At 60.7% G+C, this 55,706-nt stretch carries 47 protein-coding genes and 1 pseudogene; 7 read left to right on the forward strand and 41 right to left on the reverse strand.

Annotated features, from left to right (window positions below):
* Window positions 1-546: 546 nt before the first annotated feature.
* Window positions 547-3,114, reverse strand: a complete 2,568-nt coding sequence (locus FG94_RS12920) for an EAL domain-containing protein (protein ID WP_081925963.1) — start codon at window positions 3,112-3,114, stop codon at window positions 547-549.
* A 225-nt stretch (window positions 3,115-3,339) separates the two neighbouring features.
* Here FG94_RS12920 and FG94_RS12925 point away from each other — a divergent pair, with 225 nt between their 5' ends.
* On the forward strand, window positions 3,340-4,401 hold the full coding sequence (locus tag FG94_RS12925; protein WP_036212217.1) for a M35 family metallo-endopeptidase: 1,062 nt from the start codon (window positions 3,340-3,342) through the stop codon (window positions 4,399-4,401).
* Between the two features lie 143 nt (window positions 4,402-4,544).
* On the opposite strand, the gene FG94_RS12930 is transcribed toward FG94_RS12925, so the two are convergent.
* The 7 genes and pseudogenes from FG94_RS12930 to FG94_RS12960 form a co-directional block, all read right to left on the reverse strand.
* Window positions 4,545-5,039, reverse strand: a complete 495-nt coding sequence (locus tag FG94_RS12930; RefSeq protein WP_036212220.1) for a hypothetical protein — start codon at window positions 5,037-5,039, stop codon at window positions 4,545-4,547.
* 61 nt (window positions 5,040-5,100) lie between these two features.
* Window positions 5,101-5,850 (reverse strand): flagellar motor protein MotD, encoded by a 750-nt coding sequence (gene motD / locus FG94_RS12935; RefSeq protein WP_036212223.1) that lies wholly within the window; start codon window positions 5,848-5,850, stop codon window positions 5,101-5,103.
* 7 nt (window positions 5,851-5,857) lie between these two features.
* On the reverse strand, window positions 5,858-6,601 hold the full coding sequence (locus FG94_RS12940; protein WP_036212226.1) for a flagellar motor protein: 744 nt from the start codon (window positions 6,599-6,601) through the stop codon (window positions 5,858-5,860).
* The gene (locus FG94_RS12945; protein WP_036212228.1) at window positions 6,583-7,320 is read right to left on the reverse strand and encodes an RNA polymerase sigma factor FliA; all 738 of its coding nucleotides are present in this window, start codon (window positions 7,318-7,320) and stop codon (window positions 6,583-6,585) included. Before FG94_RS12945 ends, FG94_RS12940 begins: the two co-directional genes overlap by 19 nt.
* Before the next feature lie 162 nt (window positions 7,321-7,482).
* On the reverse strand, window positions 7,483-8,280 hold the full coding sequence (locus tag FG94_RS12950; protein ID WP_036212230.1) for an antiactivator of flagellar biosynthesis FleN protein: 798 nt from the start codon (window positions 8,278-8,280) through the stop codon (window positions 7,483-7,485).
* Entirely contained in the window at window positions 8,273-9,715 is a 1,443-nt protein-coding gene (gene flhF / locus FG94_RS12955) for a flagellar biosynthesis protein FlhF (protein ID WP_036212233.1), read from the reverse strand. Before flhF ends, FG94_RS12950 begins: the two co-directional genes overlap by 8 nt.
* Before the next feature lie 245 nt (window positions 9,716-9,960).
* A pseudogene (locus FG94_RS12960) lies at window positions 9,961-10,451 on the reverse strand (Hcp family type VI secretion system effector).
* A gap of 142 nt (window positions 10,452-10,593) precedes the next feature.
* Here FG94_RS12960 and FG94_RS12965 point away from each other — a divergent pair.
* From FG94_RS12965 to FG94_RS12975, 3 genes are all read left to right on the forward strand, one after another.
* A complete protein-coding gene (locus tag FG94_RS12965; protein WP_051996618.1) occupies window positions 10,594-11,121 on the forward strand; it encodes a lysozyme in 528 nt (175 codons plus the stop codon).
* 11 nt (window positions 11,122-11,132) lie between these two features.
* A complete protein-coding gene (locus FG94_RS12970) occupies window positions 11,133-11,615 on the forward strand; it encodes a hypothetical protein (RefSeq protein WP_036212236.1) in 483 nt (160 codons plus the stop codon).
* A gap of 416 nt (window positions 11,616-12,031) precedes the next feature.
* Window positions 12,032-12,268, forward strand: coding sequence for a hypothetical protein (locus tag FG94_RS12975; protein ID WP_036212238.1), 237 nt, complete (start codon window positions 12,032-12,034; stop codon window positions 12,266-12,268).
* 36 nt (window positions 12,269-12,304) lie between these two features.
* Here FG94_RS12975 and FG94_RS12980 read toward each other — a convergent pair whose 3' ends face one another.
* From FG94_RS12980 to flhB, 3 genes are all read right to left on the reverse strand, one after another.
* Entirely contained in the window at window positions 12,305-13,408 is a 1,104-nt protein-coding gene (locus FG94_RS12980) for a glycosyltransferase (protein WP_161783965.1), read from the reverse strand.
* A 308-nt stretch (window positions 13,409-13,716) separates the two neighbouring features.
* On the reverse strand, window positions 13,717-15,837 hold the full coding sequence (flhA, locus tag FG94_RS12985; protein WP_036212240.1) for a flagellar biosynthesis protein FlhA: 2,121 nt from the start codon (window positions 15,835-15,837) through the stop codon (window positions 13,717-13,719).
* A gap of 189 nt (window positions 15,838-16,026) precedes the next feature.
* Entirely contained in the window at window positions 16,027-17,202 is a 1,176-nt protein-coding gene (gene flhB, locus FG94_RS12990) for a flagellar biosynthesis protein FlhB (RefSeq protein WP_036212242.1), read from the reverse strand.
* A 319-nt stretch (window positions 17,203-17,521) separates the two neighbouring features.
* On the opposite strand from flhB, the gene FG94_RS27280 reads away from it, so the two are divergent.
* Window positions 17,522-17,851, forward strand: coding sequence for a hypothetical protein (locus FG94_RS27280; RefSeq protein WP_036212244.1), 330 nt, complete (start codon window positions 17,522-17,524; stop codon window positions 17,849-17,851).
* A 138-nt stretch (window positions 17,852-17,989) separates the two neighbouring features.
* Window positions 17,990-19,414 carry an IS1182 family transposase gene (locus FG94_RS13000; protein ID WP_036212246.1) on the forward strand — a complete coding sequence of 475 codons (1,425 nt, stop codon included), beginning with the start codon at window positions 17,990-17,992 and terminating at the stop codon, window positions 19,412-19,414.
* 158 nt (window positions 19,415-19,572) lie between these two features.
* On the opposite strand, the gene FG94_RS13005 is transcribed toward FG94_RS13000, so the two are convergent.
* From FG94_RS13005 to FG94_RS13145, 30 genes are all read right to left on the reverse strand, one after another.
* Window positions 19,573-22,422 (reverse strand): YjbH domain-containing protein, encoded by a 2,850-nt coding sequence (locus FG94_RS13005; RefSeq protein ID WP_229445938.1) that lies wholly within the window; start codon window positions 22,420-22,422, stop codon window positions 19,573-19,575.
* A gap of 173 nt (window positions 22,423-22,595) precedes the next feature.
* Window positions 22,596-23,162 (reverse strand): WbuC family cupin fold metalloprotein, encoded by a 567-nt coding sequence (locus FG94_RS26630; RefSeq protein ID WP_081925967.1) that lies wholly within the window; start codon window positions 23,160-23,162, stop codon window positions 22,596-22,598.
* Complete coding sequence (locus tag FG94_RS13010; RefSeq protein WP_081925968.1) at window positions 23,059-24,351, reverse strand: glycosyltransferase family 4 protein; 1,293 nt, start codon at window positions 24,349-24,351, stop codon at window positions 23,059-23,061. Before FG94_RS13010 ends, FG94_RS26630 begins: the two co-directional genes overlap by 104 nt.
* A gap of 17 nt (window positions 24,352-24,368) precedes the next feature.
* Window positions 24,369-25,499: a non-hydrolyzing UDP-N-acetylglucosamine 2-epimerase gene (gene wecB / locus FG94_RS13015; protein ID WP_036212250.1), complete on the reverse strand. Its 1,131-nt coding sequence runs from the start codon at window positions 25,497-25,499 to the stop codon at window positions 24,369-24,371.
* Window positions 25,500-25,561: 62 nt separating this feature from the next.
* Window positions 25,562-26,689: a capsular polysaccharide biosynthesis protein CapF gene (locus FG94_RS13020; protein ID WP_036212252.1), complete on the reverse strand. Its 1,128-nt coding sequence runs from the start codon at window positions 26,687-26,689 to the stop codon at window positions 25,562-25,564.
* 2 nt (window positions 26,690-26,691) lie between these two features.
* Window positions 26,692-27,735, reverse strand: coding sequence for a polysaccharide biosynthesis protein (locus FG94_RS13025; RefSeq protein ID WP_036212253.1), 1,044 nt, complete (start codon window positions 27,733-27,735; stop codon window positions 26,692-26,694).
* A gap of 27 nt (window positions 27,736-27,762) precedes the next feature.
* A complete protein-coding gene (locus FG94_RS13030; RefSeq protein ID WP_036212255.1) occupies window positions 27,763-28,545 on the reverse strand; it encodes an AglZ/HisF2 family acetamidino modification protein in 783 nt (260 codons plus the stop codon).
* Window positions 28,532-29,161: an imidazole glycerol phosphate synthase subunit HisH gene (gene hisH, locus FG94_RS13035; RefSeq protein ID WP_036212257.1), complete on the reverse strand. Its 630-nt coding sequence runs from the start codon at window positions 29,159-29,161 to the stop codon at window positions 28,532-28,534. Before hisH ends, FG94_RS13030 begins: the two co-directional genes overlap by 14 nt.
* On the reverse strand, window positions 29,158-30,309 hold the full coding sequence (locus tag FG94_RS13040) for an N-acetyl sugar amidotransferase (protein ID WP_036212259.1): 1,152 nt from the start codon (window positions 30,307-30,309) through the stop codon (window positions 29,158-29,160). Before FG94_RS13040 ends, hisH begins: the two co-directional genes overlap by 4 nt.
* 71 nt (window positions 30,310-30,380) lie before the next feature.
* A complete protein-coding gene (locus tag FG94_RS13045; protein WP_036212261.1) occupies window positions 30,381-31,412 on the reverse strand; it encodes an acyltransferase in 1,032 nt (343 codons plus the stop codon).
* A gap of 64 nt (window positions 31,413-31,476) precedes the next feature.
* Window positions 31,477-32,838, reverse strand: coding sequence for a hypothetical protein (locus FG94_RS13050; RefSeq protein ID WP_152570966.1), 1,362 nt, complete (start codon window positions 32,836-32,838; stop codon window positions 31,477-31,479).
* The gene (gene wzy / locus FG94_RS13055) at window positions 32,835-34,220 is read right to left on the reverse strand and encodes an O-antigen polysaccharide polymerase Wzy (protein WP_161783966.1); all 1,386 of its coding nucleotides are present in this window, start codon (window positions 34,218-34,220) and stop codon (window positions 32,835-32,837) included. Before wzy ends, FG94_RS13050 begins: the two co-directional genes overlap by 4 nt.
* A gap of 39 nt (window positions 34,221-34,259) precedes the next feature.
* Window positions 34,260-35,498, reverse strand: a complete 1,239-nt coding sequence (locus FG94_RS26040) for a glycosyltransferase family 4 protein (RefSeq protein ID WP_051996626.1) — start codon at window positions 35,496-35,498, stop codon at window positions 34,260-34,262.
* Between the two features lie 15 nt (window positions 35,499-35,513).
* Window positions 35,514-36,782: a hypothetical protein gene (locus FG94_RS13065; protein ID WP_036212267.1), complete on the reverse strand. Its 1,269-nt coding sequence runs from the start codon at window positions 36,780-36,782 to the stop codon at window positions 35,514-35,516.
* Between the two features lie 96 nt (window positions 36,783-36,878).
* Window positions 36,879-37,646: an oxidoreductase gene (locus tag FG94_RS13070; RefSeq protein WP_200879974.1), complete on the reverse strand. Its 768-nt coding sequence runs from the start codon at window positions 37,644-37,646 to the stop codon at window positions 36,879-36,881.
* Window positions 37,630-38,325, reverse strand: coding sequence for a cytidylyltransferase domain-containing protein (locus tag FG94_RS13075; protein WP_036212271.1), 696 nt, complete (start codon window positions 38,323-38,325; stop codon window positions 37,630-37,632). Before FG94_RS13075 ends, FG94_RS13070 begins: the two co-directional genes overlap by 17 nt.
* Window position 38,326: 1 nt before the next feature.
* Complete coding sequence (locus FG94_RS13080) at window positions 38,327-39,322, reverse strand: Gfo/Idh/MocA family protein (RefSeq protein WP_036212273.1); 996 nt, start codon at window positions 39,320-39,322, stop codon at window positions 38,327-38,329.
* On the reverse strand, window positions 39,319-40,377 hold the full coding sequence (locus tag FG94_RS13085) for a nucleotidyltransferase family protein (protein WP_229445940.1): 1,059 nt from the start codon (window positions 40,375-40,377) through the stop codon (window positions 39,319-39,321). Before FG94_RS13085 ends, FG94_RS13080 begins: the two co-directional genes overlap by 4 nt.
* An 11-nt stretch (window positions 40,378-40,388) precedes the next feature.
* Window positions 40,389-41,549: a UDP-N-acetylglucosamine 2-epimerase gene (neuC, locus tag FG94_RS13090; RefSeq protein WP_036212277.1), complete on the reverse strand. Its 1,161-nt coding sequence runs from the start codon at window positions 41,547-41,549 to the stop codon at window positions 40,389-40,391.
* Complete coding sequence (gene neuB, locus FG94_RS13095; protein ID WP_036212279.1) at window positions 41,546-42,547, reverse strand: N-acetylneuraminate synthase; 1,002 nt, start codon at window positions 42,545-42,547, stop codon at window positions 41,546-41,548. Before neuB ends, neuC begins: the two co-directional genes overlap by 4 nt.
* Complete coding sequence (locus FG94_RS13100) at window positions 42,544-43,176, reverse strand: hypothetical protein (RefSeq protein WP_036212281.1); 633 nt, start codon at window positions 43,174-43,176, stop codon at window positions 42,544-42,546. Before FG94_RS13100 ends, neuB begins: the two co-directional genes overlap by 4 nt.
* Window positions 43,173-44,324: a LegC family aminotransferase gene (locus tag FG94_RS13105; protein WP_036212283.1), complete on the reverse strand. Its 1,152-nt coding sequence runs from the start codon at window positions 44,322-44,324 to the stop codon at window positions 43,173-43,175. Before FG94_RS13105 ends, FG94_RS13100 begins: the two co-directional genes overlap by 4 nt.
* A 1-nt stretch (window position 44,325) precedes the next feature.
* Window positions 44,326-45,306, reverse strand: a complete 981-nt coding sequence (locus FG94_RS13110; RefSeq protein WP_036212285.1) for an NAD-dependent 4,6-dehydratase LegB — start codon at window positions 45,304-45,306, stop codon at window positions 44,326-44,328.
* Between the two features lie 67 nt (window positions 45,307-45,373).
* A complete protein-coding gene (locus FG94_RS13115; RefSeq protein ID WP_373965024.1) occupies window positions 45,374-46,633 on the reverse strand; it encodes a Wzz/FepE/Etk N-terminal domain-containing protein in 1,260 nt (419 codons plus the stop codon).
* A 3-nt stretch (window positions 46,634-46,636) separates the two neighbouring features.
* Window positions 46,637-48,934: an SLBB domain-containing protein gene (locus tag FG94_RS13120; protein WP_081925969.1), complete on the reverse strand. Its 2,298-nt coding sequence runs from the start codon at window positions 48,932-48,934 to the stop codon at window positions 46,637-46,639.
* A gap of 452 nt (window positions 48,935-49,386) precedes the next feature.
* Window positions 49,387-49,935 carry a dTDP-4-dehydrorhamnose 3,5-epimerase gene (gene rfbC, locus FG94_RS13125; protein ID WP_036212289.1) on the reverse strand — a complete coding sequence of 183 codons (549 nt, stop codon included), beginning with the start codon at window positions 49,933-49,935 and terminating at the stop codon, window positions 49,387-49,389.
* Window positions 49,935-50,822: a glucose-1-phosphate thymidylyltransferase RfbA gene (gene rfbA / locus FG94_RS13130; RefSeq protein WP_036212307.1), complete on the reverse strand. Its 888-nt coding sequence runs from the start codon at window positions 50,820-50,822 to the stop codon at window positions 49,935-49,937. The genes rfbC and rfbA overlap by 1 nt, the downstream gene beginning before the upstream one ends.
* Window positions 50,823-50,833: 11 nt before the next feature.
* Window positions 50,834-51,739, reverse strand: coding sequence for a dTDP-4-dehydrorhamnose reductase (gene rfbD, locus FG94_RS13135; protein ID WP_036212291.1), 906 nt, complete (start codon window positions 51,737-51,739; stop codon window positions 50,834-50,836).
* Window positions 51,736-52,812, reverse strand: coding sequence for a dTDP-glucose 4,6-dehydratase (gene rfbB, locus FG94_RS13140; protein ID WP_036212293.1), 1,077 nt, complete (start codon window positions 52,810-52,812; stop codon window positions 51,736-51,738). Before rfbB ends, rfbD begins: the two co-directional genes overlap by 4 nt.
* Before the next feature lie 76 nt (window positions 52,813-52,888).
* A complete protein-coding gene (locus FG94_RS13145; protein ID WP_229445941.1) occupies window positions 52,889-54,025 on the reverse strand; it encodes a glycosyltransferase in 1,137 nt (378 codons plus the stop codon).
* Between the two features lie 261 nt (window positions 54,026-54,286).
* Here FG94_RS13145 and FG94_RS13150 point away from each other — a divergent pair, with 261 nt between their 5' ends.
* Window positions 54,287-55,477 carry a hypothetical protein gene (locus FG94_RS13150; RefSeq protein WP_229445942.1) on the forward strand — a complete coding sequence of 397 codons (1,191 nt, stop codon included), beginning with the start codon at window positions 54,287-54,289 and terminating at the stop codon, window positions 55,475-55,477.
* Window positions 55,478-55,706: the final 229 nt, after the last annotated feature.

The raw sequence follows: 55,706 nt of genomic DNA on the forward strand, positions 1-55,706 counted from the left end.
GTGCATCCGCATTCGGCGCTCGGCTACAAATCGCCGCGCATGTTTAGGAAAGAGCGACGCCGTCAGGCTCTGGAAACTGACGCTAACTAAGCATCAGGCTGTGTCCGGGAAAAGCGGGGCAAGATCATTGACGAACGCATCAGCGAAACCATTTCCGTCGCGTCATCTTCAGGTAATCAAGCAGGCTCTAGCGCGAATGCATGCAGAGCGTCACGAACCGGGAATCGATATCCACTCTAACACAATCAGTTACTTATTTATCAAAAAACAATTGTGTATTGGAATTACTAGTTTGATTCGAGCTCGGCGGGCTGTGAGCCAAAGCGCGCGTTCTCGCAGCGATGCGCAGGACGGAGCTGAAGGACTGGGTCTACAACGGCTTCTGAACGCCGGAGGCGCCGGGCGACCCGGGCTACTGGTTCGGCTACCCGGTCAAGAAGGCCTGCTACGAGCGCATGCCGGACAAGGCAGCGGCGGTGGCGCCCCTGCTGGAAGAGACCGACGCCATGGCGCTGCTGCACGACAGCGGCTGGCAGGCAGAGGGCCTTAGGCCGTGCCCAGCATCGCCGCAATCGCCTGCGGCTCCACCGGCCTGCTGAAGCAGTAGCCCTGCATCTGGTCGCAACCGCGCTCCTGCAGGAAGGCCAGCTGCTCGCTGGTCTCGACGCCTTCCGCGATCACGTTCAGCTTCATCGAATGCGCCAGCGCAATCACGGCATTGACGATGGCCGCGTCGTCGGCGTCCTGGGTCAGGTCCATCACGAAGGAACGGTCGATCTTCAGGCTGTGGATCGGGAAGCGCTTCAGGCTGGCCAGGCTCGAGTAGCCGGTGCCGAAGTCGTCGATGGCCAGTTGCACGCCCATCGCGGCCAGGCGGCCCATGGTCTCGGTGGCCGCGCCCGGATTCTCCATCAGCACGCTCTCGGTGATCTCGAGGGTCAGGAAGGCCGGGTCGCACTCCGTCTCCGCCAGCAGCGCGGCAACGCGCTGGGCCACGTCCTGGCCCAGGAACTGGCGCGCCGACAGGTTCACGCTGATGCGCACCGGGGGCAAGCCGGCGCGGCGCCAGGCCACCTGCTGGCGCATCGCGGTGGCCAGCACCCAGTCGCCGATCGGCACGATCAGGCCGGTCTCCTCGGCCAGCGGGATGAATTCGGCGGGCGAGACCATCGGCCCGCCCACCGGCTGCCAGCGCAGCAGCGCCTCCACGCCGGAGACCACGCCGCTGCCGATGTCCACCACCGGCTGGTAGTGCAGCAGGAATTCCTCGCGCTGCAGGGCGCGTTGCAGCGCCCCTTCCATGCGCAGGTGCTGGGCCGCCTGCTCGCCCATCTCGGCGGCATAGAAGGAATGATGGTTGCCGCCCTTGCCCTTTGAGCCGTACATGGCGCTGTCGGCGTTCTTCAGCAGGGTGGCGCTGTCCTCGCCGTCGCGCGGATACATGGCGATGCCGATGCTCCCGGACGGGAAGACTTCCTGCCCGCACAGGAGCATGGGCTGGAACAGGTTGTCGAGCAGCTTGCGCGCCACCTTGGCCGCGTCGTCCTGGCCCGCCAGGTCGGGCAGCACCACCACGAATTCGTCGCCGCCCTGGCGCGCCACGGTGTCGCTCTCGCGCAGGCTGCTCGACAGGCGGCGCGCGATCTCGACGATCAGGGCGTCGCCGGCATCGTGGCCGAGGCTGTCGTTGACGTGCTTGAAGCGGTCCAGGTCGATGAACATCACCGCCACCTGGCGCCCCGCGCGGTGGGCGTGCATGATGGCCTGGCCCAGGCGGTCCTGCATCAGGACCCGGTTGGGCAGGCCGGTCAGGGCATCGTGGTTGGCCAGGCGCAGCAGGGCTTCCTCGGCCTGCTTCTGGCGCTGGATGTCCTTGATGACGCAGATGAAGCGCTGGTTGCCGTTGGCGTCGCGCATGCGCGAAACGGTGACGCTGACCCAGACCCGGGCGCCGTCGCGCCGGATCAGGCGCTTTTCGCGCTGGTAGTCGCTGATCTCGCCGGCCTTCAGGCGGTTGATCAGTGCCAGCTCGTCCGGCAGGTCCTCGTCGCAGGTCAGCTGCTGGAAGAAGCGCTGCAGCAGCTCGATCTCGGAATAGCCGAGGATGTGCGACATCTTGCTGTTGGTACGCAGCACGCGGCCGTCGCTGCCCAGCAGCGCGATGCCGACCGCGGCCTGGTTGAAGGTGAGGCGGAAGAACTCCTCGCTCTCCTGCAGGCGCAGCCTGGCCTTGCGGCGGAAGGTGATGTCCTGGCCGATCAGGAGCAGCATGTAGCTGCCGTCCTTGCGCGCGCGGCGGATGTTGAAGTCGACGTAGCGCACGCCGTCGGCGCGGCCGTCGAGCGTGACCAGCACCTGGTCGTGGCGCGCGCCGGAGGCCAGCGCCTCGGCGGCGCGGTCGGCCAGTTCGCGGCAGGGAATCAACTCTTCGAGCGCGGGTTTCCGCTCCAGCAGCAGGCTGTCCGGCACGCCCAGCAGGTCGGCCATCGTGCGGTTCATCGAGCGCACGCGCAGCTCGGCGTCCACCACCACCAGGCCCGCCGGCATGCCGTCGATGACCTGTTCCAGGTAGTTCTGGTTCTGCAGGCTGCTGCGCTGGCTGGCATGGGTATAGGTGTCGAGCGCCAGGCCCATGTCGAAGCAGACGATCTTCAGCACCGCTTCCATGGCGGCGCGGAAGCGTTCCGGCTGGCCGCGCAGGCGGCGCCACAGCAGGCCGGACAGCTCCGACAGGTACTTGCGGTAGGCCCCGATGTACCACTTCGGATCGAGTCCGATCTGCTGGTGGGTCGCGCCCACGCGCAGGCGCTCGCGCATGTATTCCTCGCCATACTCGCCGGCTGTCAGGCTGCTGAAGTAGGCGGACTGCACGTGCCGCAGGCGCGCCTCGGCGCCGTCGCCCAGCATGCCGCGCAGCTTCGGGAAGGACATCAGGTGCGCGTAGAAGCGGTCCGAAAAGGCGTCGCGATGGGACTCGAGCAGCGCGTGCACGTCGCGCAGGGCCTCGATGTCGGGCTCGTCCAGTTCCAGGTAGGCCTTGCGCGCCGCGACTTCCTCGCAGTCGAGCCCGATCTCGCGGGCGAGCTCGTCAACCAGGTCATGCAGGGCGTTCATGGCTTAGAAAGGAAAAATATTTACGGTAGGATAGTTTGATTGCATCATAGCAATGGCCCTCTCGCGAATCGAGCAAATAATTACAGATAATCACATCTGTTGTTAATAGGCCATACTCACGGTGTGGTTTTGTTGCCCCCCGGTAAATATACGCTTGGGATTGCTCAAGATGCGGTCGCGCCGGCGGCGCACAGTAGGTTCAATCCCAACTGCAAGGAGCCCGCCATGCGCCACTCAATCCTGCCGCGCCCGCTGCTGTCCTTGACGCTGGCCCTGTCCGCCCTGCCCGCGCTGGCGCAGGACGTCAACGTCAGCGTCCAGCCCGTGCGTGAAAAATTCGCCCGCAGCGACGAGGTGCTGGTGCGCGTCACCCTGCAGAACAACAGCGCCACGCCGCAGTTCCTGCTCAAGTGGCACACCCCGGTGGCGGGCGTGCAGGCGCCGCTGTTCGAGGTGCTGCGCGACGGCCAGCCAGTACGCTACCTCGGCATCAAGGCCAAGCGCCCGGCCCCCGGCCCGGACGACTACCTGCGGCTGGAACCTGGCGCCACGCTCACCAGCACGGTCGAGCTGTCGGCGCTGTACGAGATGAGCGTCACCGGCCCCTACCAGCTGCGCTACCGCACCGCCTCGAGCGGCCTGTTCGCCGCCTCCGGAATGCGCCCCGTGCCGGGTGCGCTGGCGTCCAGCCAGGTCGGGATCTGGATCGACGGGCGCCTGCCGCGCGGGGCCAGGGTGCCGGCCAAGCAGGCCGTCGCCGGCGCCGCCTCGCTGGAATTCAGCAAGTGCTCGAACGCCCAGCAGGAGCAGCTGGCGGCGGCCGTGGACGCCGGCAAGGCGATGACGGTCGACGCCCACAACTACCTGGCGGCGGGCGCGGGTGGCGCGCAGTACGGCGCCCGCTACGGCACTTGGTTCGGCGCCCTGGATGCCGGCCGCGCCGCCACCGTGAACACCAATTTCACGGCGATCCGCGACGCCTTCGAGACCAAGCCCCTGAAAATCGACTGCGGCTGCAACGAAAACTATTTCGCCTATGTGTACCCGGCCCAGCCCTACGCGATCTATGTCTGCAAGGCGTTCTGGACCGCGCCCCTGACCGGCACCGACTCGCGCGGCGGCACCCTGCTGCACGAGCTGAGCCACTTCGACGTGGTCGCCGCCACCGACGACCACGTGTACGGCCAGCAGGGAGCGGCCGAGCTGGCCCGGAGCGACCCGGCACGGGCGGTCAACAACGCCGATTCGCACGAGTACTTTGGGGAGAATACGCCGGCTTTGAACTGATGTAGGGTGGGCGGGTCTTCCCGCCCACGCGGTGATCGTTGGAGGTCGACGGACCAGGCACGATGATCTTGCGGCTGGTTGACCGCGTGGGCGGAGAATCCGCCCACCCTACGACACTGACGGCCGGCATTGCCGGCCCGTTTTCATTGGCTGAAGCTGAATTTCACCGGCGCGGCCGGACTATGTCTTACCGCGTCGAGCTGCGTGATATCCGCCAGCCATGGCCCGTCGTAACGGATCTCGTAGCCCTGCTTCCCTTTCCTGAACGCGTAGGACGGCGTGATGTCGATGGTGTTCATGTGCATGCTGTGCGGCGCCACCTGCTGCCAGTCGCTGGCCGTAAGCGCCCCGCGCTTGGCCATCATGCCGGTGTAGTCGACCGGCTTGCCCTTGGCGTCACGCAGGTCGAAGCGGCGGCCGGTGATCTCGTCGCCAGCGGCGATTTCGCGCGGGATGTAGATCGCGGTATCGGCGCGGTTCTCGACCAGCAGGCGCACCCGTACCTTGCCGCCGCCCGTTTCGACCTCGAGCTGGTGGTGGACCTGCGCTTCCTTCTCCTGCGCGCCGACGACGCCGGCTGCGCTCACCAGAGCTCCGAGGACCAGCAGGGCCGGCGGCAAAAAGCGTGTGACATGCATTCTTTCTCCTTGAAATATTATTTCAAAAGAACTGCAGAAACGAACTTTTATTTCATGCCCACTATACACCCGCCGACAGCGGTTCCGGCACCGACGCCAGGATCATCACCGCCACGCGCCGGTTGCGCGCCTGGTTGGCGGGCGTGTCGTTCGGCGCCACCGGGCGCGTCGCGCCATGGCCGATGGCCGACAGGCGCACATCCTGCACACCACTCTCGATGAACAGGCGTACCACGCTGGCCGCGCGCACCGCCGACAGTTCCCAGTTGGAGGCGAAGCGCTCGTTGGTGATCGGCAGGTTGTCGGTATGGCCCTCGACCTCGATGCGCTGCGGCGCATCCTTGAGCAGGCCCGCCACCGCGCCCAGCACCTCGCGCGCCTCCTGCTGCAGGGTCGCCTCGCCTTGCGCGAACAGCACGCTCGCATTGAGTTCGATGCCGATGCCGCGCGCGTTCTGCGTCACCCGCACCTGGCCCGATTTCACCAGCGGCATCAGGGTCGCCGTGAGGTCTTTCGCCAGCACCTCCATGCGCTCGCGCTCGCGCCGCGCGGCCTCAACGCGCTTGCGGTTGACGATGTGCGACAGCGGCAGCACCGGCTCGACGCTGGTGTGCGCCTGCGGCGCCACGCTGCGCCCGCCGAAGGCGTCGCCCAGGGCTTCGGACAGCACCGCGTATTTTCCCTCGTTGACGATCGAGATCGCGTACATCACGACGAAGAAGGCGAACAGCAGCGTGATGAAATCGGCGTAGGAGATCAGCCAGCGCTCGTGGTTTTCCTGGGCCCCATCGTCGTAGCGTTTGCGCGCCATGATCCGGTCAGTGGCGCGTCAGCAGGCTCGCCACCCGTTCGTCGACCACGCGGGTGTGGTCGCCGGTGGCGAGGTCGTGGAAGACTTCGGCGAGGATCTCGTACTGGGCCACCTTGTCGCTGACGATGGCTTTTAATTTATTCCCGACCGGGTAGAAGAACAGGTTGGCCAGCCCCACGCCATACACGGTGGAGACAAAGGCCACCGCGATGCCGGAACCCAGGCGCGACGGATCCGACAGGTTTTCCATCACGTGGATCAGGCCCAGCACCGCGCCCAGGATGCCGATGGTGGGCGCATAGCCGGCGGCCGATTCCCAGATGCGCGCCGCCTGGCGCTGCGAGAATTCGTAGGCGTTGATCTCGTTCTCCAGCAGGCTGCGGATCTTCTCGGGCTGGATGCCGTCGACCACCAGGCGCAGGCCCTTCTGGATGAATTTGTCCTTGGTGCCCATGTACTGCTCGAGCGAGAGCAGGCCGTCGCGCCGCGCGGAGAGGCTCCACAGCGCGATCTCGCGCGAGAGCAGCTCACGGTTCGATTTAGGCGGGAAAAACACCCAGCGCAGCATGCGCAGGCCCAGCATGAAGCTGCGCCGCTCGCTCTGCAGCAAGGTGGCACCGAAGGTGCCGATCACCACGATGGCGAAGGCGGACGGATGGATCAGCGACGCGAACTTGCCGCCGTCCAGCGTATGGCCGATGAAGATGCCCGCGATCGCGAGCACCAGGCCAGCTACGCTGGCCCAGTCCACAATTGCTCCCGTAGCGCCGCGCGCAGACGCGACACGGCCTGGGTGTGCAGCTGCGACACCCGCGACTCGCTCACGCCCATGACGGCGCCGATTTCCTTCAAGTTGAGTTCTTCCTCGTAGTAGAGGCCCATCAGCATCTTCTCGCGCGGCGGCAAGGCGTCGATGGCATCGATCACGGCCTGGCGGAAGCCCGTATCGAGCAGGCTGCGCAGCGGGTCGCTGTCGTCCACCGCATAGCGGTCGAGGAAGCTGTCGCTGCCGCCGTCCTCGCCCTGGTCGTGGAAGTCTTCGTAGTACAGCAGCTGGTGGCCGCCGCCGTCGCCCAGCATCTCCTGGTAGTCGGCGAGCGACATCTTGAGCGACTTGGCGATCTCGGATTCGCTGGCCGGACGGCCCAGGCGCTGCTGCAGCGCCTCCATCGCGGCTTCCACCTTGCGCATGTTCTGGCGCGTACTGCGCGGCATCCAGTCGCTGTTGCGCAGCTCGTCGAGCATGGCGCCGCGGATGCGCAGCACCGCATAGGTCTCGAACTGGGCGCCGTGGTTGTCTTCGTAGCGGTTGATCGCGTCGAGCAGGCCCATCATGCCAGCCTGCACCAGGTCATCGACTTCCACCGAAGGCGGCAGCTTGGCCTTCATGTGGTGGGCAAGACGCTTCACCAACGGCATGTGCTCCGTCAGCAAATGGTTCTTGTCCGCTTTCCCTTTGACCGTGTACATGCGTTCTGATTATCTTTTCTTCTCTTGTAGGGTGGGCGGGGTAATTTCGGGCAATGCCCGGAATTACAGACGCCCACGCGGTCAACCGACCGTGCTGCTGCCTGCGCGGCTATTCACACCCTAACTATCACCGCGTGGGCGGACAAGCCGCCCACCCTACGATTAACCCCTGCCCATGCCGGGCATCGCGTGCAACGCGAACTTGCCGGCCAGGCGACGGAAGGCGACCGAGGCCCCCGCCAGCGGGAAGGCATCGACCACCGCCCGGCCCAGGCGCGCGGCCCGGTGCAGGTACTCGTCGGCCGGCACCGAACCCATCGAGCGCAGGTTGACCGCCAGGTAGCGTGTTGCCGCAGCTGACATATTATCGTATACCACCTTGGCCTCCGCCTCTGTCGCGCCGGTCACCAGGATGCCGAAGGGACGGCGGCCCAGTTGCTGCGCCAGGCGCTTGATCAGCGCGTAGGCATTCGTGATCGACGCGGCGCTGGTAGAGACCTGCACCACGATCTCCGAGCTCGCCATCAGCGGCAGCGGGAATTCGCCGCTTGGCCCCAGTTCGCCGTCGACCATCACGATGCCGGCCTGCCCCACCAGCACGTCGAAGGTCTTGGCCAGGCGGCGCGCGTCATTGCTGCCGTGCGGACGGCCGAGCGAAGCCACCGAAAAGCCCTGCGGCACCGCGTGCAGCACCTGGTTCAGGCCATACTCCTGGCGCGCCACGGCGGCCAGGTTGGCGGCCCGGTTCAGGCCCAGGCGGCGCGCCACGCCGTAGTCGCGTTCGCAGGCGTCGACGATCAGGACTTCGTTCCCCAGCTGGGCCAGCGAGGCGCCCAGGTTGACCAGCATGGCGCCCTTGTCGTCCTCCGGCGTGGCGGACAGAAACGTGACGATGCGCGGGCGCGGGCCCTGCAGCATCCGGCGCAGGCCTTCGGCCTGGTCGAAATCGAAACTAGCCAAGGTGCACCTCGCGCAGGCTGCGATCGTTACCGGCAGCGGCCATCATCAGCGGCAGGTCGGCATCACCGAACTGGGCTTGAGCATGACGGTTGTTGCGGAAGGCGCGGTCGACCAGCATGGCGCGGTCGGCCAGGTGCAGGTCTTCCGGCACGCGCTGGCCGTTCGAGATGTAGTGCAGGTTGAGCTTCTGGCGGATCACGACGTCGAGCACGTTGCCGATCGAGGCGGCTTCGTCCAGCTTGGTCATGATGCAGCCGGCCAGGCCCGAGCCCTGATAGGCGCGCACCACTTCGTTCAGGGTCTCGCCGGTCGAGGTCGCATTCAGGCACAGCAGGCGCTTCACGTCGGCGCCGGATTCGGAGAGCATCGCCACCTGTTCGGTCACCATCTGGTCGCGCTGCGACATGCCGATGGTGTCGATCAGGACGGTGTGCTTGTTCTTGAGTTCTTTCAGGGCGATGCGCAGGTCGGCCTCGTCCTTCACCGAGTGCACCATCACGCCGAGGATCTTGCCGTAGATGCGCAGCTGCTCGTGGCCGCCGATACGGTAGGCGTCGGTGGTGATCAGGGCCAGCTTGTCCGGGCCGTGGCGCATCACGCAGCGCGCGGCCAGCTTGGCGGTGGTGGTGGTCTTGCCGACGCCGGTCGGGCCGACCAGGGCGAACACGCCGCCGCGGTTCAGCAGATCGTCTTCGTTGGCGATGGTGGTGAGGTTGCGGGCCAGGACGGTCTTGATCCAGCGCAGGGCGTCGGCTGCGTCTTTGGTCGCCGGCATCTTGTCGATCAGGTAGCGCGCCAGGGTGGCCGAGAAGCCCGCAGCCAGCATCTCGCGCAGCACGGCGGCCTTCTGCGGCTCGCGCTGTTGCGTCGCGTTCCAGGACAGTTCGGCCAGCTGGGTTTCCATCAGGCCGCGCATGGCGCGGATCTCGTTCATCATGCCGCTCATTTCAAGAGTGGCCGATTCCTTGGCCTGGGCGATGGCGGCGCTCATCATCTGGGTCATGGCGGCCATGTCGATACCAGCTTCCTGCGCCGGGGCGCGGCGGTTGACGTAGGTCGGCGGGATGTCCGGTTCGATGGCGGGCGCAGCGCGGCGTTCCACATAAGCTTGGCCGGCGAACGGGTCCAGCTTCGGCGCAGCGGCGCGTGGCGCAGGCTGGCGCGGTTCCGGGGCGGCGGGCGCGAAGGCGGCCGGGGCGCGGCTGAAGACCGGTTCGGGGTCGAAATCGTTGTCGAAGGCCTGGAAGCTCGGCGCCTGCGGTTCTTCGATGGCCGGGGAAGCCAGTGCGGCGACGTCGTCGTTGTCGAGCGCGAGGATCTCGACCACGCCGTCCACCGGGCGGTTGGAAAGGATGACCGCGTCAGGGCCGAGCGCCTCGCGCACCTTGCGCAAGGCGTCACGGGAAGTAGCCGCTGTAAATTTCTTCACGTTCATCGTTTCTCTCCGCACTTCGTCAGCTGTACTGTTCTAGTCGTTACGAGCGCAATCGCCCATCCATAGCCAGCATTATTGGCGATGCCGTGAGGAAACCATCGGGGGAAAAGGAAGGGGAAAAAGGCCTATTTCGATTAGCTAGCGTCGCTACCAGGAGGAGCCTGATGTCGGACGACACCGGAAAGCGACACGAGACCGCCCGAATTACCGGCACCGAAGTCACCAGCGCCGGGTTTTACACTCAGTCATGCGACCCTGTTGGTCGCCAAATCCCATCCACCTACTGTACTGCCGCCAGCGCCGCCACCGATCTTCTGCTGCGTATAGCGCCATTTGATCTTCGAATACTTCAAGCTCACTTGCTCATCAAGAATGGTCCCGGCTCAATGCTCGGCTCAATTCCACCGATCAGCACCTTGTCCAACTCGATTTCGAAGTACTTGATGGGATTTCCCTGGCCATCTGCCCGCATGAATTCAAACTTGGCCTTGGGGATTGTCTTTCCCATTGCACAATGCTGCATCAGAATCGGGCTCGCGAGGTCGGCAATCTTGGTGAATGTGATCTCCCGCAGTTCCGCACGCTCTGCGGTATGTCCACCAGCAGTGGAAGCTGTAGCACTACGGGGCTGGTGAATACCTCAGTTGACCGATTGGCACTCGATCCAGTCCTTGTGTTTATCGTCCTGCGACTGACCCTTGATCCCATCTATCTGCAGATACACATCTATCGCCATTTGCGGTCTCCAAGTTCAACGGACGAGCGTCCGCGTAGCCAAGATTATTTCTCCGCCACTACCGCATGGAATTGTGAGGACTCAACAGTAAGCAGCAAGGACAGCGCTAGATTATCGTTTTCCGAATCCGCAGGAGTGTTCCATGCCGGCAGCAAACGCCTCGCCTTCCCTCACGATCGGCGCCAACGACAGCCTGAGCATGAGTCCGGGGGCACGGGCACGCATGCGCAAGCGTGAAGTCGACATGCACAAGTACTACGATGACGGCGGGCCTGGTCGCGGGCATTGCACATGGGGCGCCGGTATCCTGGCGCACCGCGGACCATGCACGAAAGAAGAGCTCTCAAGGCCAGTAAGTCAAGCCGAAGTCGATGCAGAGTATGCTCGACGCGTAGCAAAAGCAGAACGAGAAGTGCGCAGCAACGTTCGCAAGCAGGCACTCAACCATGAGCAGTTCGACGCGTTAGTGAGCCTTACCTACAATGCCGGCGCGCGCGGCAGCAGGGGCACGTATCTACTCGTCGAGAAAGGTGACTTCAAGGGGGCGGCAGACAACATCCGACAGATGACGCGCACGACTATCAACGGAAAGAAAGTTGTAGCGCGGGGCCTCATCTCCCGCCGGGCAGAGGAGAGTGCGCCATTCGCCCCGGAGACCGGAAAGAAGTAAGGAGACCCAACATGTCCATTTCACGCATTTCCACCAAGCTGCGGGCGCGATTGATTGCCATGTCGTTCGCCATTGCTGCAATGTCGCTACTGCCTGCACATGGTGCTGAGCCAAACGACGATTTGTCAGGACACTGGAAACTCACAAAAGTGCTTGACTCATCTCATATCACTGCGCTCGATGACAAGGGAGCGGCGCGGCTGGTCGGCAAGACGCTGGTCATCAGCAAGAACAAGATTTCCTTGGCTGGGGAGTCGTGCGCAGATCCTGAGTTCGAACGACACTATGAGGACACCGTTCGCTATCTGCGCGAGGAGGCGCATGCCGCTTCCGGGCGTCTCGGCTTGCCGTCCGTCGTAACAGTTGTAGACCTCGCTTGTACCGAAGCGCTAATCAAAGGCTACAACCGCATTGTCGTGTACTGGAAAGGGTTCTTTTTTGATGCGGTAAAGCTTCAGCCTGACGTAGCACCGCCGCTGCAGACGAGGCGCTAGCGCCCGAAGAGGGCACGCTGGCGATAGGCAGTCGGAACGGGCGCTTCGGCCTTCCCTTTTGCAGCTGCATGATCACCCTGCCCAGCACCACCCGCACCATGACGATCAGCTCGTTCTGCCCTGGTCCTGGCTCGCGTACTTCGACAGGCACTCGATATCAGGGAAAAAGCAGGGAACCAAGCCTATTTCCAAGACCAAAAGCGGCGCGCACGAAAGCGGAAACTCGCGACAGATCATGCCATATATGCAACAATCATCTACAACGCTGATAACTGATATAAGTAGTGTGATTACAACGCAATGTTATGGCGAGCAATCAGTTGATGAAACTCAATTGTCTCAGATTGTAACTGTGACGAATTTGATGCATACTCGGTCGTACCGGGTTTCCGGAACAATAACGAAAGGCCCAACAGATGAAGTTCAGGATACCGAAGCGTCAAGCCGGCATGTCTGGAGAAGCCTTTTTGATTACCTTCTGCAAGACGCTGGACAACGGCATCCCTGCCCTGAGGACGGCGTTCCTGATCGCAGGCGTCATCGCCGCAGGCCTGCGTTTGGGTCGTGTTGGAGATTTCCTGTTCGTCACAGGATTGTTGTTGCACTTCTCGATCTGGTTCGAGAACTGGTGGGTACAGCGGCGACGCCGCTGATACCGGCCGCCGCGGGCCGGTATCGCGGCGTGCGAATCAGGAAGACGAGGAAGCGTTGGCGCTGGCCGAGATGGCATCGGCGCTGGCACGACCGGCAACACCCCAGCGGCCACGCACGAGACGGCCATACACCACGATGTAGAGCGCAAGCTGCGCCGCCACGATCGCCAGGCTGACCGGCGCCGATGCGCCGGCAACCACACTCACCGCCACGCACATCGTCACCGCAGGAGCGATGAAGCACACCACGCTGGCATTGCGGTTCCACGGACGCGACGCGTCACGGCGGACATGCTTGAAGACGAGCCGGCGATACACCAGCGTATGCAGGTGCAGCGCGTCCGGCGCGCCCGGGCTGACGTTCTTGATCACGCGACGGCGATACATGCTGAACAGCACCTCGATGACCGGATAGCCGCAGATCGCCAGCACCTGCCATGCATTCACCGACGGGTTGCGCACCAGGAGCAGCACGGCCATCTCCGAGACCAGGAAGCCCAGGAAGTAAGCGCCGCCATCGCCCAGGAACAGCTTCCCGAACGGATAGTTCAAGGCCAGGAAACCGGCGGTCGCGCCGATGCACAGGGCGCCGATGGCCACTACCAGGTGGTCGCCATGCTGCAGACCGACAGCAGCCAGGCCGGCGGACATGATGATGATCGTGCTGCTCGACAAGCCGTTGAAGCCGTCGATGATGTTGATGGCATTCGAGCCGCCGGAGACGACCACGGCCGTCACGATGATGGCGAACGGAGCAAATGCGAGCAGCGTATCCACGCCCCACAGGTCGAGTTCGGTCACGGTCGCGCCCAGGGCGGCGCTGGCGATCATCGCACTCATGGCGGTCGCGGCCAGGCGCACCCGAACGGACACGCGCTTCGTGAAGTCCTCGATCAGGCCGGCGAGGAAAGCCGGCAGGCTGGCGAGCAGCAGCAGGCGGATATCGGCCGAATGCAGGGGGTTGACGCCAGCCGGTGCCAGCATCTGGAACAGCGCCAGGCCAAGCAGCACGCCTGCCATGACACCGATACCGCCGATGCGCGGCACCGCGGTCGTGTGCACCTTCTGCACGCCGTTCAGGTCGTGATCGTGGGAGAGTTTACCGTGCCATTTCTGCGACAGCACGATAAGCAGACACACAGCAAAACTCACGGCCAATGCCGTCAAGCCAAGCCCAAATTGTTGATATTCCAGCATTATTAATCGCAAAGACACCGAACGTGTTCAATCCAACTGAACAACGTTGGCTGATCGGGAGGTGGTTGTAGATGAGCCGCGATGACATCACGGCCCGGGAAATTTCGTGCACTGTTTTAGAGCAACGAGAATGTTATCACAAATCAACACGTTAATTTGACTTTGGGCACTGGGAACAGCCCTCAAAACAGGGGGATGATTCCAAAAAGAGACAAATCGGTAGCCATCACTGCCGTGACTACCCGGCATGCTTACATCGGCACACCCACCAGGCTGGTCACCCGGATGGTCTTGGTCTCCGGAATTTCGTTATGCGACAGCACTTTCAGCTGCGGCACCGCGCGCCGCAGGAAGCGCGACAGCAGCACGCGCAGCGGGGCCGGCACCAGCAGCACCGGGCTCAGGCCCATCTGCTCCTGCTGGGCGGCAGCATTGGCCGCCTGTTGGGCGATGGTGTCGGCCAGGCCGGGCTCGATGCCGGCGCCGTCGCCGCCCGCCCCCATCGCCTGCATCAGCAAACGCTCGAGACGGTTGTCGAGAGTCATCACCGACAGCTCGTTCGTGCCCGGGAACAGCTGCTGCACGATGGCCCGGCCCAGCGCCACCCGCACCAGGGCGGTCAGCTCGTTCGGGTCCTGGGTCTGGCCAGCGTACTCCGACAGGCACTCGATGATGGTGCGCATGTCGCGGATGTGCACGCCTTCCAGCAGCAGGTTCTGCAGCACTTTCTGCAGGGTCGACAGCGACACCACCTTCGGCACCAGGTCTTCGACCAGCTTCGGCGCGGCCTTGGCCAGGTGATCGAGCAGGTCCTGGACTTCCATCCGGCCCAGCAGTTCCGAGGCGTGGGTCGTGATCAGGTGGTTCAGGTGGGTCGCCACCACGGTGCCGGCGTCGACCACGGTATAGCCCAGGCTCTGCGCCTCGTCGCGCAGGCTGGCGTCGATCCAGGTGGCCGGCAGGCCGAAGGCAGGGTCGGTGGTGACCAGCCCCGGCAGCGTGCCGCTGGCCATGCCCGGGTTGATGGCCAGGAACTGGCCGTTGATCGCTTCGCCGGTCCCCACTTCCACGCCCTTGAGCGTGATGCGGTAGGCCGAAGGCTTGAGTTCGAGGTTGTCGCGGATGTGCACCGGCGGCGCCAGGAAGCCGACTTCCTGGGCGAACTTCTTGCGGATGCCCTTGATGCGCTTGAGCAGTTCGCCGCCCTGGGTCTTGTCGACCAACGGGATCAGGCGGTAGCCCACTTCCAGGCCGAGGGTGTCGACCGCCATGACGTCCTGCCAGGTCGCCTCTTCCGATTCGGCGGGGGTGGCGGCCGCGCCGCCGGCCGCGGCCGTTGCCGCCGCTTCCGCCGCAGCCGCTTCCTTGGCCGGCTGCTCCTTCTTGCGCTTGGCGATCAGGTAACCGCCGCCGCACAGCGCGCTGCCCAGCAGCAGGAACACCAGGTTCGGCATGCCCGGGATCACGCCCAGCGCGAAGATGATGCCGCCGGTGATATACAGGGCTTCCGGACGGGCGAACAGCTGGTTGGTCACCTGGCTGCTGATATCGTCCTCGTTGGCCACGCGCGAGACCACCATACCGGCCGCGATCGAGATGATCAGCGAAGGAATCTGGGCCACCAGGCCGTCACCGATGGCCAGCAAGGTGTACACCTCGGCGGCCTCGCCGAAGCTCAGGTCGTGCTGGATCACGCCAATGATCAGGCCGCCGATGACGTTGATCAGGGTGATCATGATGCCGGCGACGGCGTCGCCCTTCACGTACTTGGACGCACCGTCCATCGCGCCGTAGAACTCGGCTTCCTGCGCCACTTCGTTGCGGCGCTTGCGGGCCTCGGCTTCGCCGATCAGGCCGGCGTTCAGGTCGGCGTCGATCGCCATCTGCTTGCCCGGCATCGCATCCAGGGCAAAGCGCGCGCCCACTTCGGCGATACGGCCCGCGCCCTTGGTCACGACCGTGAAGTTGATGATGGTGAGGATGATGAAGACGACGATACCGACCGTGAAGTTGCCGCCGATGAGGAAGTGACCAAAGGCTTCGACCACCTTGCCCGCGGCCGCGCCGCCGGTATGGCCTTCGGTCAGGACGATACGGGTCGAGGCGACGTTGAGCGCCAGGCGCAGCATCGTCGAAATCAGCAGGATGGCCGGGAAGGCCATGAAGTCGAGCGGCTTGACCGTGTACAGCGCGGTCAACAGCACGATGACGGACAGCGCGATGTTAAAGCTGAAGAACACGTCCAGCACGAAGGCCGGCAGCGGCAGGATCATCATCGCCAGCAGGATGACGATGAAGATCGGGGCGGCGAGCGCGCTGGCGCCGCGCGACGCGAGACCGTTCGTCCATGCCGGCAGTTTGATGCTGTTCATTAGTGCAATGCTCCGTCGTTCGTATCAGTGCTGATTACGCTGGTTCTGTAGGGTGGGCGGGTCCTCCCGCCCACGCGGTCATAGTCGGCAGCAAGATCATCCGGCACGAGAGCGGAGCCGCTACCAATCACCGCGTGGGCGTCATTCCGGGCATTGCCCGGAATTACCCTGCCCACCCTACTGTTCTTTTTATTGCAAAAGTCCGTTATTCGCCCCCGGCCCTTTGTAGGCCGGGTTGTTGGGGTCCATCTCCGGCGGCACCGCCAGCTTCGTCGGACGATCCGGGTAGATGCCCTCGCCCTTCCTGTAGGCGCGCAGCTGGTAGACGTAGGCGAGGACTTCCGCCACGGCCGAGAACAGCTTCTCCGGGATCTCTTCGTCGATGTCGGTGTGCTTGTAGAGCGCACGGGCCAGAGCCGGGGCTTCCAGCAAGGTCACCTTGTGTTCAAGGCCGAGTTCGCGGATCTTGGCCGCGACCTCGTCGACACCCTTGGCCACCACCCGCGGCGCGCCCTTCTGGCCATCGGCATACTTCAGCGCCACCGCGTAGTGGGTCGGGTTGGTGACGATCACATCCGCAGTGGGCACATTCTGCATCATGCGGCCGCGCGCCATTTCGCGCTGCATCTGGCGAATCTTCCCCTTAATCTGCGGATTGCCGTCCGACTCCTTCGACTCCTGGATCATTTCCTGGCGCGTCATCTTCATCTTGTCGTGGTAGTGCCACAGCTGCCAGGGGCCGTCGATGGCGGCGATCACGCCCAGCGCGCCGGTGATGAACAGGAAAGCCTTGGCCACCAGTTCCCCCACGTGGGCACTGCCGGCGCCCAGCGGCTCGACCGCCAGGCCGATCAGCGCATCCTTCTGGCTCATGATGACCACCCAGGCCACGGCGCCGACCACCAGGGTCTTGGCGACGGCCTTCAGCAGTTCGATCAAGGCATTAGTAGAGAACATGTTGCCGATGCCCTTGATCGGGTCCAGCTTCATGAAGTTGGGCACGAAGGCCTTGGAAGAGAAATTCCAGCCGCCAATCAGGAGCGGCGAAGCGAGCGCCACCAGCATGATCAGGCCTGCCAGCGGCAGGCAGGCGATGATCACCGCTACCAGGTCGGCGGTGATGCGTTCGATCAGGACGTTGGGGTTGAAGACCTGGTCGCGGCTGAGCGAGAGGCCGGACTGCATGGCCTGCTCCAGCTTGCCGATCAGCGAGCCGCCCGTCATCCACAGGCCGGCGCCTGCGGTCATCAGGACGGTGAACGTGGCGATTTCACGCGAGCGGGGGACGTCGCCTTCTTCGCGGGCTTTCTCCAGTCTTCTGGGTGACGCTGGTTCTGTCTTTTCTGCGTCGCTGTCGTCCGCCATCTACTCTTCCCGTCGTTCTGTCTGTAACTACTACCAAAGCAGCATTGTCCCAGATATTGCTGCATGGCTATACTTTGAATAGGGGAAGGATTTGCCCGCATTCCTGGAACCTGGAAGACGGCGCGGATAACTTGTTCACAATGTGCATTCGCATGCGACGCGCATGGACATGTTGTAAAACAAGCAGATACTGTTGGCTACTTTGTCGAAATGTAACGAACGGTTCCTCTTTTTTTGATTAGGCGAAATGTTTTAGTAATATAATGTGCTTGCAATTGATACACTTGCACTTCTGTAATCTGAAAATCAAGGACCTCACATGAAAAAGCTTCTCGTTGCTAGCGCTATCCTGAGCCTGCTGTCGACCCAAGTGCTGGCGCAGAGCACCACCACCACCCCGGCAACCAGCACCACCGGCGCAACCGGCACCACCGCAACCGGCACCGCAACCGGCACCACCGCTGCTGGTACCGGCGCTGCCGCTGGCACCGGCGCTGCCGCTGGCACCGGCGGTTTCCTGGGCGGCACCGCCCTGGCTGGCCTGTCGACCAGCACCCTGGTTGCTATCGGCGTCGCTGTTGCAGCAGTCGGCGTTGCTGCTTCGGACAGCGATTCGAGCACCTCGCACGCAGCGACCACCCACCACTAATCTGGTGGACGCTCGTCGTCCTGTAGTAAAGAGAATGGCCGCTTCATCACAGACTGTGTAAATAGTCTGCGGTGCCGGTAAACCAACAAAGCCTCCCAAGGTCAAACCTGGGAGGCTTTGTTCTTTCCGGGAGCGCAGATGGCACATCGAAGAGGTGAAAGCAGGACGCAGGCAGCGTTGTTCCCCGTGATGCTGGATGAACTGGTGGGGCCCGACGCACTGGTGCGAGTGGTGGACGCCTGGATCGGGAGCCTGGATCTGGAGAAGCTGGGATTCTCGAAAACCCATGCACAGCGTATGAGCCGTCCACCATATGATCCTGCTGACCTGCTCAAGCTGTACGTGTGTGGTTATCTCAACGGCGTACGTTCGTCCCGCGCATTAGAGAGAGAATGTCATCGTAACGTCGAAGTGATGTGGCTTCTCGGCCGGCTGGCACCGGATCACAAGACGATTGCGGAGTTCCGACGTCAAAACAGCGCAGCCTTGGTCGCTGTTTCGGCAGCCTTCGTCCAGTTTGCGCGGCAGGAGAGACTTATTCGAGGTGAACTGGTGGCGATTGACGGCACCAAGATTCGTGCAGTGGCGTCAAAAAAAGCCTTGCGCAACAAGATCGATCTGCAGCGTACGCGCGAAACCATCACGGAAGAGATCAGCCAGTATCTCTCGCGCCTGGACAGCACCGATCAGAGCGAGAATGGTGAGGACGCAAACCCCTGCGCCGTGCAGTCAGCCTTGATGCGCCTGCAGCAGCGGCAAGGCGAATTTAATGACGAGATTGAGCGCTTGGAAAACAGCCGATCCACATTGTCGATTCAGGGCGAGCCGGAAGCGCGGGCAATGAAAGCCCTTGATAGCGCTCCAGGCTACAACCTGCAGACGGCTGTGGATGCGCACAGCCACCTGATCGTGCATCACGCGGTGTGCAACGATACGTCCGATATCGGTCAACTCGCTCCTATGGCACAGGGCGCTGCACAGGCACTGGAGGCTGCTCCAACCGTAGTGGCAGATGCAGGCTATGCCAATTCCCAGCACTTGCAATCGCTTGCAGACGCTGGCCAGACTGCCTACGTGGCCACGCTCGAGAAGGACAACAACCATGGCAAGGGTGAATACTACCGGCTCACGGCCTTCACCTACGACCGCGAACACGACTGCTACGTCTGTCCAGCCAATGAACTACTGACGCGCAAGCAAGTCATGCGCAAAGACAAATGCGTGGTCTACACAGCCCCCGCAGAGACCTGCGGCGCCTGTACGCTCAAGCCGCAATGTACCGGCGCCAGGCAGAGATTCGTTAGACGCCTCGACAACACCGATGCAGTTGACGCCAATGCACGTCGCGTCGCGGCGCATCCGGAGATGATGAAGCTGCGGCGCCGGACTGCCGAGCATCCATTTGCGACCATTAAGCATGAGATTCTGCGGAACTCGCGTCTGCTGATGCGAGGTTTGAAGGGGGCAGCAGGAGAGCTGAGTTTAGCGGTCCTTGCCTATAACCTGAAGCGAGTGACCAACTGGAAGGGCGCCGGCTGGGCGCTAAGCGCAGTGCAAGCCTGAGAGGCTTTGTAACCCTCGAAAAACAGATGCCCCGCTCTCGCGGGGCATCTTTTTGGCTGGCTTACCGTAGCAGACTATTTACACAGCCTGTTCATCAGCGGCCATTTTTTTCGTCCTATGCCTGGAGAAACCGGGCGGCGCCAATGGCGCCACCTTCATCAATACGTGCCACTCCACGTGAGGGCAATCTGCTTCGGTCCCGGTGCGATAGCAAAGCTCGACTTCGAATCATCCCGCTGGGCCTGCCACAGCCAACTGCCGATCGCATAGCCTACCACCCCACCGGCAACGACATCGGACACCCAATGCTTGCGGTCGGCAACGCGCCCCATCGAACCGACTGCCGCAAGGCCGTACAGCCATGGCGCATCGTACTCCTGCGCGAAAGGCGTGACGGCCGCAAAGGCGACTGCCGCATGGTTGGAGGGGAAGGAAGCGTCCGAGCGCTTGCCGCTACGGCTGAAGGTACCCAGCTCTTCGTCAGGGCGCGCGCGGCCGACGATGCGCTTGGTTGCCATCGACACGCCGGCGGCACCGGCGATTGATTGCAGCGAGATGATGCCGATGTTCTGCATGCGGCTGTCGCCGAAAGCGACCGTGGCGCCGGCGGCGCCGGCCAGCAAGACCGGCGTGGCTTTGCCAACATTACCCCATGCATCGACGACCCGCGTCTCCTGGCGCGGGCGCATGAAGCGGTCCACGGGCTTGTCGAGCAAGGCACCGGCCGCGATGGCGCCACCGGCCAGCAGGGTCCCTTGCGCCCATTGCGGCAGGGTCGGCGTGGTCGATACCGACTGCTGGACGCGCCAGCGGAAGCGCGGCCATGCGTCCGGCAAGCCACGCACCGGCTGTGCGATGGCATCGAGGTGCTGCTCGTCCTTGCGTTCCGCGAAGTTGCCCAGGCCATCATAGGCGTTCATGTCGCGACGTGGATCTTCGAACAGCTCGTACAGGTCGCCGGGGCTTCCCACCATCTGGCCGACGTCGCGCGTCCACGGCGAGAGCGCGAAACCGGCGACCGCCTGGGTATCGGATGGCAGCATGATATTCAAGGGTATCGACAGGAAGATGCCCTTGTCGCTATACGGATCCGCCGGCGTGCCGGGGCTGGTGATGTCCTTGCCATTGGTCTTCGTGTACCAGGCGCCGACTTCCACGCCCGAGCGGAAACGGCGCTTGAATTCCAGGCGTACGCCGTCGTCCTTCGCCAGGAAACGGCCGGCCCGGCCGGTCACGGTCACGCCATAGGGCAGCTGGTAATGCAGGGCGCCCAGCGCGGTCACGGTCTTGTAGTCACGCGCGCCGAACCAGCCCTTGACGTCGCGCTGCTGGAGTGCGTCGACGGTCAGGTCGGCGGCCCAGCGGCGGTCCTTCGGCAGGTACAGCACCTGTCCGCCGGCGCCACGGAACATCTCTTCGTACAGGCCGACCGAGGCCCGCGCATACCAGTGCTCGTCCAGGGTCATGTACTTGTTCAGCAGTGCGCGGTTCAGCTTGAAGCGGCCGCCGCGCTTGTATTCGGCGATATCGGTACGCACGTGCGGCAGCACGCTGTTCGACGGCTGCGTCACGCCGGACACGTTCTCGAACAGGTTCAGCTTGAGAGCGCTGTTGAAATACAGGCCTTCGCCCAGCCGTTTGTCATAGTTCGATGTGACCGCGGTCTCGTAGCGCAGCGCACCGCTTGGGTCGTTGAAGAAGAACGAGACCTTGGGCTGGAGCTTGAAGCGGTTCGCCTCGCGGTCTTCCGAACTGACCTGTACAAAGTTGCCTTCATGGCCGACACGCACCCCGAGCGCTTCCCCCTCGTCGCGCATGGCGGCGAGCATTCCTCGCTGATCATCACCGACCTTGTCGCTCGGGTTCGAATAGCGCGTCAGCACGGTTGGCAGGAAAGTCTCGCGATCGGTCAGCCCAGTCAGGTAGTCCGACAGGCGCTGGAGATCGAAAAATTCGTAGGTTGCCAGGGGCTGTTCCAGCCTGGTGTAGGTGATGTGAATCGACTTGGTCCCGGTTGGCGCGAATGCCAGCGCCGTTCGGCTGGCGCGTCCTATCGCACGCCCCAGCTCGGAAATGCGGTTATTGGTCAGCGTCAGGCGCAGCGTCGTCCCATTGATTTCAACACGGATGTGCTGGAAATTCTGCTTCACGAGGGCCTGCACGAGTTTGGCACCGTGACTGCTGTTCTGCTGCCATTCTTCGATGCTTACCCGGGCAGGCGCAGCCTTCGGCTGGAAGTAAGCCGGCTCGTACAGTTTCGGTATGAACTCGCGTTCCGAGAACGGAAAAGTAATGTATGCGTTGGCACTGAAGTGGTCACGGTGGCGGGCGATCTGCGCCCCGAGCCAGCCCCAACGATACTCTGCAGCGACGACAGGTCCCTTTCGCCGCTGCCCGGCATCGGTCTCAGCCGCACGAAAATCCTTGGGATAGTCATTGGCATCGTACTCGGCGACGAGCGCAAAGCCCGGCACCGATAGCGGAGCCCACCGGACACCTGCGAATGCACCAGAAGGCCGATTACGGCCGAATCCCAAGCTGGCTTCAATGTTTCTTGCGGCACCAAAGGTCTTCGAGGCCACCACATAATGGCCGCGGAATAATTCAGTGCCAAGCAGATCGGTCGCTCCTACTGCGATAGCCGGCATCCAGGTCGATTCCCTGATCACCCGGAGTTTTGCGTCAACTACCTTGTCCTTGTAGCGACCGTACTCGCTGCCATATTCGCCTGCGACCCTGGAGAACCCGGGTGTCCCGGTAATCGACACGTAGCGGCCTGTCATCTGCAGGAACGGCAGCGGCGTCACCGTTGCCCACAAGCTGCCATAGGGACTATCGTAACTGTAGCCGGTAGTAAGGGTCGCGTCGCTTTCGACCACGGCATTGGGCATGTTGACGTAACCCGACTGCCCTTGCACAGTCGGGTTGGCGCCAAAAGCGTTGGCGACGGTAAGGGCCAGAATGCCGCAATAGGGATATCGTAGATGGGTACGTAGATCGGTGAACAATCGAGGCTGCCTGTGGCCCTCGTGCGGGGCCGGATTGAACAGGCGCGGAGGCCTGTAGGGTCATTAATATGGCTTCTTGCCGCGCCACGATCATGGACCGGATGCGGCTTCTGCCGTTTTTGGTAACGTCTGGGAATCCGCGGGCAAGGAACCGTGCCGGCGGACGTCATCATTCAAGAACAAGTACTCAATTCGTTACCCTGGGTCATTGTACCTGCACTCGCTACCTCTTCTTGCGGTATGGTCCAGGTAGCGATCTGATAACGCAGGGATTGCAGATAAGCCGGCGCCTCGGCGCTTCCCTCGTCAGGCGCCCATGTGGCCAGCTCTTTTGCCGCCGTGGGAACAAATGGCCCAGCCTTCATTTCGAGCAAGACGGCGTTGTCTGTCAGAGCAACAACCGTATGCCATGCTCCAGGCGCGAGTTCGACGCCAACTGCCATTCCATGCGCGCCTCCATGCTTTTCAGTACCGAAACGCTCTACTGCGATGACCGATCCCTGCTCATCGAAAATCACGAGCGCAAACGCGCCGCGAACTGCGAATAGGTCCTCGGTTTTCGGGTCCAGCGAATGTCGATGAGGCCGGATATAACTGTCTCTTCCGATCGCATTGAAAAAGCGCTGGCACGGGTCTTCAAAACTTCCGTGAATATTCAGGTGCTGTCTCTTCCGCATCGATTGACGTGCTTGCTGCTCCATCGTATCGAACAGCTCGGGCGAGAACATGGTGACGTTCATGTTGGGTTTCCAGTGCAGTGCAGATCTTGTGGACAGCGGCCTCCGAAGAAAACATCGCGGTAGCCAGGCTCCTGCAGCGATTCCTCATCGCGGGGTCCTTGTCCATCTGGTCGAGCAACTGCTGGGCGAGCAGCGCCAGTGAATCAGCCGAGTGATCCGTAGCGACTGCGCCGACGCGTTGCTCCCCGATGAGATCGACCAGGTCGTTGCCCTGGTTGATGCTGGCAAGAACAGGAAGTGCTGCCTGCATATACGAAAGGAATTTGCCCGGAATGTTATGAGTCTTATGCCGCGGATCGAGCGCCACCAGCCCGACATGGCATTGTGCGTAAAGGCCTGGAATCTCGTCCGGGTCGATCTCGTCGAAAAACACGACATTGTCGAGGCTGCGAGCCCGTGCATCGTCCCGGAGGCGGCGAGCATCACTGCCGCGGCCGACGAACAGGAATCCGATGTCGGTCCTCGACTTGAGGCGTTCGGCCAGGTCGAGCAGTACATCCATGCCCTGGGCGATGCCCATGTTGCCTGCATACACGAAAACCTTGCGGCCACGCAGTGCCGTTTTGTGGACCGCGATGCTGCAACCCGCGTCAGGAGCATCCGCCAGCCAGTTGTGCAGCACTTCCAGCTCAGGTCCCTTTCTTTCTGCCTTGTTGAAATAGGCCAGGTTACCAGGTGTCTGCACGCCGATGACATCCGCGACCGAATATTGATAATTGGCGATCGCTTTGAAGAACCGGTATGGCAATCCGCGTCCCATCAGCCCCATGTCGACCGCCCACTCCGGGAAGATGTCGCGGATGATCAGGTAGCTTGGGCAACGGCTTCTGCGCTTCAGTACGCTCGCCACGGGCCCCAGGAAGATCGTTGGTGAGTACCACACCACGCCGTCCCACTGTTCGGTGGCCAGTGGCGTCTTCTTCAGGTTGCGCAACATCGCGAACGGCATGAGCAACTCGCCGATCGTGCGCCGTACATAGCCCACGTCTTTCGTCTTGGGTGTACGAAGCCGAACGATGCGCACGCCATTCCAGAGGTCGATGCGCCAGTCTTCCCGAAGTTCGGGCGATGCAACCATGACCGTCACATCGTGACCCTGTCGCACGAATTCACGCGACAGGTCACGTAACTGGACTGCGCCGGAAGAGCGCAGCGGCGGAAAAACATCCGCTACCAGGGCAATACGCATCGGCTTATCCGTGGTTGTTATTGTTTTTTCCATACGACGCGATTCACATAGTCGGTATAGCTGTGGATGATACGCACGACCTTGTCGGCGACGTTCGGCGTGCTGTAGTCGGCTACGAGTCGCAGGCTGCGGTCCGAACCGCTCAGCTGGTTTTCCAGAATCGCCAAGCCTTGCAGGACACGCTCCAGGTCCATGCCGGTCATCATCACGGCCGCCTCTTCCATTCCCTCGGGCCGCTCATGCGCTTCGCGCAGGTTCAGCGCCGGGAAATTCAGGATCGACGACTCCTCGTTGATGGTGCCGCTGTCGGACAGCACCGCACGCGCCGATACCTGCAGCTTGACGTAATCCTTGAAGCCGAGCGGCTTCATTAGGCGCACCAGCGGGTGGAAAGTCGCGCCATTCGCGTCTACCTTCTTCTGGGTGCGCGGGTGTGTCGATACGATCACCGGCAGGCCGTAGGTTTCGGCAATCGCATTCAAGGTGCCGACCATCTTGGCGAAATTGACCGGCGAGTCGATGTTCTCTTCCCGATGCGCGCTCACGACAAAGAACTTGCCGGCATCGAGCCCGAGCCGTTCGACGACGTCGGAGGCGTCGATGCCCGCCTTGTAGTGATGCAGCACTTCGTACATGGGGCTACCGGTCTTGATCACGCGGTCTGGCGGCAATCCCTCACGCAAAAGATATTCGCGCGCGATCGTGCTGTAAGTCAGGTTGATGTCGGCGGTGTGATCGACGATCCGGCGGTTGGTTTCTTCCGGCACGCGCTGGTCGAAGCAGCGGTTGCCGGCCTCCATATGGAAAATGGGAACCTTGCGGCGTTTCGCCGGAATCGCGGCGAGGCAACTGTTGGTGTCACCGAGGATCAGCACTGCCTCTGGCTGCACGTTCTCGAGAACGGCATCAACTGCAATAATGATCTTGCCGATGGTCTCAGCCGCATTGCCGCCGGCGGCATTGAGGAAATGGTCAGGCTTGCGAATCCCGAGATCGTCGAAGAAGATCTGGTTCAGTTCGTAGTCATAGTTCTGACCTGTATGCACCAGCACGTGCTCGCAGTGCTCATCGAGTCGGGCCAGTACACGAGAAAGACGAATGATTTCTGGCCGGGTACCGACCACAGTAAGCACTTTTAGTTTTTTCATATAACGGTAGAAGTCAGCGGAGCCACGCAGTGGCATGTCGCGAGAGGCGCTGGCGCCGGTTATCAGAGCGGGCAGGCGAAAGTGTCTGGCCGCGACCGGTCAAAAACTTCGTTCGCCCAGAGCATGACGACCATTTCATCGCTGCCGATATTGGTAATATCATGCGTCCAGCCAGGGACGGTTTCGACTATCTCGGGCTCGCCGCCAGTGGTCGTCAATTCGTGCGTTTCGCCGGTCAGCATGTGACGGAATTTGAAGCGCGCTGTCCCTTTGATCACCAGGAATTTTTCGGTCTTTGTATGGTGGTAGTGGCCGCCGCGAGTAATTCCGGGGTGCGCCGTGAAATACGAAAACTGGCCGGAATCCGGCGTCTTCAACATTTCGACAAACACCCCGCGCGGATCGCCATGCTTTGGAACCGGGTAGGTGAACAGCTCTACCGGCAGGTAGCTGAGGTAGGTGGAATACAGCGCCCGCAGCAATCCGGTACCGACCCGATCAGTCATCAGGGTCTCGCGACTCCCTTTGAACGCCGCGATCTTTTCAGCGAGTTCGCCGACGGTCGTGGTGTATTGCGGCGATATGGTCGCAAAGCCGGATGCGTCAAGCGCGGCATCGGCTCCGTCCATCAGTTGCACGAAGCGCTCGATGACATCGTCGACGTACACCAGCGTGACCGGTGCCGAGGGATCGTTCACCTGGATCGGCAGGCCACGCGCGACGTTGTGGCAAAAGGTAGCGACAGCGGAGTTGTAATTGGGTTTGCACCACTTGCCGAAAACGTTAGGAAGGCGGAAAACATGGACCGGGATGCCGTGTTGCCGCGACAATTCAAACAGGGCATTCTCCGCGCCACGCTTGCTCGATCCGTAGTCGTTGTCCCGCTCCGCCTGAATCGACGAGGTGTAAACGACCGGGATTTTTTTTCCGGTGGCCTGCGCCGCCGCCCCTACTGCCGCGCACAGCGCCTCAGTCAGGTCGACATTGCCCGCAATGAATTCTGCCGGGTCCTGCGGACGATTGACGCCTGCAAGATGGAAAACAAAGTCGACCCCCGCCACCAGCGACGGCAAGCTTGCCAGGTCGTCCGCACGCGTATAAGGGACGACTTCCACATCGCGCCGCTCAGCCAGGTGCAGTTGCAGGTTCTTGCCGACGAAACCGCCGGCGCCTGTGATCAGGACCCGCATGCTTATTCCTCTGCGACTGCGCGTTCGCCAGCTGCAATCCGGCGCATGAAGTCAAGCTTGAGCAACAGCTGCTTCATTCCCTCTACCTCGAGCCGGGTCGTGTTGTGCGAGTTGTAATCCTCACCGTGCGTGGTTTCGGTCAGGCGTGCTTCGCCCTGGTCGACGAACTTGGAGTAGTTCAGGTCGCGGCCATCCGGCGGGATACGGAAATAATCGCCCATATCTTCTGCACAAGCCATCTCCTCGCGCCCCATCAGCGCCTCGTACAGCTTTTCACCGTGTCGGGTGCCGATGACATTCACGCGGTGATCCGGCTTGCCCATCAGGTCGAGGATTGCGCGTGTCAGAACCTCCACCGTCGCGGCCGGTGCTTTCTGGACGAAGATGTCGCCGTTATTACCATGTTCAAACGCATACAGGACGAGGTCGACCGCGTCGGAGAGCGTCATCATGAAGCGCGTCATCGTCGGATCGGTGATCGTGATTGGCTTGCCGGTAAAAACCTGATCCACGAAAAGCGGAATAACGGAACCACGCGAAGCCATCACGTTGCCATAACGCGTTCCGCAAATCACGGTGCCAGTACCCTCCAGGTTGCGGCTGGCAGCGACCATGACCTTTTCCATCATCGCCTTGCTGATACCCATCGCATTGATTGGATAGACGGCCTTGTCGGTGCTGAGGCAAATCACCCGCTTGACGCCGGCTGCAACGGCGGCATCCAACACATTCTCGGTCCCCATGACGTTGGTCCGAACCGCCTGCATCGGGTGGAATTCGCAAGAAGGAACCTGCTTGAGTGCGGCCGCATGGAAGACGAAATCCACTCCGCGCATCGCACCCGCGACACTGCGCGCATCACGCACATCGCCAATATAGAATTTCAATTTTGGATGATTGTAGCGTTTGCGCATATCATCCTGCTTCTTTTCGTCACGACTGAAGATCCGGATCTCAGCGATACCGGTATCCAGAAATCGTTTCAAAACCGCATTGCCGAACGAACCGGTGCCGCCAGTAATCAGAAGCACTTTGTCTTCAAACATAACTTTCCTTGTTTCTCAATAACTGCGTTAAGCTTTTCCGAGCGCCCGCGAAATCAGTTCATCGCGCTGAGCCACGTTTGGATAATTGATCAGGACTGCCTTGTAGACACCCTTGAAAACGAAGAGGCTACCGGCGGACGCACCAATGACGCCGCAGGCGCCGACCAGCGCTTCAATGTCTTGCAACGAACCTGCGCCGCCCAGGATCGTGATCGGGATGCCGACAGCCGCACGCACCTTCTGTGCGAATGCAATGTCGTACCCTTTCATCTGGCCATCGTTGTCGATCGAATTGATGACGATCTCGCCTGCTCCCAGTGCTTCCATCTGCTGGGCCATCTCCAGGGCATTGCGTTTGGTGTTCTTGCGGCCGTTGTGAATGTAGACGTCGTAGTCCTTGCTGAACATGCGCTTTTTGACATCGAGCACGACGACGACGCTCTGGCGACCGATTTCCGCGGCGATGCGCGAAATCAGCTCAGGATTTTCCACGGCGGCAGAGCTTATCGCAATCTTTTCCACACCAAGCGTGATGATGTGTTTTGCCTGTGCAACAGTTCGAATGCCGCCACCGTAGCAAAGTGGCATCCGGCACTCGACCGCCAGATCCGAAATCATCTTGTAGTCGGGCTCGGCACCGTTGACAGAAGCATCAATATCGAGCACGACAAGCTCGTCGGATTCCTTTTCATTGAAGATCTTGACTGCATTGATCGGATCGCCAACGTACTTGGGATTCTTGAACGAAACCGTTTTTACCAATCCTTTTTCGTGTACAAGCAGACACGGAATGATCCTAGGCCTCAGCATAAGGCAGCTCCGCAAAATTTTTCAGGAGCGTCGCTCCGTAGTGATGGCTTTTCTCAGGATGGAACTGGACACCATAGACGTTATCGGCCGCGACGGCGCAGCTGAAATCGAGTCCATAGGATGCGCGCGCGAGCGCATGCCCCGGACTGTCGCAGTCGAAGAAAAACGAGTGCAGGAAATAGAAGCGCGAATCGGCCTCCAGACCCTTGAACAGTGACGCGTCCGCGGAAGGCACGACGTCATTCCAGCCCATGTGCGGCATCGGGAGCTGGGCCGACTCGACTGCGGACCGGAAGGACCGCACGCGTCCGGGAATCCAGCCCAGGCCAGCGCGGCTTCCCTCCTCGCTCGTCGAGGCCAGGATCTGCATGCCGACGCAGATGCCGAGCACCGGCACTTTGCGTTCCTTGACCAGGTATTCGAGCGGGGCGCGCATTCCGGACGCTTCCAGCTCTTCCATTGCATGGTCGAAGGCTCCTACGCCCGGCAGGATAATACGGGTCGCACTGTCGAGGTCCGCCGCGGAAGTGGCGCGCACGGCCTCGAAGCCGAGACGCTTGTACATGTTGGCAAACGCCTGGACGTTACCCAGGCCGTAATCGACAATGTGGATCATCGGAAAAACCTTTTTTCAAATCCGAGGCGGCGCAGGATATCCGTGCCGGCGCCGATCAGCCAGCGTTTGTTCTTGTAGTCGCGATAGGTCTTGTTTTCACCTTCGAAAATCGCACGGAGTTCCGGAACCGTCAGGCCGAGCTTGTGCGCTACGAAATCGAATTCCTGCGCCAGGAAATGCTCGTCCATTTCGGGACGCGAGATACGCTCGAGTGCCTGTTCGCGCGTCATCTGGCCAGTCATGATCAGGCTCGAAAAGTGCGCACGGCGCTTGTGGAAACCGAATTTACGCGGCAGCCAGTAGTCTTCGTAGAAACGGGTGAAACGCGACTCATGATGCTTGTGCTGGAAGCGCTTCCAGCCGAAACGGCGCTCCAGTTCATCCTCTGCGTCCTTCTTGATGAACGGCACCATATTCAGTGGCTTGGCAACTTCCATGCCGAGCACATACTGGTAGATCCCCTTGTAGACCAGGATGTCGAGCAAGGGGAACGTCTTCAGCGCGCGGGTTCCGAAACGCTTGTGGATGTCGCCAAACAGCGTCTTGTCGATGCCGAGGTAGCCGCCCCACTCTTCCGGCTCACGGCAGCATTCAGTCGAAAAATTCGAGCCAGTAATCACATATTTGATTTTATGCTGGCGCGCGAACTTGTATAACGAGGAGAAAAATGCCGCGTCTTGGGGCAAGTCCTGGTCGGGAATCTGCGACTTCAGGAACGCGACCTGCAGGTCTTTCATTTCTTCCCAGTTGACGACTTCCGTATACAGGTCGAGTCCAAGGCCATCGACCAGTTTCTCGATATTACCCACCGCCTGGTCGGTATTCCAGCCGGCATCAACGTGAAACAGCAGCGGGCGCAGTCCCATCTTTTCTTTTGCCACATACGCCGCGTACGAGCTGTCCAGCCCGCCAGACAGCCCGATGATGCAGTCGAAATCCTTGTTCTTGCCGTCCGCCTTGATCTTTTCCGCCAGCGCTGCCAATTCTGCCTGACCGCGTCCGTCGGTGTGCCAATTCGGCTTGATGTGCTGTTCGAAATTATTACAATAGTCGCACCAGCCACGCTCGTCGAACGTGATGTTAGGATCGCTGGAATCCATAATACAATGAGCGCAAATATTCGGGGCAGCTTGAGTGGTGTCCTGCATGATACCTAATCTTTATCCAATTAATTTATAATAATCAATTCATTCCCAAAAGCCGGGAAACTTACCCAGCCTCAGGCACACGCAACGGCCGGCCTGGTGAGACGCCGGCGCAAGATATTCGTCAAGGGCCGCTCGATCACGTAATGCGCCAGGATGCCGAACGCAATGGCGGTCGCGCCAACAATCAACCAGGAAATACCCGGATATTCCCGCAATCCAAGCTTGATCAACAGCTTTCCCATCAACGCGATCAGCGGGTAGTGAATCAGGTAGATCGAATAAGACGCCGACCCCAGAATAATCAGGACTTTCGGTACTTTCAACGCTCCGCCAATCTCGAGTGCCGCAAAGCCCAGGATGCCGATTGCGGCACTCATACCGAAGCCTAATACAAAGAACCAGTTCTCATTCACCCCTTGCGGTATGCTGAGGGAACCAAACACGGCGAACAGCGCAACGCCGGCCAACGCAACCAGGCCCGGCTTGAAGACCGGCTTATTCTTGTAAAGCCAAAAGCATGCAATACCGAGGAAGAACAGCAGGTTAAGGGGACTCGCAAGGTAGCTCCAGCTTTCCGGCAGAGCGGGAGAAAAACCTATCAACAACAGCCAAAGACCGAATGCCAGGATACCAATTCCACGGTTCAGGATAAGGACAGCGAAGACGCAGTAAAATGCCACCTCGTGAAATAGAGTCCACGATACTGCAAGAACGCCATCAACGCCGGCAAACGGAAGCAACGTGAAGGAACCAGCGACGACTGGTGCCGAAGTCCTCCCGGTCGCACTGTCGAGAGTCGGCAGGAGGGTGTAAGCCAGTAGTATAACGCCAGTAACTGCCCAGTAGAAGGGGTAGACCCGCGAAAAGCGTTTCCAGGCGAATCCGCGCAACGCCGCCGGCGTCCCGATGTCGTCCCAATGGCTTAGTGCGATAATGAACCCGCTGAGAACGAAGAAGAAGTGGACACCGGCAAAGCCGAAGTCGAAAAATCCGCCGACAGGTCGCGCCCCCCAATATCGCGAGTCTGCAAACATTCCCTGCATATGATAAAACAGGACCATCACCGCGGCGATCCCTCGCCCGGCTTGCAACGACTGTATCATTTATTTAACCTTAATTATCGGTAAAACCATCCCGCCCCAGCTTACCCATGGCAGCCTGCTTTGTTCAGCCGGATAAGCGTCTCTGATGCATGGCAATGCCGTCCAGGATCTGACGAACTAGCCCATCACTATTGGCAGGATCCAGATCGAGTGGATGGATCTGCGCTGGAATACCCGTTGCCTCATATTCTGTGACAAGTGTCGATGGGTAAGAGACCAGAAAATCAACTGCCGGGAAGCATGCAGGATCGTTAATCACTGTCCATTCTTGCGCTGTGGCTTTGCCAGACATGGCGGCTTTGGGGTGTGGCTTGTAATACGCTGCAAACCTTGCATGGTGCACCAGCTTGTTAATAATGGATAGATGGAGCTCTTCGCATAACGGATGGCCTACAAATAATATCTTTACCAACTTATCTGCCGGCATCGCGGTAAGTTCAATCTGCGGGCGGAAAAACGTCGTCGCGATGCCTCGTCTCGTGCGTCCCCTGCTGACGACGGCATCCATGAAAAATTTCTTCGCCGCCGCGTCATAAAGATACATCCGGCTCACGGCCCGCAAGCGGCGGTGGATCGGCAGCTGGAGCGATTCCTCGTGATCCTTTCCCAGCCCCCCCATGTACCCGTGCTGGACCAGGATCATCTCGACGCCGCTGCCGCTGCCACCATGACGACGAGTGCGCGCGCCGACTGTACTGTCGACCAGAATTGCCCAGCGATCGTAATGTTCGCACGTAATCATGGCACCGTCGAGTTTTTCAAGTGCACTACGGACGACAAACCAACGGAACGCGGTGTAGCTTTGCAGCACCCAGCGTGAAGTGTGCTTGTGACGCCACAGCACATACACCGCGGTGACCGATTTGATGAACGCCTGGAACAGGTCGCCACGGGTTAGCAGTGATGACGCATCGACATGATTTCGTTGCGGCCTGCTTTGCATCGGCACCCAGGGCACGCAAACCCAGGTGGCATCGGCGAAAAGCGGATCCTCCGCAAACGGCGATCGGCCCATGATATCTTCGACACGGTCCGACAAGGCCAGGATGTAGCTCTTGCTGTCGGCAGACATGTTCCGCCGTGGACGTGGCGCCCTGGGTGCGCGTGCCCATGCAGCGACGAAGTTCAACGAAAAAAGAAAGACAGCCCCTCCACAAAGCCACGCGAACCTGATCAAGTGCGACATTGTCCGTGTCAAGCGGGGAAAGCGACGGCCCCAGCCGATCCATTTGGGAATGCGGGGAAGATAGCCGAGAACTTCGGGACTTGTGCCAAGCAGGGAAAAGAGCCTCTCGTCGACCAATATCTCATTTTTCGTTGCTGCGACGTAATCAACAATACTTCGTTTCGCTGCAATATCCATGTGTATTACGAATTTAACTTTATTAATAGAACCTGCATTGCAGCGTCCGGCGTGATTTTTCAAGCCCGGACTGGTGGCGTCGTCGGACCTGCAATCACTGCGCCATACTTGTGGTAAATACGGACGAGAAACACAATAATAGCGAATACGACACAGGACTTGCCGAAAATGATGAGATTCGGAAAATACTCCGCACGCGGCATGTAGAACACGGTCGAAAATATCTGCAACGATACAAATCGCGCGAACGGGTTATGCATCCACCTTGGCCAGGCCGCGAAAAACCAGCCGAGCAGGACAGAAAGCAGAATGAACAGCACCGGCCCGGCCTCGATCAATTCGATCAGGTAGACGCCGCCGGTACCCCCGCCCGCCAGGTAATACTCTTCATTGAGGACATAAGTGAATATATGCTTGAGGTTATTCGAGTACATGACCTGCTCGATGGACTGAGGCGTTTCACGTAATTCAGGGTGAAGAATCACATTCAGGGGCAACATCAGATTCGAAAAAACCATCATGTTCCCGTATTCCGATATCGCTTCCTGTTCCTGGAGGTAGATCGAGGTGAGCTGAAGGGAGCGTCCCTGCGAAGCGACTGCGTCGACCACGAACTGCCCGGCCGTGGACTCGGTTGCTTCTTTCTCGCGTGTCACCGTCAGGATCAGGAACAGCGCTACCGCTCCCATCATGTACATGCCTAGCCGACCCAGCTTGATTTTTATGTTGAACCGTGCCGAGTAGAACCACCAGCAGAAAAGGATTGGAACGATCACCGCGCCCCGTGCGCCTTTCACGCCATCGAGCAGGGCCGCGATCAGGAAAAAGATCATGGCGGTCAGGAAGCGCCGCCGCGTCGTTTCGAATGCGCAGATGAGCCCGAATCCTGTGTAGAACATGTAATTGAATGGCGCGACCCATGCCGTGTTGAGGTCGGCTGCATTGAGTCCTTCGGCATACACGGCCAGATACCCGGCGCTAGCAATATGGGAAAACTCCCTATAGAGCCGATAGAACACGAACGGGAATGCAAACAGCACCATACGGTACCCGAGCTTTGCCAGCTGAGGCGCGTATGCTGGAAGCACGGAGGCCGCCGAACCACGGTTGCCGCCTGCCAAGGCATGCGTGAGGAGCGTGATCGACAGGGACAAGCCCAGCAATGTCGAGGATCGCGCGACTACTTCAACCGATAGATCTTCGACCACCAGACTGTAGAATTCCAGCGGAGAAAACGATGCAAGCGGCCAGAAAATGATATTGATGCAGAAGAATACCAGGACACTGAAGATGAAATACGGCACCAGTTCGAACGGCGGCGTTTTTCCTGCCATCGTCATGAAGAGCGCTGCTCCGACAAAAATCGGAAGCAGTATGACAGGTCCCATGCCGAGGAATTCATGATCGAAATAAGTTATTCCGAGCAATAGCAACCAGAGGAGCAAGGAGAAGCTTGAATAAGCGATATATAGGCTTCGCATATATTACGCAGCTTGAAGCTCTCTGAGAATGCGAGAATATTTATTCACAAATATTTCGGGCGACAACTTCTTTCGATATATTTCGAAACTCGCACCCGACATGGCCGCGAGATCAATCTTTCCGTCCAGGATCTGCGAAATTTTTTCTTGAATGTCTACGATGCTGCCGCCGATAAAAGCGCATTCATCCTCGCCCATGATTTCAGGTATGGTCCCGACACGGGTGGAGATGACTGGCAACCCGATCTGCAATGCCTCGATCAAGGCGATTGGAAGTCCTTCGTCGCGGCTGGTCAGGATGAAGGCGTCGGCGCCCTTCAAGTAGTAGCCTACATTGTCGGTATTTCCGACGAGCATCACCCTGCCCGTCAAACCGTGGCGTGCAATTGCTTCGGTCAGCGCAGGGCGATCCGGCCCGTCACCGACCACCACCACGCGCACTCTCTGCTTGTCTGCTTCGGGCAGTGCAGCAATCGCCTCGATAAGAAGGTCGAAACCTTTGACGTACTGTAAGGATCCAACCGCGACCAAGTTAAGGCTGTGCCGCAATTTGGCAAAACTGCCCGTCCCACCCAGTTCGAGCGCAGTGTTATATACACAATGTACGGGCTTCGATTGATACTGCTCTTTCAGCTGCCCGACCAGACCCTGGTTCAAGGCTATCAGCATGTCCTGGCGCTCCACCGCATAGCGGAATGCTCGGCGGATCCATGTTTCGTACGTGGTGTTTTTGAGGGCCGGAAACCAGATGAACAAATGACGCAAGGGGTCCGTTCCGGAGTGCAGGACAAGCGCGTGCTTTGCTTTTCGGCTGCCGAATAAGGCCGCAAAGAAGGCAGTGAAAAAGTCTTGGTGAAAAAAGATGTCCGGGCGACCGCGCAGGCGCGCTCGCAGGTAAACCACTGCCCCCCGCGAGGCCACCGAAAGGCCGAACAAGGCGAACGCGGTGATTGGACGGGAGTTCAACCACGCCTTCAGCCTAATTTTCACGGATCCGTGCAGCGGCCGGGCGCCAGCTGAAACCGCAGCAGGCGGCGTGACTTCCGGCGGGAGTCCGGTCGCCGCCGCGGCTCCGGATTGAGCAATGTCCGGAGCGTCACGGTAGCAATATGCCGTGATATCCAGGCCATTCTGCAGAAAATCCGTTTTCCGCCGGCGAAAGGTATCGATGAACGTGACAACACCGTTCTTTTCGGTGCAGTCGCTGATCGACAGGAGCGATACTTTAGAAATTCTTGTCATTTAGCTGCGTTTCACTCAGCGCTGATGAACGCTCAACCTGTTGCGCATGAGCACAAAGGCGAACGGCAGGAAAAACGCTCCGTTGTATAAAGCCATACCGAAGAAATATTGTTCGGGCGTAGCGCGCGCCAATCCCTGAAGCGCGAGCGAAATGACCGCTGCCAGCAATGATGGCCACATCAGGTCTTCTACCTTGAATGAACGCAGTACTGTTGATACGGTTGTGAGCGTAGTATTGGCCAGAACCAGAAGAGCGAGGGCAATGAATGCTTCTACGCCGAGGAACTTCAGTGCATAGACGGGCCAGAATTTAGTGACCAACATCACGGCAATCAATAGCCCGCCGACCATTGCAAGTGCAGACAATATCGAATACTGGACATTGCGTCTCCATGCAGTGAGCACCTCGCGGTATCTGTTCTGCGCAATCCACTGTCCATAGAGCGGCGCGGTTGCGGTTGAAAACGCCATTGCCAACGATGCTGCGGCGAAGAACATCGACGTCGTCAAACCCACCTGTCCGGCGATCTCGGGACCGAACACATGGAACGAATAGGGCGTGATCGAGTTCGCGGTGAAATAACCGGCAATCGCCGACACGGCAAACCGGCGCTGGGTTTTCTTCACTTCAGCGAAATTCAAGGCGCCTTCCGACACGGCATCCTTGTTGATGGCTACAAGGCTGCCTAGCTGCCTGGCGGTCGCCTGCCGCGCATACAGCTGCGACAGGAGCAGCGCGACCGGGTAGGCATACAGACCGCCAATCGTAAGCAGTACGGCAACGAACACGCCGAATAGGATGAGTGTCGCATGCGTCCTGATGAGATAGGCCTCACGTACCATGCCAAAACCCTCGAGCATCGAGAATCTGGTGATGTTGAGCATGGTAAGGCTGGTTGCCAGGACGAGCACACTCCAGGGCAGGAGCCAGAGGTCGAGGTTGGCGGTTCCTTGCGAATAAATGAAGAAAGCCGCGCCGCCTGTACCTACTAGGCCGATGAACCAGTACGACGCTTTACGAAAATAAGCCTCCGAAAACTTCCGGACTGCGGTCACGCGCGCACTGAAGCTGTCGTCCGCAGCTGCGGTGCCCGGAGCGATTCCACCTTTGATATGGGCAAAGTGCTGGATGATCAGCGCACTGATGCCCAGTTCAAACAGTCCCTGCAGGGCTGCCAGGCTCAGGAAAGTAAAGAAGTAGCCCTGCTCGACTGCCGACAGGAATGCAGGTGCGATGATCGATATTCCGAACCCTGCTCCCATGACTGCCAACCGGTTCAACACGACAATGCTCGCGCCTGACGTAAGCGATAGTTTTCCTTGCATTTCGGTTAGTGCTCGGTTGTTAGTAGTCGCCGGAGAAGACCGCGCGCATGCAAGTTAGAGAGTGAACCCGTCATCGACAACGATGTTCTGTCCGACCACGTAACGCGAATGATCGGACAGCAGGAAGGCGATGGTCCCCACCACGTCCTGTGCATCGAGCACGCCCTTGGAGAGGCAATTCTCCCGGTACTTTTCGATGAACGCCGGATTTTGCCCAGCGATGATTCCACCCGGGCTGACGCAATTGGCACGGAAATATTCGCCCGTATACGCACTCGCGTAGCTCGTCATCAGCTGCAGGCCGGATTTGATTGCCGCATACTCGACCGGCATGGTCATCGTGGTGCCTTCGTAAATCTCGAACTTCGGTGCGATGACACCATAGATCGAGGACAGGTTCACTAGGGAGAAGCGCTGCTGGCGCGTTTCGCTGTATAGAGCGCACTGCTGCATGAAGATGAAGTAGGCGCCGAGGTGCAGACCGGCGTTCTCGTGGAAATCACTGAACTCGACATCATAGAAATGCCGTCCGTAGTTCTTGTTCCTCGGATAAGCTGCATTGACGGCGCCATGAATCTCGCCGAAACGTGCATTCACCGCGGCGAACGCTTCCTGCACTTTTTCGCGCCTGGTGATGTCGAGCTCGTGCATCATCAATCGATCGGCATGATCGGGATTGATTTCAAGGGTGCGCAAGGTGTCGAGATTGATATCGAGCGCACACACCTTTGCGCCTGCTTCAAGCAGTGTCGTCACAATTGTACGGCCGATCAGGCCGGCAGCACCGGCGACCAGGAAGGTCTTGTTATCGAGCGGAATCATTGGCATTTTGGTACAGGATTTCAGCTAATTGGAAGTCAACAGCGTCGTCGATGTCGACGGCACGCTCTTTCGGTACGACGACGGACTTCACGCGGCCGTCAAATAGTTTCTTGTGATTGAGTATGAACCATGGGCGCGCGACGTAGGCAACGGTGGTAATGTCGAACACTTCAGGCGCTTCCTGGCGCCTGGCCGTATTGCCTTCGCCGAGCACGATGCGCGACCCGCCTTCGGCGTCGCGCACTACCATGTTGAAATATGGATTGCGCGACGCTGGTGTTACCGTGATGACGACATCGGTGTCGGCATCCAGGCTTCCAATGCACGCGTCGACGTCAACTTCCGATCGCAAGGGGCTGGTGCTCGGCAAGCTGAGGAACACGTCGAAGCTGCGTCCGGAATCCTGCACATGGCGGATCGCGTGCTGCCAGGCGAGCCACTCGGGGGCATTGTCAGTCGCCAGTTCGGCCGGTCGCATGATCACTTCGGCGCCCTGCTCGCGCGCTACCCTTGCAATCTCGTCGCAATCGGTTGAGACGAATACGCCATCGATCCCAGGCATGCGGCGTGCCAGCAGCAGCGAGTGCGCTATGAGAGGAATACCGCCCAGTTCCTTGATGTTCTTGCCGGGCAGGCCTTTGGAGCCGCCACGGGCAAAAGTAAACGCGAATACACTCATCTCACATCCCCTGCAAGGATATTGGCGCGTGCTGCTCTGCCGAAGCACGTATGGCCGCAATCATTTTCAATGTATACGCTGCACTGTCCAGTCCCACATTCGGGTTGGCATCTTTGCTTGCAACAGCCGAAAAATGCAGCAACTGGTCCAGGTACATCTGGTTTCGGTCGTAGCCAGTGCCGTCAAACAGCAGTTCGATGCCGGCCCTTGTTTCGAGATGGATGGTATTTGCAATCAAATCCCACACCAGGTTTCCCTGGTCGCCGACCACCTTGCAGCGGCGGGTTGCTTTGCGTTGCAAGAAGTCGAGGTGTACATGCGCGACCAGCCCGTCCGTTCGCGAGAACAGGATGTCGGCGCGGTCTTCCACGTCGATGTCGAGCGCACCTGAATTGGACACCAGGCCATAGACCCGGTCGAACTTGCCAAAGAGCCAGGTCAAGTAGTCCAGTTCATGGCTCAGTTCGAGCAACACGCCGCCTCCCAAGCTGCGCTTAGCCGACACGTTCTTGCGATAGTCGTCCTGCGGCCGCCAGTCTGGCAGGTATTGGCCCAGGTCGATGGAGATCGACCGGATTGCCCCAGCGATTCCTGCCGATACCAGTTCTTTCATCCGCGTGGCGGATGACAGGTATCGCAGGTTGTAAGAGACCTCGATGGCGCCGGAATAGGCAGACAGCTCCGCGTCGTGCCTGGCCAACTGGGCAACGGAGTCAGCCAGCGGCTTCTCGATAAGCACGGGCACTCCTTCGCGCAGGAAGGCGAGCGCATGCTCGAGATGGAAGGGCGCCGGCGAAGCGACGACAGCAAAGCGCGGCTTCCACTCGATTGCTTCCTTGACCCCCGGTAACAGGCAGGTCGCTTGGGTTTCGTGCGCACCGACGGTACGGCCCGAAGCCGAGACGCAGGCGACTTCAGCTGTCGGAAACAAGCTGCGCAAGTTCGCGATGTGACGGCGCGCGATACTGCCGCTGCCGATAACCAGGTACTTCGTCACAGCTTGTCTACCTCAGCCTGTGCACGATGAAAATCTTCCATACGGCCAATGTCGAGCCAATATTCGTGCATTGGGAACATCGTCACTTCCTGGCCTTCGGCCATTGCCTTTTCCAGCAGGGTCGGCATGTCGATACGGGTGCCTGGCGCGACGCTGCGCACGAGTTCCGGCGACACGATATAGATACCTGCATTGATGAAGAAACGCTGGACCGGCTTTTCGACCATGCCCGTCACGCGGTGCCCATCGCTGGTGATGACACCGTAAGGTACCTTTTGCTCGTATTCACGAACACACATCGTGGCCGCACTTTTGTGCTCCTTATGGAACTCCAGCAGCCCTCGATAATTCACGCGCGTGAGCAGGTCGCCGTTCATCATCAGGAGCGGAAGATCGATCTCGTCGTGCGGCAGCAAGCCTAGCGCCCCGCCTGTGCCCAGCGGCTCGCTTTCGTGCACATACTGGATGCTGACACCCCAGCGCCGGCCATCGCCGAAGTGCTTCTGGATCATCTCTGGCAGATAGTGTGTCGACACGTAAAACCGGTGGAATCCGGCTTCGATAAAGCTTTCCAGGATCAGTTCGAGGATGGCCTTGTCACCCACTTTCAACAAGGGCTTCGGGCAGTCCTGGGTAAGGGGGTACAAGCGCGTGCCGAAGCCTCCAGCCATCAGGAAAACCGGGTTGTCGAGTGGGCGATGCTGGAGCAGGTCATGCAGGGTTTCCAGACCGACCACCACGTTGTTCTCGTCAACCACCGGAAGCTGCAGCAATTGGGTGGTTTCCATGATGGCCAGCACATGTTCGCGCGTCCAGTCCAGGTGTGCGACCTGCGGCTCCTGGCACATGACAATGCTGACTTGAATATCCATCGGCAAGTGACGCAACAGTGCGCGGCGAACATCGCCGTCGGTCAGCGTGCCAAGCAGGCGCCGGTTCTCGTCAACGACAATGGCGATGCGCAGCCCGCCCTTGTCGAGCACGCGTACGGCTTCTTCCAATGGCGTCGACGGACCAACTAAAACTGTTTCCCATTTTTTCATACGTTGTGGCATAACTGTCTCAACTAGACGACGAGATTATAAAAAGACTTCTTCAAGATTCCCTCCAGCGGATAGGTGCGGAGAATATCGACGATCTTGTTGCTGGCTCCACCGTTACCGTAGGGGTTATCCACGTAGGGCAATTTGGCCTGGAACTCAGGTGCAAGCGCACTCTGCAGCGCCGCGATGATGGCCTCGCGATCGGGAGCACAGTCGATCACGCTGGTCGCGCTCAGACGCCCTTTTTGCCGATCTCCGATATTGACCGTCGCCAATCCCAGGCTCGGCGCTTCGGCCAGACCGCTGGACGAATTGCCGACGACGGCGTCGACCACACGCATGCACGAGAGATAGCGCAACTGTCCCAGGGAGGTATAGGCACGCGTATGCGGACGCGTCGCCACATATGCCTCGACCAGCTCGATCAGCTCGCGCCCGCCGGTATCTGCGTTGGGCATCGTGAAGATGATGTGTGTATCGGCCTGTGTGTCGAGTGCCATCAGCAGCTCCGCCATTTGCTGGCTAGAACTCTGCCCTTCAAGGGTGACAGGGTGGAACGTAACCAGCAAATTGCGTGGCCCGAATGTGAAGTCGAGCGAGGCTTCGAGTTCGGCGCGTCCCATCGGTTCGATCTGCTTGATGACGTCGATCCCCAGGCCTCCCACCAGGAACACGCGTTCCGGCTGTTCGCCGAGCTGGATCACGCGGCGCCGGTACTCCTCGGCCGCCACGAAATGCAAGTGGGACATCTTGGTCACGGAATGACGGATCGCTTCGTCAAAGGCTCCCTCCGTCGTTTCACCACCGTGCAAGTGGGCAATCGGGATGCCGGCAATCAGCGCAGCGGCCGCGGCGGCAAAAATCTCGAACCGGTCTCCCAGTACGACGATGAGGTCGGGACGCAGGCGCGCATAGGCGTCAGCGAAGCCGATCAGCCCCAGGCCCATGCTTTTCGTGACGGCGCTCGAAGAATCGGCGCTGAGCAGCATCTCGACCCTGGCGTCGATCGCGAAGCCGGCCTGTTCGATTTCACGGTAGGTAAGGCCGAACTCCGGCGACAGGTGCATGCCTGTGGCAAGCACCTGCAGGTCCAGGTCGGGCGCGTCCGCAATCTGCTGCATGAGCAGGCGCATCAGGCCGAATTCGGCGCGCGTGCCGGTGACGACACAGACCTTGCGGCTCATAGTTCGATCAGCTCGTCGCGTTCGAAATCGCGGCGCGCCGAGCGGCCCACCACGTCGTCCCAGCGCATCGGTGAAATGCCGGTACCCGGCCGCTTCGCCGTCAGGTTGTCGGCACTGAAGGTCTCGCCAGCACGGATCGGACGGCTGGCCACCAGGGACTTGCGTGCGATCGCACGGTTCTTCAGTTCCGACGCGCTGGGGCGCTTGATGCCGTCTCCGAGCGCACGCTCGACGTTGCGGATACCGTCGACCATCGCCTTCAGTTCATGCGGCTCCAGGCTGGCCTGGTGGTCCGGCCCCGGCAGCGTGCGGTCGAGCGTAAAGTGCTTTTCGATCACGGTCGCGCCCAGGGCCACCGCAGCGATCGGGATCTCGATACCGCGCGTGTGGTCGGAGTAGCCGACGTTGACACCGAAGGCCTGCTGCAGGGCGACCATCGCGCGCAGGTTGACCTCGTCCATCGGGGCGGGGTATTCGGTGGTGCAATGCAGGACGGTGACCAGCTCGCGCGGCGTACCACCCTGGATAATGGCCTCGAGCGCCGCCTCGATATCGCCGAGGCTTGCCATCCCGGTCGAGACGATGACCGGCAGGCCGAGGCGCGTCATGTGGCGCAGCAGGGGCAGGTTGGTCAGCTCGCCGGACGGGATCTTGACCTGGTCGAGACCGAGTTCGACCAGCATGTCGAAGCTGTCGACGTCGAATGCCGTCGAGAAGAAACCGATGTTGTGGCGCTTGCACTCCTCGATCAGGATCTCGTGGTCCCGGCGCGAGAGTTCCAGCTTGCGCACCATCTCATACTGGCTTTCGTCATTGCCCGTCGTGTGCTTCTGGTACTCGGCCTTCGGTGCGTCGGCAGAAATAATCTTGCCGGCCACAAAACTCTGGAACTTGACGAGATCGGCGCCCGCTGCCGCGGCGCTCGCCACCAATTGCTTCGCCATTTCCATGTCGCCGTTGTGGTTGACTCCAGCTTCGGCAATGATCAGTGTCTTCATTTGATTCTCCTTGCAGGAACACCTGCATATACGCCATGCGCTTCGCACGGACCAATCACCACAGCGCCCGATCCGATCACCGAGTTGTTTCCGATGATTAATTTGGACTGTGCGTTTCCCTGGTTGATGACCGCGCCCGCCCCGATCCAGCAAGCGGTTTCGAGATGTACATTGCCGGAAACGCAAGCTGCCGGCGCGATGTGAGCGAACTCGTCGACAATACAGTCATGGCCGACGGTCGCGTTCCGGTCGAACACGGTAAAGTCGCCGACCTGGATGCGATTGCTGAGCCGTACGCCGGCGGCGACGATCACGCCGCGGCGGCCCTTCACGGCCTCCCGTTGCCCGCGGCCGAAACTGGCCGCCGGATGGATCAGGTTGGCAAATTCCAGTGCCGGATAGCGGCCGACCAGCCGCTGCCGGACACCCTGGTTTCCGATCCCGACCGCGAAAGGAATGTCCCCGTACTTCCCGGCCTCTTCCTCGACGATCACGTCGTCGGACCCGTCCCAATGCGCCAGCTCGGCCGCGTCGCGCGCGACGAACAGCGGCCGATATGACAGTTCCCATGCGATGTCCGCCACTTCGCGCGCAAAGCCCGATGTGCCGAAAATGCCGATACGCTTCATCGGCACAGTCCTGGAATCACGCTGCTCGGGATGTTGACGACCCGCTCTTCCAGCCAGTGGGCGTTTGGGAGTGCGCCGGCGCGCGCGTTCGCATGGAAGGCCAGGCGGTTCATCAAGGCCCAGATCGGGCGCGTCATGACGCCGCTTTCGTTGGTTGCTTTCAACAGCGCGTCACGCTGGCTGCCATCCTGGCAGATCACCGCATTGAGCCAGTAGTTCGAACGGCATTCTTCCGGCTCGGTCAGGAAGCTGAGCTCGCTGCCGCGGAAATGTTCCGCATAGCGCTCCGCCAGCTCGCGCTTGGCCTGCACGAAGCTGTCGAGCATCTCGAGCTGAGCGCAACCGAGCGCCGCATTGAGGTTGGGCAGGCGGTAGTTGTAGCCCACCTCGTCGTGCACGTATTCGTAAGGGTGCGGAATCTTGGCCGTGGTCGTCAGGTGCTTGGCGCGGGCGCCGAGGGCCTCTCCGGCCAGGACCATGCCGCCACCGCCGGTGGTGATCACCTTGTTGCCGTTGAAGCTGAGCGTGCCGAGCAGGCCGAAGGTGCCGGTGTGGCGGCCCTTGTACAGGCTGCCGAGCGATTCGGCGGCGTCCTCGACCAGCGCGAGGTTCCATTGCGCACATACGGAGACCAGGCCGTCGATGTCGGCCGGGTGGCCGAAGGTATGCATCGGCACGCAGGCACGTACCAGCTTGCCATCGGCTTTCGTACGGCACTGGCCGTCGGTGTCCAGGCGGGCGTGCTCGTCCAGCCATTGCGCGAGCGCGACGGCAGACAGGCCCAGGGTATCGCGGTCGACGTCGATGAACACCGGTTCGGCGCCGCAATAGGCGATCGCGTTGCAGGTCGCGACAAAGGTCAGCGGCTGCGTAATCACGAGCTCGCCCGGCTGGACGCCGGCGAGCTTGAGCGCCACGTGGAGGGCCGCTGTACCGTTGACCACCGCGACGGCACGCGGGCTGCCGGTATAAGCGGCCATGTCGCGCTCGAAGCGGTCGACATACGCACCGACGCTCGAGACGAAGGTCGACTCGATCGTATCGGCAACGTATTCGCGCTCGCGCCCTTGGAACAGGGGCGCATGCAGCGGGATGAACTCGTTGGTGCCGTACTGTTCGCGAACGAAGCTGATGAGGGATTCGAACATGTCAGACGTTGTAGATGTTGGCCTTGTACTTCGCCAGGTTTTCCGGGCGCACGAACCAGTCGATGGTGGCCTGCAGGCCGCGGCGGATATCGAATTCCGGCTCGAAACCGGTCAGTTCGCGAATCTTGGTGTTATCCGCCCACAGGCGGAACACTTCCGATTTGCCCGGGCGCAGTCGCTGGTCGTCGGTCAGGAATTCGACGTCGCTCTGCATCAGTTCGCGGATCAGGTTCAAGGTATCGCCCACCGAGATCTCGAAATTCGAACCGATGTTGACGGTTTCGCCGATCGCGCGCTCGCAATTCGCCAGCGCCAGGAAGCCGCGGCAGGTATCGGCCACGTAATTGAAATCGCGGGTCGGCGTCACGTCGCCGAGCTGGATCTGTTTCTTGCCGCTGGCGATCTGGCTGATGATGGTCGGGATCACGGCGCGCGCCGACTGGCGTGGCCCATAGGTGTTGAACGGCCGGGCGATCGTCAGCGGCAGGTCGAAGGCATTGAAGAAGCTCATCGCCATCGCGTCGGAACCGATCTTGGAGGCGCTATAGGGCGACTGCGGCTGCAGGGGGTGCTTTTCATCGATCGGCACGTACTGCGCCGTGCCATACACTTCGCTAGTCGAGGTGTGGATGACCCGCTTCACGCCATTATCCAGTGCGGCCTGGCAGATGTTCAGCGTGCCCTTGACGTTGGTGTCGACGTAGCTGTCCGGCGCCACATACGAATACGGAATCGCGATCAGCGCGGCCAGGTGGAAAACGGTATCGACGCCTTTCGTGATGTGCTTGCAGTAGTGCGGATCGCGTACGTCGCCGTTCAGGACTTCGATCTGGTCGCGGCAGGCTACGTCTTCCAGCCAGCCCCAATAGTTAAAGGAGTTGTACTGCGACAGGGCCTTGACCTGGTAACCCTCGCGGACCAGCAATTCGGTAAGGTGCGAGCCGATAAAGCCGTCGGCGCCGGTAACAAGAACAGTTTTCATCGTTTTTCTTTATTTCATTAATTCAGCGATTGATTTGCGGAAGCGGCACGGGCGGCCGAGCATTCCATTATTTGGCGCGCAGCAGCGAGCGCAACTCATCCAGGCGCGCGGACTTGCCGGGGGCCTGCATCACGCGCTGCCGCAACTCGAGCAGGAAGGCCCCGACGAGCGCCGCGAAAAAGGCGAAGAATGCGCACATCAGCACCAGCATGGCGCGCTTTGGCTTGACCTTCTTTTCCGGCTCGATGGCGGGATCGAGCACCTGGATGATCGATGGGTCCTTTGCCTCGTCGAGCCGCGCCACTTCATACTGCTTGGCGAGCAATTCGTACAACATCTGGTAATACTTGACGTCCCGCAGCACCTTGATGTTTTCGAGTCCAACCGGCGTCCCGCCGGCCGTTCCACCTGAAGGGCCGGCCGAGCCGGTCCCCGCCCTGCCGTTTTCCAGGCGCGACAGTTCGGCGCGCAGGCTCCTGAGCTCTTCATCCAGGCGCAGGTAATCGGGGTGAGTCGTGGTGACGAAGGCGCGCACCGAATTCAGTTCGATCTCCTTCGCCGATGCGCGCGCCCTGAGGGCGGCAACCGTTTCCATCAGGGCCCGGCTGTCGGCGTCGACACTGATCACGCCGCGGGTGTCGAGTGCGCTCTTCATCGAGACTTCCGCCTTCGACAAGTTATTCTTTGCCGCTTCGAGCTCGCGCTCGAAGAACACGCGGCGTTGGCTTGCCTCGGTAACGGCCAGCAGGCGCGTCAGGTTAAGCAGTTCGGTAACGTAAGCGTTGGCGATTTTCGCCACGCGCTGGCGGTCCTCGTCCTCGACCTCGATCGTGATCAGCCCGTCCTTCCCGGAAGTCACCGTCGTATTCGCTGCCAGTTCGCGGCGCGCGTTTTCCAGCGATTCGGTGTCGTACGCATCCTTCAGCTTGAACTGCGCGACCAAGCGATCGGCCACCGTCCGGCTCTTCAGCATGGCAACGTAGAGGTCGTTCGGATTTTTCAGGCCGGAGATGCCAGCTGCCATGCCGGCCGCCCCTCCAAGCTGCGACAGGAGCGCCGCGGCGCTGGATTGCTGCTGCTGCGGAGGAAGCAGTTTTGCGCCGGCCTTGTAAACATTTGGCAAAAGAAAGCTGAGTGCCGCAGCAAGGACTGCAACAGCGATCGGCAAGCCGATGATCATTTTCTTGTGCTTCGCCAGGACAATTAGCAAGTCCAGAAGGCCGAACTGGCTTTCCCCCTGCTTTTCCGGACTCGATAGTTCCACGTGCAATTGACTCATGCTTTGCTTAATTATGTCGATGAAGTTTGCTGCTAATTTAAATGCCAGAGATCAGTCGCGCAGGGTCTTGATCGCTGCAGCACCCAAACCAAAACTCGAGAAGATCTGCGCCCATTCGCGCGTCCCCCTCATGAACTTCGTCCATTTCGTCTCCCTGTCAAACTTCTCGGGAATGACCACACTGTCTCCCGGCATGACTTCCAGGCCACCGATACTGCCGAAGAGCCAGTTACCAGACTCGCGTGAGATCACGCTGCCATCTGCCCGGATGACAAAAGTCTCATCCACGTCTGCGTCGGAAGTCACCCCCGCTACTTTCAGGTAGTCCTTGACGCGTTCATTCGGCTTCCACAGGACGGAAGACTCCACGTTCACCGCGCCGATTACATGGACAAAGGCCGGCGTCGCAGGCACCACCACGCGGTCGCCGTTCTCCAGCTTGACTTGCGGCAGACGGGCGAAGGACCGTTCCTTCGGATCCAGATTGAAGGCGATCCGGCCAGTCGGCTTCAGCTGGCGGAACTGTAAGATCTTTTGCCGGGCCAACTCGGCCTGGGCCTGCTGCTGCGCTGCGATGACCTGTGGATTTACCGAAGCGAGCGCCTGTTGATTGGCGACGGCCTGGCTCTGCTCTTTGGTGAGCTGCGCCTCGAGGCGGCGTGCAGCCTTTTCCAGGTTGATCTCTTGCTCCTTGCGTACGGTATCGCGATGGAACGCAGTACCGAACAAGTAAGCATTCGCGGTCGGACCACCAGCCTTCGCCAGCAAGGTCTGCAAGGTGTCATCCGCCCCCATTTGATACACCCCGGGAACCTTGACTTCACCTTCGATGCGCACCAGCACGCGGCGCTTGTTCATGGGGACAGCGACATCCTGCTGCGAGAAGACGGTTACCGTGTCACCCGGCTGGAGTTCGATGTTGTCCGCCCCTGCCGGGTTGGCAAATACGTTGCCCAGGTTGAACGGGACCAGGGTGACCGACAGGTCCTTGCGATTAATGCGCTCAACCACCGCGTAATCCCAGTTCACCTCATCCACCAGGTTGCCGACGCTGGCCGCAATCGTGTCGACGTGTTCGTTTGTCACCTGCTCGTCCTGGCCGGTGGCGATGACCTGGTTCTGCCGCTTGACGGAAGCACGCGTGATCAGGTAATCGCGGCTCGGGATCAGGTCGCTGATGCGCATGCCCGCCTTGAACGGTGCGCGGACCGGCTGGTCGACATTACCGCGCAGGATCACTGCGTTCGAAAACTCCGGCGTGATCGAGGTAATGTTCAGCACGTCGCCGTCTTTCAACGAACGCTTCAGGCTGGCGCTGTCGAGTGCAAACTGCTCGACGCTGCGCGGGCGGCTCTTGCTTGGATCGATGCGTTCGAGGAAAGCACGGCGCGGGTCGGCAACCACCGGCATGCCGCCGGCGAAGTCAAGCATCGATTCGATCGTGTCGCCGCCAGTCTTCAGCTCGTAGATTGCCGGGCTGTTGACCTTGCCGACCAAGGCAATGTAGCCCGTTGCCGCTGGAATGTAGATCGAGTCGCCGTCGAGCAGCTTCACGTCGGCTGACTTGTCGCCCTTGGCGATGAAGGCGTACAGGTCAAGCTCGGCCACGACACGACCGGCGCGTTTTACCTGCACGCGTCGCATGCTGCCGTTGGCATTGGGGCCACCGCTTGCGAACAGGGCAGTCACGAGCGTCGACAGGCTCGACACGGTGTAGGTACCCGGACGCTTCGCCTGGCCGACGACGTAGATAGTGATGGCGCGCAGCTGGCCGAAGTTCACGTTGACGGTAACACCCTTGTAGAGCTTGGCCACCGCGCTGCGGATGATGTCGTCCGCATCGCCCGCCTTCACTCCGGCCAGCACCACCGATCCGATCGTCGGGATCGTGATCGTACCGTTGCGGTCGATGGTGGCACGAAAATCGATGTCGATCGTGCCCCAGCCACGGATCAGCAGCTCGTCACCCGGACCCAGCACATACTCCGAGGGGACCGGCGAGTTGAGGATCGGCGCGAAGGTCGACGGCGCATTGGCGAAAAAGCTGGAGCCGAAGGTCGGCAGCTCTTCGCCGACGCTGTCGAAAATGAATTTCTGGAATTCGGTCAGGACCTTGACGTCTTCCTCCTGCTGGCCTTCACCCCAAGAGGCCTTGGGGGCTGCGCCGGGGAATGCGCCGAGCGCTGCGTCAGGAGAACCTGGCCGGCGTGGCGCAGTAGCGCCACCGGCACGGCTACCGGCAGCGGTAGCGCCAGCATTACGATTGGTGATGGAAACCCGACGAGGGGTAGTGGGCGAGGCCGGCACTGCGGCAGTGGCTGCCGGGTCAGGGATGTTTTGACCAAACATTTCGTCTGCGCGAGGAGTCAATTCTTGCGCAGACGCAATGGTAGCAACAGCGCTGATGGCCAAGGCCACTGCGCGAGACGAAAACTTGGACATATGGTGAATTGTGGGAAGCCAGACGGTCGAATAACCTGGAATTATATTCGTTCGTGGCAAGACAGTGAACCTAAGCAACTAGAGATGCGAAAGAAAATCCCGTACACGCAACAAATTCTCTTTATTACAACAAAAATCACCTATCAAATGTGCATATGTTGTAATGCCTCAACGAAAAATTAGTAATTGAATGGACAACATCGCCGTTACATTTGGTGAATATCTCGCAACTCGAAATTATTCCATAACCTATTATTATGGCTTGCCAAAACTGGATCAGTCGGCTGGAGGCGTACAAGGGATGACGGGAAAGCTTCGAGCCGCGGCGGGGACGGCCAATCACGGGTCATGCCCAGCCACTACCCGACAAAGTATTCGGCCTCATCGAACCGTACACCTTTGGCATCTTTCGGAGATACCAGGGGCGCGCCGGTGATCGGCCAGTCGATGGCAAGCCGTGGATCATTCCAGGCAATGCACCGTTCATGCTCGGGCGCGTAGTAATCGGTCAGCTTGTAGACCACGTCCGCCGCGTCCGACAAGACCACGAAGCCATGGGCGAAACCCTCCGGCACCCACAGCTGCGCCTTGTTTTCTGCACTCAGGAATTCACCCACCCATTGCCCGAACGTGGGCGACGATCGCCGCAGGTCCACGGCAACGTCGAACACGCTGCCCGCGACAACGCGTACCAGCTTGCCCTGCGTCTGGCGCACCTGATAATGCAGGCCGCGCAAGACGTTTCGTATCGAGGTCGAATGGTTGTCCTGCACGAAGTTGACGTGACGGCCAAGCGCTTCCTCGAAACGGGCGAGGTGGAAGCTCTCGTATACCATGCCGCGCTCATCGGCGAACACGCGCGGTTCGATTCGCAGGACGTCGGGAATGGACAGGTGCGTGATCCGCATCAGAATACCTTTTCGCTCAGGACACGCATCAGGTACTGCCCATAGCCATTGTTCTGCATTGGCGCGGCCAGTTCGGCAAGCTGCGCGGCGCTGATCCAGCCCATGCGGTAGGCGATCTCTTCCGGGCAAGCTACTTTCAGGCCCTGGCGGCGCTCGATGGTGGCGATGAACTGGCTCGCGTCGAGCAGGGACTCGTGGGTACCGGTATCGAGCCAGGCATACCCGCGGCCCATGATCTCGACATGCAAGCGTCCGAGCGCCATGTAGCTGCGGTTCATGTCCGTGATCTCGAGTTCGCCGCGCGCCGAGGGCGTGAGCGAACGGGCTATCTCGGTCGCGTCGCCATCGTAGAAATACAGGCCCGTAACCGCATAGTTCGAGCGCGGCACGCGCGGCTTTTCTTCCACGCTGACGGCGCGGCCTTCGGCATCGAACTCCACCACGCCATAGCGCCCCGGGTCCTGCACGTGGTAGGCGAAGATGCTCGCATCGCTGCGGGCGGAGGCGCGGCGCAGCATGTGCTGCAAATCATGTCCGTAAAAAATATTATCGCCGAGGACAAGCGCAGAAGGGCTGCTTGCAAGGAAGTCCGCGCCCACCAGATAGGCTTGGGCGATGCCGTCGGGCGAAGGCTGCACGGCATACGAAATGTTCAGGCCAAACCGCGTCCCGTCACCCAGTAACTGCGCGAAGCGCGGCGTATCCTGCGGCGTCGAGATAACGAGGATATCCTGGATACCGGACAGCATGAGCGTGCTGAGCGGGTGATAGATCATCGGCTTGTCGAAAACCGGCATCAGCTGCTTCGATACCGCCAGCGTGGCCGGGTACAAGCGCGTGCCACTGCCGCCTGCCAGGATAATGCCTTTACGCTTGCTCGATTCCATCATGGGTATGCTCACAGGTTTCCACTTTCCGCCAGTTCGGCAATCAGGCGATCGATGTGGTGGCGCCAGTCCGGCAGCGCCAGTCCAAACGCCGTACGAAATTTGCTGGTATCCATCAGTGAATTGGCTGGACGCGGCGCGGTTGCACGCCATGCCGCCGTGGTAATAGGCAAAATCTGCTTGGGCCTGGCCTGAAGCCGCGCGCCTTGCGCCAGTGCCTGCGCCACGACGTGACACGCGTAAGCATGCCAGTTGGTCTGGCCCGACGCCGCCACATGATAGGTACCCACCAGCTCCCCTGCCCCGACACCGCGCAAGGCGATGTGCTGCAGGGCCAGCGCAGTAAGGTCGGCCAGCAACTCGGCGCTGGTGGGTGCCCCAAATTGGTCGGCAACGACCTCGAGCTGTGGCCTTTCCCTGGCCAGCCGGAGAATCGTTTTTGGAAAATTCACGCCATGCGGCCCGAATACCCAGCTGGTGCGCAGGATCAGGTGGCGCGCGCCGCTTGCACGGATACGTTCTTCGCCTTCGAATTTGGTACGACCGTAGACCGACAAAGGACTGGCTGCGTCGTCCTCGCGGTAAGGCTTCTCCTTCCTGCCATCGAACACATAGTCGGTGGAATAATGCACCAGCCAGGCGCCGCACGCTCGCGCTGCCTCGGCCAGCACGCCGGGGGCTAGCGCATTGATGCCATGGGCCGTGGCTACGTCGCCTTCGGCACGGTCGACCGCCGTATAGGCGGCCGCGTTGACGATGATATCGGGACGGTAGTCGCATACGCTGGCATGCAGCGCCTCAGGATTGCCGAAGTCAGCATCAGGCCGGCCGAGTGCGCGCATTTCCCCGAGCACCGACAGCGACCGTTGCAATTCCCAGCCGAGCTGGCCATTTTTGCCGAACAACAGGATTTTCATGGACGCGGATGTCCATCGGCGTACTGCTTCTCGACCCAGTCGCGGTAGGCGCCGCTGGTCACATCCTCCACCCAGTCCTGGTGCGTCAGGAACCATTCGACAGTCTTGCAGATACCGGTCTGGAAAGTCTCCTGCGGGCGCCAGCCGAGCTCACGCTCCAGCTTGCCGGCATCGATGGCGTAGCGGCGGTCGTGTCCCGGCCGGTCCTTGACGAAGCTCACCTGGGCAGCATAGGTCACGCCGTCGGGTCGCGGACGCAATTCGTCAAGGATCGCGCATACTGTGTGCACGACATCGATGTTGGCCATCTCGTTGCATCCGCCGATGTTATAGGTTTCCCCCGGCGTACCGGCCTCCAGGACGCGGCGGATGGCGCTGCAGTGGTCGAGCACGTAGAGCCAGTCACGGACCTGCCGGCCGTCGCCATAGATCGGCAGCGGCTTGCCCGCGAGCGCATTGTGGATCACGAGCGGAATCAGCTTTTCCGGGAAATGGAAGGGGCCGTAGTTATTGGAGCAGTTCGTGGTCAGCACCGGCAGACCGTACGTATGGTGCCAGGCATGCACCAGGTGGTCCGATGCCGCCTTGCTGGCCGAATACGGGCTATTCGGTGCGTAGCAATGCTGCTCGTCGAAGGCCGGTGCATCCGGAGTGAGCGAACCATATACCTCGTCGGTCGACACATGCAGGAAGCGGAAGCCAGCCTGTACCTCGATTGCCAAGCCGCTCCAATAGCTGCGCACCGCTTCCAGAAGCTGAAAGGTGCCCACTACGTTGGTGTCGATAAAGGCTGCCGGACCGGCGATCGAGCGGTCCACGTGGCTCTCGGCTGCAAAGTTCAGCACAGCGCGCACCTGGTATTCGTGCAGCAGACGCGTCACGAGGTTGGTGTCGCCAATATCGCCGCGCACGAAATGGTGGCGCGGGTCGCCGTGGACGGCAGCAAGGTTGTTCAGGTTGCCCGCATAGGTCAGCTTGTCGAGATTGACGACCGGCTCGTTGTGATGCGCCAGCCAGTCGAGCACGAAATTGGAACCAATGAAGCCGGCGCCACCGGTCACAAGGATGGTCATACGTTACCAGGTTGGTTGAATGCGGGCATGCGCCCGCCAACCCGAATTATGGCGCGTTTGGACCCGCGGCGGGAAGTCAGAGGCCGCGTTGAATCAAAGAAGAGTCGGGCTGGCCGATCACGTCATCGGACAATGGACCGGACGGCCTGGTTCGGCGCCGCCGCGCCCACCACGCCGACACCACGAAGGCATACACCGACAAGTACAGCAGGAAGCTGGCCAGCACACCCTGCAGCATCGCTTCCGGCACGGCGGCAAAGCGCATCGCCATCATGGCCGGCACCAGCGCCACCACCCAGCAGACCGGCGACACACAGGAGTTGCGCAGCGGCGCCGGCAGCGCATGCAGGAAGCGCGCCACGAGCGCGGTCTTGACCAGGCTGTGCAGGTGCCAGCTGTCCGGGTGGCCCGGATGGCGGCGGCACCACAGGCGGCGCAGGATGGTGAACACGGTCTCGAACACCGGGTAGGCGCAGGCCAGCAGCGGCGCCCAGGGCGACACCAGCGGATTGCGGTTGACCAGCATCACCGACATCCAGGCCAGCAGGAAGCCGAGCAGGTAGGCGCCGCCATCACCGAGAAACAGTTTACCGAAGGGGAAATTGACGACGAAGAAGCCGGCGGTCACGGCGCACACCACGAAGCACAGCTGGGCCAGGTGGGGGTCGCCGGCGTCCTGGGCGATGATGCCGAGCGCCGCCATGCCGATCAGCACGGTGCCGCTGGCCAGGCCGTTGAAGCCGTCGATGATGTTGACCGCATTGGCCACGCCGCCCACCGCGACGGCAGTAAACAGGACCGCGGCCGGCAGCCAGGTCAGCATCATGTCGAGCGGAGCAATGCCGATGTGCAGCAGGGTGACGCCGGTCACGCTCCAGCAGCACACGCCGCTGGCAATGGTGGCGAACAGGCGCGCGCGCACCGAGACCTTACGGGTCAGGTCTTCGGCCAGGCCGAACACGAAGGCCGGCATGGCGGCCACCAGCACCGGCAGCAGCAGTTCCTGCTGCGCTTCGGGCAGCACGCCGAGCGACAGCCACAGCCCCAGCATGATGGCGGCGCCGCCGATGCGGGGCGTCGGAGTGATGTGGAATTTCTGCACGCCGTGCGTCGCGTCCAGCGAATAGCGTCCGTGCCAGCGCGTCGTGAGGACGAGCAGCAGCGAACAGACGAGCGACACGGCAAAGCCAAGCTCGAGGGCAGTAAATGGCAAATTAATAATACTCATAGAACCACTTTGTTAACTCGTCAATTCTATCGCATTTCAATTTAACTAACGCCCAAAGTGTTACAGACTGTTTCCTTGACGGACGCTGCAACTTATTGATCTGTCGAGCCAATTTTTCGATTCTATGGACGTTGATATCTCGCAATCAATCATTCTGAAACTTCTCCTACTATTCTCGACAATTCATTAAATCTTTATTCTTGGCAATTATTCTTAGCGAATACACCCAAGGATTCAGGAGCCCGCATGGTCTTCAACCGCCGCATCGACTACCCTCGAGCCCTGCTCTTCTTCCCTGTTCTTGTGTTTTGCCTGTTGCTTGCCTTCCCCGCAGCAGGTGCGCATGCCCAATCCGCCACCGTCCTGGCCGAGCTCCGCACCCGCCAACTCGAGGCCGAGGCACGCCAGGCCCTGGCCGAAGCCGAACGCGCCGAACTGCTGGCGCGCCTGCCGCCAGCCCAGTCCAAGCCGCTGACAGGCAGCATCGACACCCGCCAGTTCGGCGCGGCCGGACTGGTGCGCGCCTTCGACCTGGCGCGCGAGCTCGCTGCAACCCTGTGTGCCCGCCTGCCTGCCGGCCGCAGCGCCGCCCTCTACGATCCGGCCACGAGCCAGGGCATGGTAGCGGCGCGCAGCGTCGACAGCGCCCTCACCCGCTTTTCCAACGACATGGCCGAGCGCAACAAGGCCTTGCAGCGCTACCTCGACACCCAGCGCCCGCCGGGCTCCGGCGCGGCGGCGCTGCCGCTGGCCGTGCTCACCATCGTGCCGGCGACGGTGCGCGCGGGTGCCGACATCGCCGCCCTGCTGCGCAGCGACGTGAGCGCCACCGGGATCGGCTATGGCGAAGGGGCGCGCAGCCTGTTTGCCAGCGCCCTGGCGCAAACCTGCCCGGAGCGCATCAGCGGACTCGGGGCAGGCTACCTGGGAGAGCTCGACTGGGCACGCTACGAAAAACTGCTGGGGCGCCTGAATGCCCTCGCCGTCCACCGCGCCGCCTACGCCCAGCGCATCGCCGAGCTGCAGGTGCTGCTCGATGCCGCCAAGGGCGAGCAGAAGAAGGAAATGGCCGCAGTCAGCCAGGCGGCGCTGGCGCAACTGAAGGTGGTGGATGCCTTCGTCGACTCGCTCAAGGCCGGCGAAGCCAGCGACAGGAGCCCGCTGTTCAATGCCGCGCGCTTCCTCGGCTACAGCGAGCGTACTGCCGGCAGCCTGGTGCTGGACGCCGAGCTGCGGCTGGAGGGCATGAGCATCGTGAAGGAAAACCTGTTCACCGGCCAGCAGCTGCGCCTGTCGGGCGTGGCCTTCCTCTGGTACCGGCTGCACGAGCCGGACGGACGGCTGCTGGCGGCGGAGACGCTGCGGCGGATCAGCAGGCCGGTGGAGGTGGATTTGCGTGGCGAAGGGGCGCCGGATTCGTTCTGGTCAGGCCAATAACCGGATTTTGTAGGGTGGGCAGGTTTCCTGCCCACGCGTTAAACCAGTTGCAAGATCATCGCGTACGGTTTTTTCTCGCCAACTATCGCCGCGTGGGCGGGGGACCCTGTATGGCACAGGGACATGGGTTACACATGTCTAGAGACATAGGTGACACATGTCGAACCATTCTACGCCTTAATCCTGAGGTCGATTTCTGCGACTTTTCGCGTACAGAACATGACGTCGA

This window comes from Massilia sp. LC238, assembly GCF_000735635.1.
GTDB classification, from domain to species: Bacteria; Pseudomonadota; Gammaproteobacteria; order Burkholderiales; family Burkholderiaceae_D; genus Telluria; species Telluria varians.

What these genes read in the sequence shown, in the direction of transcription:
- FG94_RS12920 (WP_081925963.1), bottom strand. Translation starts at nt 3,114, where the DNA reads ATGAACGCCCTGCATGACCTGGTTGACGAGCTCGCCCGCGAGATCGGG.
- FG94_RS12925 (WP_036212217.1), top strand. Translation starts at nt 3,340, where the DNA reads ATGCGCCACTCAATCCTGCCGCGCCCGCTGCTGTCCTTGACGCTGGCC.
- FG94_RS12930 (WP_036212220.1), bottom strand. Translation starts at nt 5,039, where the DNA reads ATGCATGTCACACGCTTTTTGCCGCCGGCCCTGCTGGTCCTCGGAGCT.
- motD (WP_036212223.1), bottom strand. Translation starts at nt 5,850, where the DNA reads ATGGCGCGCAAACGCTACGACGATGGGGCCCAGGAAAACCACGAGCGC.
- FG94_RS12945 (WP_036212228.1), bottom strand. Translation starts at nt 7,320, where the DNA reads ATGTACACGGTCAAAGGGAAAGCGGACAAGAACCATTTGCTGACGGAG.
- flhF (WP_036212233.1), bottom strand. Translation starts at nt 9,715, where the DNA reads ATGAACGTGAAGAAATTTACAGCGGCTACTTCCCGTGACGCCTTGCGC.
- FG94_RS12965 (WP_051996618.1), top strand. Translation starts at nt 10,594, where the DNA reads ATGCCGGCAGCAAACGCCTCGCCTTCCCTCACGATCGGCGCCAACGAC.
- FG94_RS12970 (WP_036212236.1), top strand. Translation starts at nt 11,133, where the DNA reads ATGTCCATTTCACGCATTTCCACCAAGCTGCGGGCGCGATTGATTGCC.
- FG94_RS12975 (WP_036212238.1), top strand. Translation starts at nt 12,032, where the DNA reads ATGAAGTTCAGGATACCGAAGCGTCAAGCCGGCATGTCTGGAGAAGCC.
- flhA (WP_036212240.1), bottom strand. Translation starts at nt 15,837, where the DNA reads ATGAACAGCATCAAACTGCCGGCATGGACGAACGGTCTCGCGTCGCGC.
- flhB (WP_036212242.1), bottom strand. Translation starts at nt 17,202, where the DNA reads ATGGCGGACGACAGCGACGCAGAAAAGACAGAACCAGCGTCACCCAGA.
- FG94_RS27280 (WP_036212244.1), top strand. Translation starts at nt 17,522, where the DNA reads ATGAAAAAGCTTCTCGTTGCTAGCGCTATCCTGAGCCTGCTGTCGACC.
- FG94_RS13000 (WP_036212246.1), top strand. Translation starts at nt 17,990, where the DNA reads ATGGCACATCGAAGAGGTGAAAGCAGGACGCAGGCAGCGTTGTTCCCC.
- FG94_RS26630 (WP_081925967.1), bottom strand. Translation starts at nt 23,162, where the DNA reads ATGAACGTCACCATGTTCTCGCCCGAGCTGTTCGATACGATGGAGCAG.
- FG94_RS13010 (WP_081925968.1), bottom strand. Translation starts at nt 24,351, where the DNA reads ATGCGTATTGCCCTGGTAGCGGATGTTTTTCCGCCGCTGCGCTCTTCC.
- wecB (WP_036212250.1), bottom strand. Translation starts at nt 25,499, where the DNA reads ATGAAAAAACTAAAAGTGCTTACTGTGGTCGGTACCCGGCCAGAAATC.
- FG94_RS13020 (WP_036212252.1), bottom strand. Translation starts at nt 26,689, where the DNA reads ATGCGGGTCCTGATCACAGGCGCCGGCGGTTTCGTCGGCAAGAACCTG.
- FG94_RS13025 (WP_036212253.1), bottom strand. Translation starts at nt 27,735, where the DNA reads ATGTTTGAAGACAAAGTGCTTCTGATTACTGGCGGCACCGGTTCGTTC.
- FG94_RS13030 (WP_036212255.1), bottom strand. Translation starts at nt 28,545, where the DNA reads ATGCTGAGGCCTAGGATCATTCCGTGTCTGCTTGTACACGAAAAAGGA.
- hisH (WP_036212257.1), bottom strand. Translation starts at nt 29,161, where the DNA reads ATGATCCACATTGTCGATTACGGCCTGGGTAACGTCCAGGCGTTTGCC.
- FG94_RS13040 (WP_036212259.1), bottom strand. Translation starts at nt 30,309, where the DNA reads ATGCAGGACACCACTCAAGCTGCCCCGAATATTTGCGCTCATTGTATT.
- FG94_RS13045 (WP_036212261.1), bottom strand. Translation starts at nt 31,412, where the DNA reads ATGATACAGTCGTTGCAAGCCGGGCGAGGGATCGCCGCGGTGATGGTC.
- FG94_RS26040 (WP_051996626.1), bottom strand. Translation starts at nt 35,498, where the DNA reads ATGACAAGAATTTCTAAAGTATCGCTCCTGTCGATCAGCGACTGCACC.
- FG94_RS13070 (WP_200879974.1), bottom strand. Translation starts at nt 37,646, where the DNA reads ATGATTCCGCTCGATAACAAGACCTTCCTGGTCGCCGGTGCTGCCGGC.
- FG94_RS13075 (WP_036212271.1), bottom strand. Translation starts at nt 38,325, where the DNA reads ATGAGTGTATTCGCGTTTACTTTTGCCCGTGGCGGCTCCAAAGGCCTG.
- FG94_RS13085 (WP_229445940.1), bottom strand. Translation starts at nt 40,377, where the DNA reads ATGCCACAACGTATGAAAAAATGGGAAACAGTTTTAGTTGGTCCGTCG.
- neuC (WP_036212277.1), bottom strand. Translation starts at nt 41,549, where the DNA reads ATGAGCCGCAAGGTCTGTGTCGTCACCGGCACGCGCGCCGAATTCGGC.
- neuB (WP_036212279.1), bottom strand. Translation starts at nt 42,547, where the DNA reads ATGAAGACACTGATCATTGCCGAAGCTGGAGTCAACCACAACGGCGAC.
- FG94_RS13100 (WP_036212281.1), bottom strand. Translation starts at nt 43,176, where the DNA reads ATGAAGCGTATCGGCATTTTCGGCACATCGGGCTTTGCGCGCGAAGTG.
- FG94_RS13105 (WP_036212283.1), bottom strand. Translation starts at nt 44,324, where the DNA reads ATGTTCGAATCCCTCATCAGCTTCGTTCGCGAACAGTACGGCACCAAC.
- FG94_RS13110 (WP_036212285.1), bottom strand. Translation starts at nt 45,306, where the DNA reads ATGAAAACTGTTCTTGTTACCGGCGCCGACGGCTTTATCGGCTCGCAC.
- FG94_RS13120 (WP_081925969.1), bottom strand. Translation starts at nt 48,934, where the DNA reads ATGTTTGGTCAAAACATCCCTGACCCGGCAGCCACTGCCGCAGTGCCG.
- rfbC (WP_036212289.1), bottom strand. Translation starts at nt 49,935, where the DNA reads ATGCGGATCACGCACCTGTCCATTCCCGACGTCCTGCGAATCGAACCG.
- rfbA (WP_036212307.1), bottom strand. Translation starts at nt 50,822, where the DNA reads ATGGAATCGAGCAAGCGTAAAGGCATTATCCTGGCAGGCGGCAGTGGC.
- rfbD (WP_036212291.1), bottom strand. Translation starts at nt 51,739, where the DNA reads ATGAAAATCCTGTTGTTCGGCAAAAATGGCCAGCTCGGCTGGGAATTG.
- rfbB (WP_036212293.1), bottom strand. Translation starts at nt 52,812, where the DNA reads ATGACCATCCTTGTGACCGGTGGCGCCGGCTTCATTGGTTCCAATTTC.
- FG94_RS13150 (WP_229445942.1), top strand. Translation starts at nt 54,287, where the DNA reads ATGGTCTTCAACCGCCGCATCGACTACCCTCGAGCCCTGCTCTTCTTC.